A 55,354-nucleotide genomic window follows, 5' to 3' on the forward strand; every position below is an offset into this window, starting at 1 on the left:
CGCGGGTGTCGAAGGGGGTGCGCCAGGCGATCGGGAGGGTGGAGACGGATCCCTCGGTGACGTCGTCGGGCAGCAGGGCGGCGAGCAGCCGGGCCAGGTCGGTGGTGTGGGCGAGGCGTTCGGGGCGGGTCCAGTCCGGCTGGTAGACGCGGTGTTTGACTTCGGCGGCGCCGAAGCCCTCGTAGGGGAAGCCGTTGAGGGTGACGACTTCGAGGCCGCGCTGGTCGAGGGCGGCGCGCAGGGTGCGCAGGGCGGCCGGGTCGGACACCAGGGAGCTCGCGGCGTCGTGGGCGAGCCAGAGTCCGATGCCGAACCGGTCGCGGCCGAGGCGGCGGCGGACGGGTTCGCAGTGGTCGCGGAGCTGGGCGAGGACCCCGTCGAGGGTTTCGGCGGGGTGGACGTTGGTGCAGTAGGCGAGGTGGACGGTGGAGCCGTCGGGGTGGCGGAAGCGCATGGCCGGCTCCTCTCATTCCCCGCCGCGGAGGATCGAGTTGCCTTCGTGGAGGCCGCCGCTGCCGGTGGCGGGCGGGTCGAGGCGGAGGCGGCCGCTGAGGCCGTAGAAGGAGACGGGGTTGCGCCACAGGACCTGGTCGACGTCGTCCTCGGTGAAGCCGGCGGCGAGCATGGCGTCGCCGACCTTGCGGGTCTTCAGGGGGTCGCTGTGCCCCCAGTCGGCGGCGGAGTTGACCAGGACGCGCTCGGTTCCGTGCGCCTTGAGGACGGCGACCGTGCGGGCCTCGTCCATCTTGGTGTCGGGGTAGACGGAGAAGCCGAGCCAGGCGCCGCTGTCGGAGGCCTCCTTGACGGTGGTCTCGTTGAGGTGGTCGAGGAGGACCCGGCCGGGGTCGAGGGCGGACTCCTTGACCACGTCGAGGGTGCGGCGCAGTCCGGCGAGCTTGTCGCGGTGCGGGGTGTGGACGAGCGCGGGCAGCCCGTGGTCGGCGGCCAGCTGGAGCTGGGCGGCGAGGGCGTGGTCCTCGGCGGGGGTCATGGAGTCGTAGCCGATCTCGCCGACGGCGACGACGTGGTCCTTGGCCAGATAGCGGGGCAGCGCCTCGAGGACGGGCACGCAGCGGGGGTCGCCGGCCTCCTTGGGGTTGAGGGCGAGGGCGCAGTGGTGGGCGATGCCGTACTGGGCGGCACGGAACGGCTCCCAGCCGAGGAGCGAGTCGAAGTAGTCGAGGAAGGAGGCGGGCGAGGTGCGGGGCTGGCCGAGCCAGAAGGAGGGTTCGACGACGGCGCGGACGCCCGCGTCGTACATGGCGCGGTAGTCGTCCGTGGTGCGCGAGGTCATGTGGATGTGGGGGTCGAAGATGCGCATCAGGACTCCTCGGTGAGGGCGAGCACGCGGTGCAGATCGGTGGGGACCGGCCGGCCGGCGGCGGTGCGTTCGGCGGCGTAGTCGCGGAGCATCCGGGCGAGTTCGGTGTCCCCGGCGGCGCGCCGGGCGAGCCCGGCGACGGTGTCCACGGGTACGGCGGTGAACAGGCACTTGAGGACGGCGTGCCGCCACAGGTGCGCCGGGAGGTGGCGGGCTGCGTAGGGGCCGAGGGCGGCGGCGAGGAGGGTGGTGTCGTGGCTGCGCAGGGCGTCCTCGACGAGCGGAAGGGCCTCGGGTCCGGGGACGAGGGAGGGCAGGGCGAGGAGGACGGCGCGGCGTTCGGCGGAGCTGCCGTGCCGGTAGAGGCGGGACAGGGTCGGGGCGTCCGCGCGGGCCGCGGTCAGCAGGCGCAGCCGGGCGGTGTCGGCCTGCTCCTGGCCGCAGTGCCGGCCGGCGGCGGCGAAGTGCGTCTCCCAGACGGGGGCGCGGGCGGTGGCGTCGGTGACGGCGGCGGTGAGCCAGGCGCGGGCGGGGTCGGTCAGCATGCGGGGGCCTCCTGGCGGAGGTGGGAGCGGAGGAAGAGGAGGGAGCTGCGGGCGAGTTCGGGGCCGGCGTGGGAGTGGCGGGGCAGTTCGACGACCGTGAGGCCCGGGTAGCCGGCGGCGGTCAGTTCGGCGAGGGCGGCGAGGAGAGGAGCGAAGTCGATCTCACCGTCGCCGAACGGGAGGTGTTCGTGGACGCCTCGCCGCATGTCCTCGATCTGGAGGTGGTGGATCCAGGGCGCGGCGGCGCGCAGGCAGTCGGCCGGGGGCAGGGGTTCCAGGCACTGGCAGTGGCCGAGGTCCAGGGTGAGGCCGAGGACGGCCGGGTCCGGACCGCCGAGGAGGCCGCGGAGGTGGTGGAAGTCGTCGAGGGTGGCGAGGAGGTGCCCCGGTTCGGGTTCGACGGCGAGCGGTACGCGGGCGGTGGCGGCCGCCTCCAGAAGCGGGCCGAACGTGGCGGCGAGGCGTTGCCAGGCGGTGGGGGTGTCGGTGCCCTCGGGGGTGGTGCCGCTGAAGCAGTGGACGGCGTGGGCGCCGAGGTCTTCCGCCACGCGGAGCGCGGTGCGCAGGAGCCGGACGCGGGCGTCGGGGTCCGGGTCGAGGAGGGACGGGCCGTGCTTGCGGCGCGGGTCGAGGACGTAGCGGGCACCGGTCTCGACGGTGACGGTGAGCCCGAGCGCGTCGAGCCGGCGGGCGATCCGGGCGGTACGGGCGGGCAGGTCGTCGGCGAGCGGGTCGAGGTGCATGTGGTCGAGGGTCAGCCCGACGCCGTCGTAGCCGAGGTCCGCGAGGAGGGCGAGGGCGTCGTCGAGCCGGAGGTCGGTGAGGCCGTTGGTTCCATAGCCAAGACGGGGGTGGGTGGGAGTGGGAGTGGGGGTGGGGGTGGGGAGGGGGGCGGGGGCGGGGGAACCGGAGGGACCGATGGGGCCGGTGGAGCCGGTGGGGCCGGTGGGGCCGGTGGGGCCGGTGGGGCCGGTGGGGCCGGAGCCGGGGCGCGACACGACGGGGGTGCCGGTGGGGGCCGTGGGGGCGGTGGAGCCGGTCGGGCCGGAGCCGGGGCGCGACACGACGGGGGTGCCGGTGGGGGCCGTGGGGGTGGAGGAGCCGGTCGGGCCGGAGCCGGGGCGCGGCATCGCAGGGATGCCGGTGGGCCCGGTAGGGGCACTGGGGGCCGTGGGGGCGGTCATGTGGGGCTCACCTTCCGGGCGAGGGCGCGGGCGAGCGGGGCGAGGGCGAGGACGGTGAGCGCCGTCGCCGGGGCGCCGGCGCGGGCGGCGAGGGTGGCCTGGAGCGGGATGAGGGCACGGATGCCGGCGCCGACGGCCCGTTGGGTGAGGGGTGGCGAGGGGTTGAGGACGGCGTGGAAAAGGAAGGGGGCGGGAGTGCGGGCGTAGTCGGCCGCCAGCACCGCGGCGAGCGGCGACCCGCCGCTGCCGGCCGCCGCGGCGAGGGTGGAGGTGACGGTGAGCGCGGCGGCGGGGGCGGTCGCCGAGCCGCCCTGGGTCTCGTGCCGCGAGACGGCGGTGACGGCGTAGGTGTGGGCGCCGAGGAACAGCGCCGAGCCCAGGGCCCGGAGCCCGCCGCCGTACCGGCGACCCGTCGGCATGACGGCGGCCGGTGGCGGCGCCGTGCCAGGGCGCGGGTCCTTTCGAGGCGGCCCGGCGGCGGGGCGGAGGGTGTGGCGGGAGGCGGTCGCCGTGGCGCCGAGGAGCAGGTCGAGGGCGCGGGCGGTGGCCATGGCGGCGGGGCCGAGGCGGGTGTGCTTGAGGTGGAGGTCGTAGGACCAGACGGTGGCGGCGAGCGTTCCGGCCACGGCGAGCGGGGTCCGTCCCGCGCGGGCGGCGAGGGCGAGGCCCGCCAGGGTCAGGGTGGCGGAGGCGGCGAGGGCGGAGGCGGGGCGGACGCGGCCGGAGGGGAGCGGGCGGTGGGGGCGGTCGAGGGCGTCCTCCTCGCGGTCGGCCCAGTCGTTGAGGGCCATCCCGGCTTCGTACAGGCAGAAGGACGCCCCGATCGCGAGGAGCGTGCCCCGGTTCGGCCGGGCCCCCAGGGCCGCAGCTCCGGCGAGCGCGTCCCCCGGCACCGTGGCCAGCGCCGACACCCGCAGCAGTTCCGCCCAGGCCCCGACCCGGTCCCTCCGGGCGCCCGTCGCCCTCACCCGGGCGTCCCCCGCCCGGGCCTCCCCCGCCCGGGCCTCCCCCACCCCGGCCGGAACGTCAGGCGCACCGCGTACGGCGGATCCCGCACCGCGCGCGGCCAACCCCGCACCACGTACGACCGACCCCGCACCGCCGGCAGCGATCCCCGCACCACGTACAACCGACCCCGCACCGCCGGCAGCGGTCCACGCACCACGTACGACCGACCCCGCACCGCCAGCAGCGGTCCCCGCACCGCGAACGGCCAACCCCGCACCACGTACAACCGACCCCGCACCGCCGGCAGCGGTCCACGCACCACGCACGACCGCCCCCGCACCGCGCACGACCGCCCCCGCCCCCCTCAGCCCCGGCACCCACGCGGCGCCCCGGCCCGGCGCACCATCCGCCCCCCGCTCGCCGGGCCGCCCCGCGCGGGCCGACGACGTCGACCGCCCGGCCGGTGCCCCCCGCTCGCCGGGCCGCGCCGTGTGGTCTGCGGGCCCCGTCCCGCCACCCCCCTCCGTCAACCGCCCGGCGGGCCCCGCCGGCCAGCCCCATCGCGCCCGCAGCGAGCCCAGCCGGGCGTCCCCTTCCCCGCTCACCGGTCGTCCTCCCCCAGCCGGTCGGCGAACGCCAACAGTTCGGCGTACTGGTCGGCGAGGGCGGTCGGTGGGGTGCCGTCGGGGTCTTTGAAGTAGAAGGCGAGGGGTTCCAGGGGGCCGGTGAGGCCGCGGGCGTGGGCGCGGGCGGTGAGGCGGGCGAGGTCGAGGACGAGGGGCGCGGCGAGGGCGGAGTCGCAGCCCTGCCAGATGGTCTGGAGGACCATGCGGGAGCCGAGGAAGCCGTCGAAGGCGATGTGGTCCCAGGCGGTCTTCCACTCTCCGAGGGCCGGGACGTCGTCGATGTGGACCTGTCCTTCGACGCCGGGGCCGAGGATCTCGTCGAGGACGCGTTCCTTGCCCGCGTTCTTGGCGGCGGCCGCGGCCGGGTCGGCGAGGGCGGCGCCGTCTCCGCCGCCGAGGAGGTTGCTGCCGGACCAGGCCCGTACGGTGAGGGACCGCTGCCGGAACATCGGGGCGAGCACGGAGCGGAGCAGGGTCTGTCCGGTCTTGCCGTCCTGGCCGGCGTACGGCAGGCGGCCGGCGGCGAGGTCGGCCGCCAGGGCCGGGTGGCGCAGCCCGGTGGACGGGGTGAAGTTCACGTACGGGCAGCCGGTGCGGAGCGCGGCCGCGGCGTAGAGGGAGCTCGGTGGGAGCCCGACGCCCCCCGACGCCGGCTCCGTGGAAGCTACATTGACCACGACCACCCGCTCCAGGTCCAGTCCAATGCGGAAGTTCGTCAGGTCGGTGGCGAAGGCCGAGATCAGTTCGTCGTCGTTCCGGGTGTCGCCGGGCAGGGGGCCGCCTGGGCGGATGCGGGCGTCGGCGGCGGCGAGTTCGGCGGTGACGGCCGGTGCGAGGCCGGGTGGGAGGACGCCGGCGGCGGTGAGTTCCTCGGCGCGTTGGGGCAGCGGGCAGGTGGCCGTGTCGTGGCCGCCGAAGACGAGGGAGCCGAGCGGGGGCAGTCCGGCCTGGGCGAAGGCCGGGGTCTCGGTGACCATGCCGGTCGGCGGGTGCAGTCCGGCGGTGACGGCGGCGCAGCCGGCGACCACGGTGGTGGCGACGGAGCCTCTCGCTCCGATCAGCCAGACTCCTGTGCGCGCGGGGGTGGTGGGCACGGCTGCCTCCTCGGGACGGACGACCGATGGGGAACGCATGGGGAGGGGTGGCGGCGGGCGGGGGGTACGGCGCCTCCCCGCCCGCCGCCGGCCGGTGGGGAGCCGCTAGGTGGCGAGCTCCTTGACGCGGATGTTCCGGAAGGAGACCTGGTCCTCGGCTCCGTGGTTCTGGAGGCCGATGTGGCCGTCGGCGAGGCTGCGGGCCGGGTCGGTGTTGGTGAAGTCGTTGATCTTCACGCCGTTGAGGAAGACCTGGAGCCGTTCGCCCCGGACCCGGATCTCGTAGCTGTTCCACTGGCCGGGCGGCCGCAGGACCTGGTCGCGGGCCTGGAGGTCGGCGGACTTGAAGCCGTAGACGGCGCCGGTGGTGCGGTCGGGGGCGTCGCTGGCGTCGATCTGGATCTCGTAGCCGTTGTGGACGGCCGACCAGGGGTCGTCGGAGGCGGGGAAGCCCACGAAGATCCCGGAGTTGTCGTCGCCGTCCACCTTCCAGTCGAGGGTGAGGGAGTACGACCGGAACTCCTTGGCCTGGTACCAGAGCAGGCCCATGCCGCCGGTGGAGCGCAGTTCGCCGTCGACGACGTCGAAGCCGCCGGGGCCCGCCTGCTTCCAGCCTTCCCTGGTCTCGCCGTTGAAGAGGGTGCGGTAGCCGGTCTGGGGCCGGCAGTCGGCGCTGACCTGGCCGGTGGCGTAGCGCAGTCCGCCGAGGAGGTGCTGCCGGAAGGCGGGTTCGGTGTAGGACTCCTTGGTGTGGCCGCCGCCGGTGTAGAAGGACCGTCCGCCGCCGTAGGACTTGCACCAGGCGATGGGGTGGTCGCCCTTCATGGTGCCGCCGCTGTAGCTGGTCTCGTCGAGGGTGGCGAGGATGCGGGCCTGTCCGCGCGGGTTGGTGCGGTAGTTGTACCACTCGTCGGTGCGCTGCCAGGTGCCGTCGAGGTGGGCGGTGGCGGGGTGGTCGTGGTCCTCGACGCGGACGGTGGCGGGCTGGATGTGCGGGTGGGAGTGGAAGTGGGCGCCGACGAGGCCGCCGTAGAACTCCCAGTCGTATTCGGTGTCGGCGGCGGCGTGGACGCCCAGGTAGCCGCCGCCGTTGGCCACGTAGTTCTCGAAGGCGGTCTGCTGGTCGGCGTCGAGGACGTCGCCGGTGGTGGAGAGGAAGACGACGGCGTCGTAGCGGGCGAGGTTGTTCGTGGTGAACTGGCGTGGCTCTTCGGTGGCGTCGACGGTGATGCCGCTGCCCGCGCCGAGTTCCCTGAGGGCGGTGATGCCGGCCGGGATGGAGTCGTGGCGGAAGCCGGCGGTGCGGGAGAAGACGAGGACGCGCTTGGCGGTGCGGTCGACGGGGGTGTCGGAGAGGGTGAAGTCGTCGAGGTCGTAGAGGGCTCCGGCGCCGCCCTTGAAGACCAGGAAGAGTTCGGTGGTGCGGCGCGGTACGTTGCGCAGGGGCACGTCGACGTCCTGGAAGGTCTCCCAGCCGCCGGTGACGGGGACGGCCGCGGAGCCGAGGAGGGTGCCGGTGGGTGATCCGGTGCGGACCTCCAGGAAGCCTCCGGCGCCGCCGGAGGAGACGCGGGCGGTCAGCCTGGTCGATCCGGCGAGCTGGTAGGGCGCGAAGGAGATCCAGTCGCCGTCGTGGATGTCGCCGACGGTACGGCCGCCGTGTGCCTGGGTCTTGTCGTAGGTACGGATGCCGGTCTGGCGGTCGAAGTGCTCGGCCTGGCGGTGCCGGGGCTGGAGCTTGGCCTGGTCGCTGCCGGTGAGGGCGGCCTGGCCGCCGCCTCCGCCGTCGGTGTACTCGGCGTTGAAGACGCCGAAGATGTTGGCGTCGTCGTCGTGGCCGCCGTCGGAGTCGGTCCTGATGGTGCCCGTGCAGCCGTGGGCGGTGGTGACGGGGTGGCCGTGGCTGTCGTGGCCGAGAATGTAGGTGACCTTGACCTTGGCGCAGTCGATCGGTCCGGTGGCGCCGTCCTCCGGGTCGGTGACGGTCACCTTGAACGGCACCTCGTCGCCGAAGCTGAACAAGGCTCCGTCAGCGGGCAGTTCGAGGGTCACCTTGGGTGCGGTGTTGCCGACGACGACGCGGACGGAGGCCGAGCCGGTGCGGCCCGAGGGGTCCTTGGCGGTGACGGTCGCGGTGTAGGTGCCGTTCTTGCGGTACGTGTGGGTGGGGTGGGCGGCGGTCGAGGTGCCGCCGTCGCCGAAGTCCCAGGTGTAGGTGAGGGCGTCGCCGTCGGCGTCGGTGGTTCCGGCGGAGGAGAAGGCGACCCTGAGGGGTGCGACGCCGGAGGTCTTGTTCGCGCTCGCCTCGGCGACCGGGGAGCGGCCGTCGGTGGCGTTCTCGATCCGGTAGAGGCCGGAGTTGTGGTCGCCGCCGAACCAGGCGGTCCCGTAGTCGAGGACGTAGAGCGCGCCGTCGGGTCCGAAGGACATGTCCATCACCTGGGTGCCGGTCCAGGGCACGGGGTTGATGGACTGGACGGTGCCGTCGGCGCCGTGTTCGATGCGCTTGATCCAGCGTCGTCCGAACTCGCCGGCGAAGAAGTCGCCGTCGTAGGACTCGGGAAACTTCACCGGGGAGGTGGAGGCGGGGTCGTAGCGGTAGACGGGGCCGCCCATGGGGGATTCGGAGCCGCTGCCGAACTCGGGTACGGATCCGCCGTTGTAGGGGATCCAGGCGGGTTCGGCGGGTGGCAGGTCGACGAGTCCGGTGTTGTGCGGGGAGTCGTTCTTGGGGGCGGCGCAGTCGAAGGCGGCGCCGGAGGTCTTGGTGGCGAAGTCGTAGTCGACGTAGGGCTCGTTGTTGCCGGTGCAGAAGGGCCAGCCGTAGTTGCCGGGCTTGGTGACGCGGGCGAACTCGACCTGTCCGGCGGGGCCGCGCAGCGGGTCGGCGGCGCCGGCGTCGGGGCCGTAGTCGCCGACGTAGAGGACGCCGGTGGTCTTGTCGACGCTGAAGCGGAAGGGGTTGCGGAAGCCCATGGCGTAGATCTCGGGCCGGGTCCGGTCGGTGCCGGGGGCGAAGAGGTTGCCGGCGGGGACGGTGTAGGAGCCGTCCTCGGCGACCTTGATGCGCAGGATCTTGCCGCGCAGGTCGTTGGTGTTGCCGGAGGTGCGGCGGGCGTCGTAGGCGGGGTTGCGGCTGGGGCGTTCGTCGATGGGGGTGAAGCCGTCGGAGGCGAAGGGGTTGGAGTCGTCGCCGGTCGACAGGTAGAGGTTGCCCTGGGCGTCGAAGTCGATGTCGCCGCCGACGTGGCAGCAGATGCCGCGGGTGGCGGGGATGTCGATGACCTTCTTCTCGCTGGCGTTGTCCAGGGTGAAGTCGGCGTTCAGGGTGAAGCGGGAGAGCCGGTTGACGCCGTCGTACGGCGCGAAGTCGGCGGGGGTGCCTTCGTTGGGGGCGTCGCCTGCGGGGGTGGTGAGCGGCGGCGCGTAGTAGAGGTAGATGGCGCGGTTGCGGGCGAAGTCGGGGTCGAGGCCGATGCCTTGGAGGCCTTCCTCGTCGTGGGTGTAGACGGGGACGCGGCCGACGACGGTGGTGTTGCCCGCGGCGTCGGTACGGCGCAGCTCGCCGTTCCGGGAGGTGTGCAGGACGCTGCGGTCGGGGAGCACGGCCAGCGACATGGGTTCGCCGACCTCGGCGGCGCCCTTGGCGAGGGTGACCTGCTGGAACTGCTCGGCCGCGGCGGTGGTGCCGGCCGTGGTGTCCGGTTCGGCCGCCAGGGCCTGGGGGGCGCCGAGGGCGAGCAGTCCGACGGTGAGGAGGGCGAGCGCCTTCCTGGTGCGCAGTCGTCGGGCTCGGGGTGGTTGTCTGTGCACGGATGTCCTCCGGAGGTGGGCCGGGTGTGCGGATGTCCGGGGACCGGCGTGCGCCGTCACGCTGGTCGAGTCGTCCCGTTGCATGCGGTTACGTCATGTACACATCAGGGACCGTAGCGGGCTTGGTCCGGCACGGAAAGCCCTTGTGCACGAGGAGAGTCGAACTTTCTCCTGGATGAGGACAAAGTCGCTCGCGGGCAGCACGGCCCGGCCCGGCGGCGGATCGGCCGCCGGGCGTGGACCTGCTGTTCTCAGCTCAGTCGCCGCCCCCGAAGGCGGCGTCGAAGGATGCCGCGGGAGGGTCGAAATCGAAGCGCCTGAGATGGGCAAGCGCTTCCGGAGCGCCGGTCAGGCGGTCCATGCCGGCGTCCTCCCACTCCACCGAGACGGGCCCCGCGTAACCGATCGAGCGGAGCATCCGGAACACGTCCTCCCACGGCACGTCCCCGTGCCCGGCCGAGACGAAGTCCCAGCCGCGCCGCGGGTCGCCCCAGGGCAGGTGCGAGCCGAGCCGCCCGTTGCGGCCGTCGAGGCGTCTGCGGGCCTCCTTGCAGTCCACGTGGTAGATCCGGTCCCGGAAGTCCCACAGGAAGCCCACCGGATCCAGGTCCTGCCACACGAAGTGACTCGGATCGAAGTTGAGACCGAAGGCCGGCCGGCGGCCGACCGCCTCCAGGGCCCGCTGGGTGGTCCAGTAGTCGTAGGCGATCTCGCTCGGGTGGACCTCGTGCGCGAAACGCACGCCCTCGGCGTCGAAGACGTCCAGGATCGGGTTCCAGCGCTCCGCGAAGTCCTCGAAGCCCCGCTCGACCATCCGCTCCGGCACGGGCGGGAACATCGCCACCAGGTGCCAGATCGACGAGCCGGTGAATCCGACGACGGTGTCCACCCCGAGGGCGGCGGCCGCCCGCGCGGTGTCGGCGATCTCCCGGGCCGCCCGTCGCCGTACGCCCTCGGCGTCGCCGTCGCCCCAGATCCGGGCCGGCACGATCGCCCGGTGGCGCTCGTCGATCGGATGATCACAGACGGCCTGCCCGACCAGATGGTTGGAGATCGCCCAGCACTTCAGTCCGTACTTCTCCAGCAGGGCGCGCCTGCCGTCGATGTACGCGGGGTCGGCGAGCGCCTTATCGACCTCGAAGTGGTCGCCCCAGCAGGCGAGTTCGAGGCCGTCGTAGCCGAAGTCGCGGGCCAGCCGGCAGACCTCCTCCAGGGGCAGGTCGGCCCACTGGCCGGTGAAGAGGGTGAAGGGACGGGGCACGGTCGCGGCCTCCTCGGGGTCCGGTGTCTATGCCGCTGACGGCTGCTGCGGTACGGGGGTGTAGACGGCGTCGTGACGGGCGCTGTGCTCCACCGCCGCCAGGACCCGCTGGACCTGGAGTCCGTCGGCGAAGGACGGCGTCGGGGCGGTCCTGGACGCGATGGCGAGCACCAGGTCGCGGGCCTGGTGGGCGAAGGTGTGCTCGTAGCCGAGCGCGTGCCCGGGCGGCCACCAGCCCTCCAGGTACGGGTGCTCGGGCTCGGTCACGAGGATGCGGCGGAACCCGGCCGAGGCGGCCGGCTCGGTGTGGTCGTGGAAGGACAGCTCGTTGAGCCGCTCCAGGTCGAAGGCGAGCGACCCCTTCTCGCCGTTGATCTCCAGGCGCAGGGCGTTCTTGCGGCCGGCCGCCATCCGGGTCGCCTCGAAGGAGGCCAGCGCCCCCGAGGCCAGCCGCCCCGTGAACAGGGCCGCGTCGTCGACCGTGACCGGCCCGTACGCCCCGGAGCCCGCCCCCGCCGAGAGCCCGGCCGCGACCCCGGCGAGCAGCGGACGCTCCCGTACGAAGGTCTCGGTGAGCGCCGACACCCCCACCAGGGGCTCCCCCGCGAGGAACTGGGCGAGGTCCACGGCGTGCGCCCCGAGGTCCCCGAGCGCTCCCGATCCGGCGTGCTCCCGCTCCAGACGCCAGGTCAGCGGGAAGTCGGGGTCGACCAGCCAGTCCTGGAGATAGGTGACGCGCACGTGCCGCAGCGCGCCGAGCCGACCGTCGGCGATCAGCCGCCGGGCGAAGGACAGGGCGGGGACCCTGCGGTAGTTGAAGCCGACCATGGCGACCTGGCCGCGTGCGGCGGCGGCCTCGGCGGCGGCGGTCATCAGCTCCGCCTCGGCGACCGAGTTGGCGAGGGGTTTCTCGCACAGCACGTGCTTGCCGGCCTCCAGGGCGGCGACCGCGATCTCCGCGTGGCTGTCGCCGGGCGTGCACACGTCGACGAGCTGGACGTCGTCGCGGGCGACGAGGGCGCGCCAGTCGGTCTCCGCCGCCGCCCAGCCGTGCCGGCCGGCGGCGGCGCGGACCGCGGCGGCGTCCCGGCCGGCCACGGCGGCGAGCACCGGCCGCAGCGGCAGGTCGAACACGCGCCCCGCGGTGCGCCAGCCCTGTGAGTGGGCGGCGCCCATGAAGGCGTAGCCGACCATCCCGACGCCGAGCGTCTCTTCCATGTGGTTCCTCCCGTTTCGTGGTGCGGCCGCCGGTCGGCCCGTCCGTCGCCGGTCGGCCCGTCCGTCGCCGCCGGTCCACCGGTGCCTCGCGGCGGGTCAGTTGAAGCCGGTGGGCAGGTACTCGTCGACGTTCTCCTTGGTGACGACGGCGGAGTAGAGGGTGATCGAGGCGGGGATCTCCAGTTCGGCCATGCCGCCGACGCCCTTCTTCTGGCCGAGGGCGCGGGCCAGGTCGATCGCGGAGGCGGCCATGGTCGGCGGGTAGAGCACGGTGGCCTTGAGCACGCCGGTGTCCGCCTTGATGGCGTCCATGGCGGAGCGGGCGCCGGCGCCGCCGACCATGAGGAAGTCCTTGCGGCCGGCCTGTGCGATGGCCCGCAGGGCCCCCACGCCCTGGTCGTCGTCGTGGTTCCACAGCGCGTCGAACTTCGGCTGCGCCTGGAGCAGTTGGGCCATCTTGGCCTGGCCCGACTCGACGGTGAAGTCGGCGGCCTGGCGGGCCACCTTGGTGATGTTGGGGTAGTTCCTCAGGGCGTCGTCGAAGCCCTGGGTGCGCTGTTTGGTGAGCTCCAGGCTGTCCATGCCGGCGAGTTCGATCACCTTGGCGTTCGGCTTGTCCTTGAGCTTCTCGCCGATGTAGCGGCCCGCGTTGAGGCCCATGCCGTAGTTGTCGCCGCCGATCCAGCAGCGGTACGCCTGCGGGGAGGCGAAGATCCGGTCGAGGTTGATGACGGGGATGCCGGCCTTCATGGCCTGGAGGCCCACCTGGGTGAGGGCCTTGCCGTCGGCGGGGAGGATGACGAGGACGTCGACCTTCTTGTTGATGAGGGTCTGGATCTGGCCGATCTGGGTGGCGGTGTCGTTGGAGCCCTCGGTGATCTCCAGGGTGACGTCGGCGTACTTCGCGGCGCGGTCCTTGGCGTTCTGGTTGATGGCGTTGAGCCAGCCGTGGTCGGCCTGGGGGCCGGCGAAGCCGATGGTGACGGGGGTGCCGGGCTTGTCCTCGGCGACGGGGACGCCGGAGGCGGCCGGGGACTGGTTCTTCGGTTCGTTGCTGGTGCAGGCGGTGAGCAGGGCGCCGGCGGAGACGGCGGCGCCGCCGAACAGGAGGGATCTGCGGCTGGTCGCGGCGGGGGATGCGGACATGGCGGATCGACCCTTCGAGCGTGGCAACGGGGGTGAGGGGGCTCAGGCGTCGGCGTCGCGGGCGGTGCGGCGCTGGACCAGGACGGCGGCGACGATGATCGCGCCCTTGGCGATCTGCTGGACGTCGCTCTGCAGGTTGTTGAGGGCGAAGATGTTGGTGATCGTGGTGAAGACCAGGACACCGAGGACGGAGCCGACGATGGTGCCGCGGCCACCGCTGAGGAGGGTGCCGCCGATGATGGCGGCGGCGATGGCGTCGAGCTCGTACAGATTGCCGTTGGTGTTCTGTCCGGAGCCGGACAGGACGATCAGCAGGAAGGCGGCGATGCCGCAGCACAGGCCGGAGAGCAGGTAGAGGTAGAGGCGCTGGCGGCGGACGTCGATGCCGGCGAGGCGGGCGGCCTCGGCGTTGCCGCCGACGGCGACGGTGCGGCGGCCGAAGGTGGTCCGGTTCAGCAGCAGCCAGCCGACGACGGTGACCGCGGCGAAGACGAGGACCAGCGGCGGGATGCCGAGGACGTACGCGTCGGGGACGCCGAGGTCGAGGACCGACTGCACGGTGACGATCTGGGTGCGGCCGTCGGTGATCTGCAGGGCCAGGCCGCGGGCCGAGGCCAGCATGGCCAGGGTCGCGATGAACGGCACCAGCCGGCCGTAGGCGACGAGCAGTCCGTTGACGAGCCCGCAGCCGAGACCCACGACCACGGCGGTGAAGAGGATCCCCGCGAAGCCGTACTCCTGGGTGGCGACGGTGGTGGCCCACACGGAGGCGAGCGCGACGATCGCGCCGACCGAGAGGTCGATGCCGCCGCTGGTGATGACGAAGGTCATGCCGACGGTGACGACTCCGATGACGGAGGCCTGGGTGAGGACGAGCTGGAGGTTGGACGTCGCCAGGAACTCCGCGGGCCGGGTGAGGCCGCCGACCGCGATCAGCGCGGCGAGGACGCCGAGCAGGGACAGGTTGCGCACGTCGGGGGCGAAGCCGAGTGCGCGCCGGCCCGGCTCGCGCACGGGGGACTTGGCGGTGGACAGGCTCATGCCGCGGGACTCCCTTCCATCACGAGGTCGAGTACGCGGTGTTCGTCGAGGTCGCGGGCGGGTGCGGTGTGCACCACCCGGCCCTCGCGCAGGACCAGGACGCGGTCGGCGAGGCCGAGGACCTCGGGGACCTCGCTGGAGACGAGGAGCACCGCGAGCCCCTCGTCGGCGAGTCGGCGGATCACCGCGTACAGCTCGGCGCGGGCGCCGACGTCGACGCCTCGGGTCGGCTCGTCGAGCAGCAGCACGCGGCAGCCGCGCAGCAGCCAGCGGGCGAGGACGGCCTTCTGCTGGTTGCCGCCGGACAGGGTGCGGACGTGGGCCTCGGGGTGGTCGGGGCGCAGCGACAGGGCGCGGGTGGCGGTGCGGGCCGCGTCGCGTTCGGCGCCGCGGTCGATCCAGCCGGCGCGGGAGAAGCGGGCGAGGGAGGACACGGAGACGTTGCGGGTGACGGACTCCCGCATGAGCAGGGCCTGGGCCTTGCGTTCCTCGGGGGCGAGGCCGAGGCCGGCACGGACGGCGGCGCGGACGCTGCCGGGGCGCAGCGGCCGGCCGTCGACGAGGACGCGGCCCGCGGTGGCCCGGCGGGCGCCGTAGACGGTCTCCAGGATCTCGGAGCGCCCGGAGCCGACGAGTCCGGCGAGCCCGACGATCTCCCCGGGCCGTACCTCCAGGTCGAGCGGTGCGAACTCGCCGGTGCGGGCGAGCCCTTCGACCTGCAGGACGGGTTCGGCGCGGGGCGGCTCGGCGGGCCGCTCGGGGAACACGTACGGGACGTCCCGGCCGGTCATCAGGGAGACGATCTCGCGGGTGGGGGTGGTGGCGGCGGGCAGTCCGCCGGCGACGGCGCGGCCGTCCTTGAGGACGGTGACCCGGTCGCCGATCCTGCGGATCTCCTCCAGGCGGTGGGAGATGTAGACGACGGCGACGCCGTCGGCGGTGAGGGATGCGACGATACGGAACAGGTTGGCGACCTCGTCGGGGTCGAGCGCGGCGGACGGCTCGTCCATCACGATGAGGCGTACGTCGTGGGACAGTGCCCGCGCCATGGACACGACCTGCCGCTGTGCGGCGGACAGTTCGCCGACGAGCCGGGCGGGATCGATCTCGGGGTGGCCGAGGCGGGCGAGCAGGCCGGCGGCGGTGGCGCGGGCGTGGCGGGAGCGGACGACGAACCCGGCGGTGGTCGGCTCGTGCCCGAGGTGGACGTTCTCGGCGACGGAGAGCCCTTCGACGAGGTCGAGCTCCTGGTAGATGGTGGCGATGCCGAGCCGGACGGCGGCGCTGGGCGAGCGGAGGCGGACCGTTTCGCCGCGCCAGGTGACGGTGCCGCCGTCCGGCTGGTGGGCGCCGGCGAGGACCTTGATGAGGGTGGACTTTCCGGCGCCGTTCTGACCGAGGAGGCAGTGCACCTCACCGGGGCGCACCTCCAGGTCGACGCCGTCGAGGGCGCGGACTCCGGGGAAGGACTTGGTGATGCCGGACATGGTGAGCAGGGGCGGGGACGGGGGAGGTTCCGGTGCCATGACGAAGTTCCCCTCGGCGGATGCGGCCGTGAGCGGGCAGGGTGGGACCAGGGGGCGGACCCGGGGGCGGACCAGGGTGGGATCAGGAGTGGATCAGGTGTGGATCAGGAGTGGACCAGAGGGCGGTACGGGCGTGCTCCGGCCGCCGGACGGAGGGCGACAGGCGACGAGCGACAGGCGACAGGCGACGGGCGACGAGCGACGGGCCGGCTACGCCGGTGAGAAGACGTGGTCGCTGATGAGGCGGGCCGCGCCGATGACACCGGCGGTGTGGCCCAACTCCCCCAGCACGATGGGAAGGTTGCCGGTGGCCAGCGGAAGGGACTGACGGTAGACCTGGGTGCGGACACTGGCGAGGAGGTTGTGACCGAGGCCGGTGACGCCGCCGCCGATCACCACCAGACCGGGGTTGAAGAAGCTGACGAGTCCGGCGATGACCTGCCCGACCCGGTTGCCGCCCTCACGGATGAGGGCGAGCGAGGTGGCGTCACCGGCGGCCGCGGCCGCCGCGACGTCGACGGCGGTGAGCCGGCCGGCCGCGGCGAGGCGGGCGGCGAGCTCGTCGGACCGTCCGCCACGTGCCGCCTCCTCCGCGTCGCGGGCCAGCGCGGCGCCGCTGAAGTGGGCCTCCAGGCAGCCCGTGTTGCCGCACGCGCAGGGGCGGCCGCCCGGGTCGACCTGGATGTGGCCGATGTCGCCGGCGCTGCCGGTGGTTCCCCGGTAGACGCTTCCGCCGACGACGATGCCGCAGCCGATGCCGGTGCCGATCTTGACGCAGAGGAAGTCACCCACGGAGCGGGCGACTCCGGCGTGCTGCTCCCCCATGGCCATGAGGTTCACGTCGTTGTCGACCATGACGGGGCAGCCGAGTTCCTGGCTGAGCGCCTCCCGTACGGGAAAGCCGTCCCAGCCGGGCATGATCGGCGGGGCGACCGGGACGCCCTCGGGAAAGCGGACCGGTCCGGGGACGCCGATCCCGGCACCGTCGAAGCCCTCGGCGAGGCCGGAGGCGCGCAGCTTCGCCGCCATCGCCAGGGCCTGTTCGAAGATCGCGACGGGGCCCTCGCGGACGTCCATCGGGTGGTTGAGGTGCCCGAGCACCTCCAACTCGGCGTTGGTGACGGCGACGTCGATGGAGGTGGCGCCGATGTCGATACCGAGGAAGCGGAGTTCGGGCGCGAGCCGGATGTTGTGCGAGCGGCGTCCGCCGCGCGAGGCGGCGAGTCCGTCCGCGACGACGAGGCCGGTGTCGAGCAGCCGGTCGACCTCGACGGCGAGCTTGGAGCGCGAGAGGTCGATCTGATCGCCCAGCTGTGCGCGGGAGTTGGGTCCTCCGTCACGCAGCAGCCGGAGAAGTCGCGCCTGGTGCGTGTTGGCAGGTCGTGCCGTCATGCGTCTCACGCGCCCCTCCCCTTTGGCTTGTTCGCTGCCGTCCTGTCGGGCTTTCGAGGGGAACGTAGCAGCGGTGTCCGGGGGTGGGAAGAAGTTGCGCAGCAATCGGTCCCGACTTTTTCCCGAGCGAGGACAAAGAGTGGATGGTGCCCGGCAAAGCGGACGCGGGGTCCTCTCCCGCGGCGTGCTCAGCGCACCTCGGTCAGGCGGGCCGAGACCACCACGTTGCCCTGGTACCCACCGTCCGGCGCGTACGGGCCGCCGCAGGTGATCAGCCGGAGTTCCGGGGCGCCGGTGGAGCCGTAGACCCGCTCGGCGGGGAAGCCCTCCGTCGGGACGACCTCGATCCCGTACACCGCGAACACGGCCGTCCGTCCGTCGGCGCGGGCGATCTCGACGCGCTGCCCCCGGGCGAGCGCCCCGAGGCCGTGGAAGACGGCCGGCCCGCCCTTCGGGGTGTCGACATGGCCGACGACGACGGCGGTGCCCCGCTCGCCGGGGGTGACGGAGCCGGCGAACCAGCCCGCCGGGCCTCGCTCGTTCGGGGCCGGGGCCTCGATCCAGCCTTCGCGGTCCAGGCCCACCCGGGTCACCGGGGCGTCGATCCGGACGGCGGGCACGCGGACTCGTACGGGGGGTGCGGCGGGCAGCGGATCGGGGACGGCGCCGGTGGCGGACGGGCCCCGGCCGGGCGCCGCGGCGGCCGTCGGCTGCGGGGGGCCGTCGGGCGGCGGGTACGCCGACCCGCCGCGTACGAGATGCACGCCCACGAGGAGCACGACGGCGACGAGGCCCCAGGCGCCACGCCGTCCCGGAGGGCCGCCGGTCGGTCCGCTCGGTCCGCTCGACTCGCTCGGTCCGCTCGACCCGCTGGACCCGCTCGGTCCGTGCACGTGCGACCCGACCTCTCCTCGTGCCTTCTTCTCGCGTCGTGTGGCGCTCCTCCGCCCCGGACCTCGTCACACCGGGGCGGAGGAGCCGTCTCAGGACCCGGTCCCGGTGCCCTCCCGACGGCGCAGCAGCACCACGGCGGCGCCGACCGCGCCGGCGATGAGCACGCTGCCGGTGACCACCTCGGCGGTGCCGGCCCCCTCGTCGGATCCGGTGCCGAAGCCCGCCCGCACGCCCTTGTGGGCGGGCGGCGAGGGGACGGTGGGACGGGCGGTCGGGTGACCGGTGGGGTGACCGGTCGGGTGGGCGCCGCCCTTGATGGTGAGGGTCGTGGTGCCCCGTTCGCCCTTGCAGTCGAAGGTGACCTCGTACTCGGCGCCGGCCTTGGCGTCGGCGTAGACGGTCGCGGTCCCCGGGCGCCCGTCCTTCAGGGTGACCGTGTCGAAGACCGGGGACTCGACGGTCACGGTGGGCGCCTCGCAGCCGTCGGACTTCAGCGTCACGGTGCCGCCGGGGGCGACGGTCGACGGCGTGACCGAGAAGCCGAAGGAGGTGATGCCGTGCCCGGTGCCGTCCTTCGCGGAACCACCGCCGTCGGGGAGGTCGCCCAAGGGGAGGTCACCGAACGGGATGTCACCGCCGACCTCGCCGGTCCCGCCGCTCTCGCCGACCTCGCCGGTCCCGCCGCTCTCGCCGGTCTCGGGGCCGCTCTCCGGTGGGACACCGCCCTCCGGTACGGGCGGGCCGGCGTCCAGCGCGGGGACGCCGCCGTCGGCCGGGCCGCCCTCGTCGGCCACGGCCGCGGGCCCGGACAGCACGAGGGCGGCGGCGAGCGGGCCGAGCAGGACTGCCGAGGCGGCGGCGCGTATCGCGCGCATGGGGTTCCTCCAGATCACGCGAGGGCGGACGGGCGGAGGGCTTCCGCGGCGGGGGGCCGCCGAGCGGACCCTCGCCGCGTTCGAAGCTAGGCGCGCGCCGCGCGCCCCGCCACCGGGCTCCGCCGAACGGGCCACCCGGCTCCGCCGACGGAGGACGCCGCCGTTCAGGCTCCCGCTCACGCCACCCCGCGCGCCCGTTCACCGGTTCTCGGGGCACGCGGTCCACGCGGACCCGGCTCACGCAGATCCGGCTCGCGCGGGTCCGGCTCCTCACGCCACCTGCCTCACGCGGACCCGGCTCACGGCCCGGCCTCACGGCACCTTCCTCACGCGGACCCGGCTCGCGCCCACGCCTCACGGCACCAGGACGACCTGCCCCGCGTACGAGAGGTTCCCGCCGAAGCCGAAGAGCAGCACCGGGGCGCCGGAGGGGAGTTCGCCGCGTTCGACCAGCTTGGACAGGGCGAGCGGTACGGAGGCGGCCGAGGTGTTGCCGGAGTCGACGACGTCGCGGGCGACGACCGCGTTGACCGCGCCGATCTTCGCGGCGAGCGGCTCGACGATCCGCAGATTGGCCTGGTGGAGCACCACGCCGGCCAGTTCCTCGGGGGCCGTCCCCGAACGTTCGCAGACCTGCCGGGCGAGCGCCGGGAGCTTCTGGGTGGCCCAGCGGTAGACGGCCTGGCCCTCCTGGGCGAAGCGCGGCGGGGTGCCCTCGATGCGGACGGCGTGGCCCATCTCGGGGACCGAGCCCCACAGGACGGGGCCGATGCCGGCGGTGGCGCCGTCGCCGGGCTCCGTGGCCTCGACGACCGCGGCGCCCGCGCCGTCGCCGACGAGGACGCAGGTGGTGCGGTCGGTCCAGTCGGTCACGTCGGTCATCTTGTCGGCGCCGATGACCAGCGCGCGGCGGGCGGCGCCGGCCCGGATCGCGTGGTCGGCGGTGGCGAGGGCGTGGGTGAAGCCGGCGCAGACCACGTTGAGGTCCATGGTGGCGGGCGAGGCCATGCCGAGGCGGGCCGCGACGCGGGCGGCGGTGTTCGGCGAGCGGTCGATCGCGGTGGAGGTGGCGACGAGCACCAGGTCGATGTCGCCGGGAGTGAGGCCGGCGGCGGCGAGTGCCTTGCCCGCGGCGTGCGCGGCGAGTTCGTCGACCGGCTCCTCGGGTCCCGCGACGTGCCGGGTGCGGATGCCGACCCGGCTGGTGATCCACGCGTCGCTGGTGTCGACGAGGGCGGCCAGGTCGTCGTTGGTGAGCACCTTGGCGGGCTGGTAGTGCCCGAGCGCGGCGATTCGTGTGCCCGTCATGCCCGGGACCCCCTAGGTGGTTCGATCGTCGGTTGGTTCGTACGGCAGGATCCCCCAGTCTCGCCAGCGACTGATGGGTAACAGGTGACGTAAACCACCAAGATTCCCCCGAAGTGCCTGTTCGACCGTGACAAGAGGAGAATGGGCCGGTCAGGCCCCTGGGGGCGTTCCGCGGGGACGGCGACGTCCCGCACGGACAGAATCGAGTGCAGCGACCATGGGACGGGTCACCGAGCGACGGCGTGTGGTGCGCATCAGGGGCGGGGCGGTGAGCACGCGGCCGGACACGCTGGTGGCGGAGGAGCCGCTGGAGATCCGGCTGAACGGCCGGCCGATCGCGATCACCATGCGCACACCGGGTGACGACTTCGCGCTGGCGGCCGGTTTCCTGGTGAGCGAGGGCGTCCTCGCGACGGCCTCGGACGTACGGAACATCGTGTACTGCGCGGGGGCGACCGAGGACGGCTCCAACACGTACAACGTGGTGGACGTACAGCTGGCGCCGGGTGTGGCCGTCCCCGACATCACGCTGGAGCGGAACGTCTACACCACGTCCTCCTGCGGCCTGTGCGGGAAGGCGAGCCTGGACGCCGTCCGCACCACGGCCCGCTTCCCCATCGCCGACGCTCCGCCGCTGCGGCTCGCGCCGGGCCTGCTCGCCGAACTGCCGGAGCGGCTGCGGGCGGCGCAGCGGGTCTTCGACCGGACCGGCGGCCTGCACGCGGCGGCACTCTTCTCCGAGGAGGGCGAGCTGCTCGACGTACGGGAGGACGTGGGGCGGCACAACGCCGTGGACAAGCTGGTGGGGCGGGCGCTGCGGGAGGGCCGGCTGCCGCTGGAGCGGGCGGTGCTGCTGGTGTCGGGGCGGGCCTCGTTCGAGCTGGCGCAGAAGGCGGTGATGGCGGGCGTGCCGGTGCTCGCGGCGGTGTCGGCGCCGTCGTCGCTCGCGGTGGACCTGGCGGTCGAGTCCGGTCTCACGCTGGTCGGTTTTCTGCGCGGGCCGGACATGAACGTGTACGCGGGCGAGCACCGGATCGACCTGGAGGCGGTCCCGGAGCCCGCCCCGTAACGGCGTCCCGGAGCCCGCCCGTGACGGCGTCCCGGAGCCCGCCCCGTGACGGCGGACGGGCCGTCAGTCGCGCGGCGGGTCGATCATCTGGAGTTCGAGGGCGGCCGGGGGCGGGGCGATGCCGGGGCCGCCCGCCGCGGTCCAGGCGAGGACCTCGTCCAGGCAGTCCTGGTCGGCGCTCCAGCCGATCCAGGCGGCCCGGCCGCCCCGGCGGCGCCCCTCGGTGGAGGGCTGGACCACGAGCACATTGGCCTGGGCGCAGGGTCCGAGGCAGTCGCTGGTACGGACGACGAGGCGGCCACCGGAGGCCGCGGCGGCCTCCTGGAGGCGGGCGAGCTGGCCGGCGTGGTCCATGCCGGGGTTCTTGCGCGGGTCGCCGCAGCAGCAGCCGCGGCAGACGACGAGGGAGCAGGGGCGGGCCCCGTACCGTATCGGCACGCGGGTCACTCGGGGCCGCCGAGGGTGATCGCTTCGGTGGTGGCGACGGTGCCGAGGCGCGGGAAGTCCAGCTGGACGGAGGCGCGGTGCTCGTCGGCGGTGAGGGCGGTCATGGCGTCCTCGGCGAAGACGAGGTCGTAGCCGAGGTCGGCGGCGGCGCGGGCGGTGGACTCGACGCCGAGGTTGGTGGCGATGCCGCCGAACACGAGGGTGGTCACGCCGCGCCCGCTGAGCAGCTCGTGGAGCCCGGTGCCCTGGAACCCGCCGATGGTGCGCTTGACGACGACGTCGTCGCCGTCGTGGACGAGTTCGGCGACGAGGTCGCTGCCGGGCGGCTGGGTGTCGACGCCGGGCCGTTCGACCCGGATGTGGACGACGGGCGCGCCGGCGGTACGGAAGCCGGCGGCGAGGCGGCCGGCCGCGGCGAGGACGTCGGTGCCGGGGCGGGGGGCGAGCGGCAGCGCGACGATGCGTTCCATCAGGTCGACGAGGACGAGCGCGGTGCGGTCGGGATCGAGTGCGGGCATGGGAGCACCGTATCGGGCCCGATGATCACCTCGGGGCGGTCGGCGGTGTGATCCCGCCAACGCAGTCGGTGGGTTCGAGGGCGATACGGCGGAGCATCGCGAGGAACCGGTCCCGCTCGGCGGGTTCGAGGGGGGCGAGGAGCTCTTCGTTGGCCCGGGCTGCGAGGCGGCGGCAGCGTTCGGGGCACCGGTCCGGCGCCCGGAACGGGCGCGGCCAGGCCCTGCCTACCGCACCGCCCCCTGCGCGCCCTCGGACGCGGGCACGGCCTCAGGCGCGAGCACGGCCTCAGGGGCGCCCTCAGGCTCAGGCGCGGCGCGCCGGTCATCGGCGCCGCCTCCGGCGGAAGCGGCCTCCCCCACCGAACCGGCCTCCCCCACCGAACCGACGTCTCCCTCCGAAGCGGCCTCCCCCACCGAACCGACGTCTCCCTCCGAAGCGGCCTCCCCCACCGAACCGACGTCTCCCTCCGAAGCGGCCTCCCCCACCGCCTCGGGGTCGCGGGAGCGGCGGCGGGCGATCAGGGCGCAGACGACCAGCTGCATCTGGTGGAAGAGCATCAGCGGGAGCACGGCGAGCGAGGCGTGGGCGCCGAAGAGGACGCTCGCCATGGGCAGCCCGGCCGCGAGGCTCTTCTTGGAGCCGGCGAACTGGATGGCGATCCGGTCCTCGCGGCCGAAGCCGAGCCGGCGGGCCCCGTACCAGGTCAGCGCCAGCATGACGGCGAGCAGCACGGCCTCGGCGACGAGGAGCAGGCCCAGCCTCGCGGGGGTCACGAGGTGCCAGACGCCCTGTGTCATGCCCGCGCTGAAGGCCGTGTAGACGACGAGGAGGATCGAGCCGCGGTCGACGAGACCGAGGACCTTCTTGTGCCGGGCGACGAATCCGCCGATCCAGCGGCGCAGCAGCTGCCCCGCCAGGAACGGCACGAGCAGCTGGAGCACGATCTTGACGACGGAGTCGGCGGAGAGGCCGCCCGCGCCGCCGAGGAGGAGCGCGGCGAGCAGCGGGGTGAGGAGGATGCCGGCGAGGGAGGAGAAGGAGCCGGCGCAGAGGGCGGCGGGCACGTTGCCGCGGGCGATCGAGGTGAAGGCGATCGAGGACTGGATGGTGGACGGCACCAGGCAGAGGAAGAGGAAGCCGCCGTACAGGTCGGGGCTGAGGACCGTCGGCACGAGCCCCCGCGCGGCCAGTCCGAGCAGCGGGAAGAGGAGGAAGGTGCAGGCGAGGACGGTGACGTGGAGTCGCCAGTGCCGAAGCCCCTCCCACGCCTCGCGGGTGGACAGGCGCGCCCCGTAGAGGAAGAAGAGCAGCGCGACGGCTCCCGTGGAGGCGCCGTTCGCGACCGTCGCCGCCGTCCCGGAGGCGGGCAGCAGCGCGGCGAGCCCGACCGTGGCGAGCAGCGCCAGGAGGTACGGGTCGACCGGCAGCCAGGAGGGGAGGAGGGGCCGACGGGGGCCGCGAGACGTGCGGGAGCTCATGGGTCCATCCTGGTCGACGGCCCGGCGATCGGGAATCCCGTACAGCGCACTGACTGTCATCACGAGACGCGATAGCCGGGGGGACCGGCGGGCGGTAGCGTGGGCGGGCGTGTACGAGCCCACCCAGCTGCGCACCTTCCTCGCGGTCGCCCAGACCCTGAGCTTCACCCAGGCCGCCCGGCGGCTCGGGCTGCGCCAGTCGACCGTCAGCCAGCATGTGCGGCGCCTGGAGGAGGCGACCGGCCGGCCGCTCTTCGTCCGTGACACCCACGGCGTGGAGCTGACCGAGGACGGCGAGGCGATGCTCGGGTTCGCGCGCACGATCCTGGAGGCGCACGAGCGGGCGGCCGCCTTCTTCACGGGGACGCGGCTGCGCGGCCGGCTGCGTTTCGGCGCCTCGGAGGACTTCGTGACCACGCGGCTGCCGGAGATCCTGGAGGCGTTCCGGCGCGAGCACCCGGAGGTCGACCTGGAGCTCACGGTCGAGTTGTCGGGGACGCTCCAGTCCCGTCTGGAGGCGGGGCGGCTCGATCTGATCTTGGCCAAGCGGCGCGGGGACCAGGCGGAACTGGGCGGCGAGGAGCTGGTCTGGCAGGACGTGCTGGTGTGGATCGGGGCGCCGCGGCTGCGGCTGGATCCGGACCGTCCGGTGCCGCTGATCGTCTATCCGCCGCCGGGGATCACCCGGGCCCGCGCCCTGGAGGCGCTCCAGGCGCAGGGGCGGGCGTGGCGGATCGCCTGTACGAGTTCGAGCCTGAGCGCCAACGTGGCGGCGGCACGGGCGGGGCTCGGCGTGATGGCGCACACCCGGGGACTGGTGCCGCCCGGTCTGGTGGAGCTGCCGGCCCGCACGGGGCTGCCCGAGCTCGGTACCGTCGACTTCGTGCTGCGCAAGGGGCGGCGGCGCGGGGCGACGCAGGAGGCGGTGGACGCGCTGGCCGCGGCGATCCTGGCGGGCGGCGACCGGCTCCACCGCCCGCGCTGACACGGGCCCGGGCCGCAGGGAGCGGGCCTCAGGGCCTGACGACGCCCGGGTGAGCGGTCCGTACAGATTCCGTGGAGATTCCCGGCCACCGGGTCTTACCGGTGGTTCGGCAAGGCCCCCCTCCCCTCGCCCACTTGTCCGTTTTCCGGCCGCTGACCAGTGGATACGTGCAATGTCGCGGCTTGGTGAAGGTTCTCCCGCCGCGCCGCACCGTGGGGTAGGTTCACCGGCGCCGTACGGAGCGCGATGTCGAACGGTCGAACGGGGGAAGGAGCAGGTCAGTGCGCGAGTTCACCGTGCCGCCCGTCGAGGCGGCGCCTCAGGTCGGCGGTCTGGCGGACGCCGTGTTCGACCACGCCGAGCGGCAGCCGGACCGGGTCGCGCTCGGCCGCAAGGACGCCGAAGGCCGGTGGCAGGACGTGACGGCCGCGCGGTTCCGGGACGAGGTCCTGGCGCTGGCGAAGGGGCTGATCGCGCAGGGTGTGCGGTTCGGCGACCGGGTCGCGATCATGGCGCGGACCCGCTACGAGTGGACGCTGTTCGACTTCGCGCTGTGGACGCTGGGCGCGCAGCCGGTCCCGGTCTATCCGACCTCCTCCACCGAGCAGGTGTACTGGATGCTGCACGACGCCGAGGTGACGGCGTGCGTGGTGGAGCACGAGGACCATGCGATGACGATCGGTTCGGTGATCGACCGGCTGCCGCGGCTGCAGCGCCTGTGGCAGCTGGACGCGGGCGAGGGCGCGGTCGCCGAGCTGATGGCGGCGGGTGCGGACATCGACGAGGACGTGGTGCACCGGCACCGCAAGGCGGTGACGCCCGAGTCGGTCGCGACGGTGATCTACACCTCGGGCACCACGGGCCGCCCCAAGGGCTGTGTGATCACCCATGCCAACTTCATGTTCGAGACGGACATGCTGATCGGCCGCTGGGAGCCGGTCTTCCACTCCCGGCCGGGCGACGAGGCGTCCACCCTCCTCTTCCTGCCGCTCGCGCATGTCTTCGGGCGGATGGTGGAGGTGGCGGCGGTCCGGGGCGGGGTGAAGCTGGGCCATCAGCCGGTGCTCGCCGCCTCGGCGCTGCTGCCGGATCTGCAGGCCTTCCGGCCGAGCTTCGTGCTCGCGGTGCCGTACGTCTTCGAGAAGGTCTTCCACGCGGCCCGCCGCAAGGCGGAGGCGGAGGGGAAGCGGGGCCCGTTCGACAAGGCCGTGGACGTGGCGGTCCGCTACGCGGAGGCGCTGGAGCACAGGGCCTTCGGCCTCGGTCCCGGGCCGTCGGCGGCACTGCGGATGCAGCACCAGTTCTTCGAGAAGACGGTGTACGGGAAGGTCCGCGAGGCGCTCGGCGGCCGGGTGCGGCACGCGATGTCGGGCGGCTCGGGCATGGACCGGCGGCTCGGCCTCTTCTTCGAGGGCGCCGGAGTCACGATCTACGAGGGGTACGGCCTGACGGAGTCCTCGGCGGCGGCGACGGCGAACCCGCCCGAGCGCACCAAGTACGGGACGGTGGGGCAGCCGGTGCCGGGGACGACGGTGCACATCGCGGAGGACGGGGAGGTGTGGCTGCACGGTGGCCATGTCTTCTCCGGCTATCTGAACAACCCGCAGGCGACCGCCGCGGTGCTGAACGACGGCTGGCTGGCGACCGGCGATCTGGGCGTGCTCGACGAGGACGGCTATCTGACGATCACCGGGCGCAAGAAGGAGATCCTGGTGACGGCGAGCGGCAAGAGCGTCTCGCCGGCGGGTCTGGAGGAGCGGGTGCGGGCGCATCCGCTGGTGGCCCAGTGCATCGTGGTGGGCAACGACCGGCCGTATGTGGCGGCCCTCGTGACGCTGGATCAGGAGGCGGTGGAGCACTGGCTGGCGATGCAGAACCGGCCGCCGCTGCCGCCGGCGGAGCTCGTGCACGACCCTGCCCTGGAGACGGAGATCCGGCGGGCGGTCGTGGCGGCCAACACGCTGGTTTCCCAGGCGGAGTCGATCCGCACCTTCCGGATCCTGGCGCATCCGTTCAGCGAGGAGCACGGGCTGCTCACCCCCTCCCTCAAGCTGAAGCGGAAGGCGATCGAACAGGCGTACGCGGCGGAGGTCGACGCGCTGTACCGCTGACAGCCCTCTCAGCGGGTCCCGCGCCGGGGGCGGCCGACACGGGGCAGGGCCCGGGTACACGTACGGGCTCCGGCTCCGGCTCCGGCTCCGGCTCCGGCTCCGGCTCCGGCGGTATTTTCTCCGGCGGTATTTTCTCCGGCTCGGCGGAATGCGATCGGGCCGGTGATCGTTGAGGCTGGGTGGAGTGAACCGACGACGTTAGGAACGACCCCTCGTGAGCACGGACACCAAGGTCCCCTTCCTCACCCTGAACAACGACGTGCGGATGCCGCAGCTCGGCTTCGGCGTCTGGCAGGTGCCGGACGACGAGGCCGAGCAGGTCGTGGTGACCGCCCTCGAGGCCGGCTACCGCTCCATCGACACGGCCGCCATCTATGAGAACGAGACGGGCACGGGCAAGGCCCTCGCCGCCTCGGGGCTCCCCCGCGAGGAGCTCTTCGTCACCACCAAGCTGTGGAACAGCGAGCAGGGCTACGACTCGACGCTGCGGGCCTTCGACGCCTCGCTGGCCAAGCTGGGCCTGGACTACGTCGACCTGTACCTGATCCACTGGCCGGTACCGGCGAAGGACGCGTACGTCGACACCTACCGGGCCTTCGAGAAGATCCTGGCCGACGGCCGGGCCCGGGCCATCGGCGTGTCCAACTTCCTGCCCGAGCACCTGGAGCGGCTGATCGGCGAGACCTCCGTCGTGCCGGCCGTCAACCAGATCGAGCTGCACCCGCAGCTCCAGCAGGCCGCCTCCCGCGAGGCGCACGCCCGTCACGGCATCGCCACCGAGGCCTGGTCGCCGCTCGGGCAGGGCAAGGGCCTCCTGGAGGTCCCGGCGATCGTGGCGATCGCCCGGAAGCACGGTCGCACCCCGGCGCAGGTGGTGCTGCGCTGGCACCTCCAGGTCGGGAACGTGGTGATCCCGAAGTCGGTGACCCCGTCCCGTATCCAGGAGAACATCGACGTCTTCGACTTTGAGCTGGACGCCGAGGACCTGGCGGCCGTCGCCGCGCTCGACGAGGGCCACCGGCTCGGCCCGGACCCGGCCGCGTTCAACGCCGGCGCCTGACCCGGACCGGCCGCCTCAGGCCGTCTCAGGCCGTCCTCAGGCCGGCTCGAACCGTCTCAGGCCGGCTTGCGTGCCGTGTGGACCGTACGGGCGGTGAGCAGGTAGAGGTCCGGGCGCTGGTGCAGGGACAGCGGATCGGCCTGGTCGAGCAGCCGGTCGACGGCGGCGAGGTCGTCGTCGGCAAGGCGCTCGGCCAGGCCCTCCCGCAGCCGCGCGTAGTGGGCGACGACCTGCTCGCGGACGGCGGCCGGCAGCGGCGCGGGGACGTCGCAGAGGAAGCTGCGGGTGCCGCTCAGGGTGAGTCCGGCGTCGGCGAGGAGCGCGCCCCAGTCGTCGATCTCCTCCTTGGTGTCGGGCAGACCGGCCCGCATCTCGCCGAACCAGTCGGCGTTCGCCGCGTCGAGCCGGGCCTCCAGGCCGGGCCGGCCGATGCCCTGGTTCCACGGCAGGTGGCGGCAGGGCAGCCCGCCCTCGGCCAGGGCGATCAGACCGCCGGGGTTCAGCACGTCGGCGAAGGCGGCGAGAGCGGCCCGCTGGTCGCCGATGTGGTGCAGCGAGTTGCTGGCCCAGACGAGGTCGGCGGTGCCCAGGGCACCGAAGTCCTCGGGAAGGTCGGCGCGCAGGGTGCTCACCCGGTCGCCGACACCCCGGGCGTCGGCCCGCTCCCGGGCGAGGGCGAGGAGTTCGGGGGTGGCGTCGACGGCGACGACCTCGGCCTCGGGGAACGCCTCGGCGAGCAGGACCGTGACGACACCGGGTCCGCTGCCGAAGTCCAGGACCCGGCGGACCGAGGCCGCCGGGGCGAGGGAGGCGAGCCAGGCGGCGGCCTCCGCGTAGAGCGGAATCTGGGTCTCCGCCTGCTGCGTGAGCAGCGGGGCGAGGCGCGCCCAGTCGACGTCGGAGCCGTCGTGGTGGCCATGGCCGTGCCCATGACCGGGGCCGGGCGCGTGGCCGGGGCCGGGCGCGTGGCCGGGGCCGGCCGCGTGGCCATGGCGGTGGGGCTGGTGGGGCCGGTGGTTCGGGTCGTTCTGGTGGCTCTGGTGGTTCTGGTGGTCGTGACCCTGGGGGTCATGATCGCGTGCGCTCATGAGAACAGGGTGCGACGCCGTCGGCCCACGCGCGAGAAAACTTGCCGGTCCGGCAAGCCATGCCCAAGGCGTGGCCGAACGCGCTGGTCAACCGTGTCCGCGGTACTCCTGGGGGCTGATCCCCCGCACCCGCTTGAACGCGGCGCTCAGCGCGAAGGCGCTGCTGTAACCGACCCGGCGGGCGACCGACTCGACGGTCGCGTCCGCCCGCCTCAGCAGGTCGGCGGCGTGCGCCAGGCGGCGTCCGGTGAGGTACGCCATCGGGGGCTCCCCCACCAGGTCGGTGAAGCGGCGGGCCAGTGCCGCCCGTGAGACGCCGACCTCCTCGGCGAGCGAGACGACCGTCCAGGGCCGGGCGGGGTCGTCCTCCAGGAGCCGCAGCGCCCGCCCGACCACCGGGTCGCCCATCGCCCGGTACCAGGCGGGGGCGGCGGCCCCGGGGCGGGCGAACCAGGCACGGACGGCGGCGATGAGCAGCAGGTCGAGGACCCGGTCGAGGACCACGCTCTGACCCGGCTCGTCGCGGGAGATCTCCTCCGCGAGGAAGGGCATCAGCGGGCACCGCCGCACGTTGGCGGGCAGATGGAGCAGTTCGGGCAGCGCGTCGAGGAGCCGTCGGGTGACCTCTCCGGCCAGCTGGTAGGTGCCGACGAGGACGGTGGTGGCGCCGTCGGGGGCGTTGCCCCAGGTCCGTACGCCCAGGTTCATCGACTCGGCGAGCGGCTCGCCGCTCAGGGTGGCGCAGTGGCCGCCGGGGCCGATGACGGCGGTGGGCGGGGCGTCGGGGGTGTGGGCGACGGTGTACGGCTCGGGGCCGCGGGCGATGGCGATGTCACCGGGGCGCAGCAGCACGGGGGCGCCGGTGCCGGGCACGATCCAGGCCTCGCCGTCGGTGACGCACATCAGGCACAGCGGCGCCCGGTCCTCGATCCGTACCGACCAGGGCGGGGCCATGACCATGCGCAGGACGAAGGCGCCCTTGGCGCGGGGCCCGTCGAGGAGACCGGCGAGTGCGTCCATGACGGCCAAGCGTAGACGGAGGCGTATGCGGGTGAGCTCGTGGAGCATGGGCAACGGGCGCCCCGCCCACGAGCCTTGAGCCATGACGACGAACATGACGACGGACGTGACCTCGGACGTGACGACGGGCCTGACGACGGACGTGACGACGGACACGGACAACGCGCGGACGGTGCTGGTCACGAGCGCGACGGGCAAGACCGGGCGGCGCGTGGCGCGGCGCCTGGCGGAGCACGGTCTCCGGGTGCGGGCGGGCTCGCGCACCGGCACCACCCGATTCGACTGGGCGGACGCGTCCACCTGGTCCCCGGCCCTGGACGGCGCGGACGCCGCCTATGTCAACTACTACCCCGACCTGGCCGCTCCGGAGGCCGCCGGGGCGCTGCGGACCTTCGGCGAGCTGGCGGCCGCGCACGGACTGCGCAGGCTCACCCTGCTCTCCGGGCGCGGCGAGCCCGAGGCGGTGCGGGCGGAGGAGGCGCTGCGCGCCTCCGGAGTCGAACTCACCGTCGTACGGGCCGCGTTCTTCGCCCAGAACTTCGACGAGGGACTGCTTGCGGAGGGCGTCGCGGCCGGCACGATCGCCTTTCCGGCGGGTGGCACGGCGGAGCCGTTCATCGACGCGGACGACCTCGCGGACGTGGTCGTGGAGACGCTGGTCGGGGACGGGCACGCGGGTCTGGTGCACGAGCTGACGGGGCCGCGGGCGCTGACCTTCGCGGAGGTGGCGGCGGAGATCTCCCGCGCGTCCGGCCGTGAGGTGGTGTACGTGCCGATGAGCGAGGCGGAATGCGCGGGCCTGCTGGGCGGGTTCGGCATGCCGGAGGAGGAAGCCGCCTGGCTGGCCGGTCTGTTCGCGGACCTGCTCGATGGGCACAACACGCCGGTGACGGACGGGGTGCGGCGGGTGCTCGGCCGTGAGCCGCGCGAGTTCTCGGCGTACGCGGCACGGGCGTTCGGTCCGGAGACGGCCGCTCAGGCACCGGATCAGCCCGCGCTCCAGGCGCCGGCCGGGGCACCCGCACCGGCCCCGGCTCAGGCGCCCGCTCCGACGTCCGCCCAGGCAACCGCTCCGGCCCTGGCCGAAGAGCCCGCCCACGGACCCGCCCCGGCGGCGGCCCAGGCAACCGCCCCAGCCCTGGCCGAAGAGCCCGCCCACGCGCCCGCGCTCGCCCCGGCGGCGGCTCAGGCACCGGCGTAACGCTCGGCCAGGGTCCGTACGGTGGCGGCGATCCGCTCGCGGAGGTCCTCGGGGGCGAGGACCTCCACCTCCGTGCCGAGGGCGAGCAGGGTGTCGTGGGCGTGGTCGGGTCCCTCGACGGGCAGGGTGGCGCGGGTCCAGCCGTCGGGCTCGGGGGTGCCGTTCTCGGCGAGCGCGCGGGCGGCGGCGCCGCTCAGCCGGGTGGCGCCGCGCGGCGAGATCCGGACGAGGACCTCGCCGCGGTGCAGCCGCGCGTGGAAGTCCTCCTGGCTGGCCCGCCAGTGGGCGGCGAGGTCGAAGCCCTCGGGGACGACGGCCTCCTCGTCGGTCACGGTGAGGTCGAGGATCTGGTCGACCCGGTACGTACGCGGTCCCGGCCCGGCGACCAGGTACCAACGGCCCGCCTTGAGCACCAGCCCGTACGGCTCCAGGCGCCGGTCGACGTCGGTCGGCTCCTTCCAGCGGCGGTAGCGGACGGCGAGCACGCGGCCGGCGCGTACGGCGTCGGCGACCTGCGGCAGGAAGGGCGCCCCGGTGTCCCTCGCGTACCAGCCGGGCGCGTCGATGTGGAAGCGGGCCCGCAGCCGGTCGACGTGCTCGCGCAGCGGTGCGGGCAGGGCGGCCCGCAGCTTCAGTCGGGCGTCGGCGAAGTGCCCGCCGAGCCCGAGCTCGTCGGCGGCGGCCGGCAGCCCCGCGAGCACCAGGGCCTCGGCCTCGCGGGCGTAGAGGCCGGTGAGCCGGTTGCGGTGTCCGGCGAGCAGCCGGTAACCGCCGCGGTGCCCGGCGTCCCCGTACAGCGGCACTCCGGCGGCGTGCAGCGACTCGACGTCCCGGTAGACGGTGCGGACGGAGACCTCCAGCTCCGCCGCGAGCTGGGCGGCGGTCATCCGGCCACGGGTCTCCAGGAGCAGCAGGATCGTCACCAGACGGCTCGACTTCACCGGCACAAGATATCCACTGACACAAGGTGTCAGTGGAGTGTTCCTACAGTCCGGCCATGGCTTTCGCGGAGAAGTACCTCAACGTCCTGGAGCCGGTCGTCGTCGGCGGCCGGCACGTCAAGCGCTACCACGTCACCGCCGACCCGGCCGGCATCGCACCGGAGGTGGAGAAGGCGGCGTACGCGCTGCTCCCCGAGCTCCTCCCCGAGCCCGACGGCACCCCGGCGGCGAGCTTCGCCGTGCTGCACCGGGGCGGTGACTCCGGCGCGTACCTCAACGTCTACAGCTGGGTCTGGGACAACGTCCTGCACTTCTCCGGTGCGGCCGCGGGCCAGCCGGCCCTCGACTGTCCGGACCTGGACCCGACGCACTTCGTACGGACCGCGCCGGGAGCGCGCAACTGGATCGGCTGCGTGTGGGAGCTGGCCCCGCTGGGTCACGAGCGCGCGGCCTGGGCGCGGCACGTCCTCGCGCCCGACACGCCGGACCTGGCCGGCTACCTCCGCGACTCCCTTCTCTCTGGCACGACGGAGGTGCGGGCGTGAGCGGCGACGCCTCCGGGGCAGGGACCGGGGCAGGGACCGGGGCGGGGGCCGGGGCGGGGGCCGGGGCCGGGGCCAGCCCCGGGGCCGAACCGGGTGGCCTCTTCGGCGACGGCTCCGGAGGGGGAGTCGGCTTCGGCTTTCTCGACGGCCGGTGGAGCGTGCGCAACCGTCGTCTGACGGACTTCCTCGACCGGGACAGCGGCTGGGAGGAGTTCGACGGGTACACGACGGGCCGGCTCTTCTGGGACGGCCGGGCGCATGTCGACGAGATCGTCTTCCCGTCGAAGGGGTTCAGCGGTCTGACGCTGCGGCTGTACGAGCCGGAGACCGCGGAGTGGACGCTGAACTGGTCCCACAGCGGGACCGGGAGGCTCGATCCGCCGGTGCGAGGCCGGTTCGGCCCCGACGGGACGGGCGAGTTCTTCGGCGACGACGCCTACGCGGGGCGGCCGGTGCGGGTCCGGTTCCGCTGGTCGGGGATCACCGCCGACACGGCTCGCTGGGAGCAGGCCTTCGCGCCGGCCGGTACGCAGGCGTGGGTGACGAACTGGGTGATGGACTTCAGCCGCGCCTGAGGTAGCACGCCAGCGCGTACACGGGGTCGGCACGGGGGCGGTCCTGGTCGGGCAGGCCGGCGAGGGCGGCGCACAGGGCGTCGGTGTCGGCGGTGGTGCCGCGGAACCAGGAGGCGTAAGAGCCGTGGCGCAGCTTCTCGGCGGTGCGGCGCGGCGTGGTGCCCTGCCCGTGTCCGGTGAAGGTGGTGCCGGGCGCCGGGCTCAGGCCGTGGGCGGCGGCGTACGCGGTGACGCGTGCGGCGTCGTCGGAGGCGGAGCCGGTGGCGCGGTGGGGGCGGAGCACCGCGTCGATGTCGCTGCCGACGTCATGGGCGGCGTCCTTGTCGACGGTGGTCAGGAACACGCCGCCGGGCCGCAGGACCCGGGCCGCCTCGGCGACGATCTGCTCGGTGAAGGGCACGAGGTGCAGCAGCCACACGGCGCTGACGGCGTCGACCGATCCGTCCGGCAGCGGGAGCCGGCGGGCGTCGGCGCGCACGACCCGGCCCGGGACGCGGCCGGCGGCGGTGCGCAGCATGGCGTGGGCGGCGTCCGCTCCGTAGACGGAGAGTCCGGGCCGGGCGAGGCGTTCGGTGACGAGGCCGGTGCCGCACGCGAGGTCGAGCAGGGTGCGGGTGCCGGGCGGCAGGAGCCGCAGCACGGCGTCGGCCGCGGCCGCGGCCCGTGGCACGCCGCCACGGGTCTCGTCGTAGTGCGCGGCCTCGGCCTCGTAGTCGAGAATCGTCTCCCCCATGGAGGGGATCGTACGTCGGGGGTGGTGCCCGGTGTCGGTCCGGTCCGGTGCGGTCCGGTGCGGTCCGGTGCGGTCCGTTCCGTTCAGTTCGCCCCGTGGCCGGGTGCCGCCGCCTCGACCCGCTCGGCCAGTTCGAAGTCCTTCTCGGTGAGGGCTCCGCCGGCGGAGTGGGTGCTGACGGCCAGCGCGACGCTGTTGTAACCGAGCGTCAGGTCGCTGTGGTGGTCGAGTTCCTGCTGGATCTGCGCAATGTGGACGACGAACGCGGTCGCGGCGAAGTGGTCGGCGAGGCGATAGGCGCGGGTGAGCCGGTCGCTGTCGACGGACCAGCCCGGCAGCTCGCGCAGGCGGTCCTCGATCTCCTTCTGCGACAGTGGCTGTGTGGGCACGTGGTGCTCCCTCCGGTCGTACGGCTGTGGCGGTGGTGCGTGATGACGGAGCGGTCCCGGGGAAAGTACCCGGGTCCCCCTCTGGGATACCGTCTGGCCATGACAACTGTCGCGACCGACACGGGTGTGGGTCCACTGCTGCGCGGCTGGCGCGAGCAGCGGCGGCTGAGCCAGCTGGAGCTGGCGCTGCGGGCGGAGTCGTCCGCCCGGCACATCTCCTTCATCGAGACCGGCCGCTCGCGCCCGAGCGAGGAGATGGTCCTCAGGCTGGCGGAGCACCTGGACGTGCCGGTGCGGGAGCGCAACGCGCTGCTGCTCGCGGCGGGTTACGCCCCGCGGTTCAGCGAGTCGCCGCTCGACGCGCCGGAGCTGGAGACCCTGCGCGAGGGGATCGAGCGGCTGCTGCGGGGCTACGAACCCTATCCCGCGCTCGTGGTGGACGGCTCCTACACGGTGGTGGCGGCCAACCAGGGCATCGGGATGCTGATGGCGGGGCTGCCGGAGCATCTGCTGACGCCGCCGCTGAACGCCATGCGGATCACGCTGCACCCGGAGGGCCTGGCGCCGCGCATCCGCAATCTGCGGGAGTGGCGCGGGCATCTGCTGGCCCAGATGGAGCGTCAGATCGGGCTCGCCCGTTCGGAGGCGCTGCGTGCGCTGTACGAGGAGGTGGCGGCGTATCCGTTGCCCGAGGGGGCCACGGATCCGGAGGACCGGGAGGACCCGGAGCCGTATCCGTACTTCGCGCTGCCGCTGAGGATCGAACACGACGGTCAGGTGCTGTCGTTCGTGTCGTCGATCTCCACCTTCAACACGCCGATGGACGTGACGGTCGCCGAGCTGGCCATCGAGACGCTCCTTCCGGCCGACCCGGCGACGGTCGCGTATCTGCAGTCGCTGAAGGAGCGCCCCCTCAACGGGTGACGGCCCGCAGAGCGGTCCACTGGAGCAGGGCGAACCCGCCGACGGTACCGGCCTGCGTCAGCGTCCACACCGCGCCGGCGGTGGTGGGCTCCAGCCAGACGAAGAGCGCGACGACGCTGAGCGCCGCCCACAGCAGGTTGGCGTCCACCACGGCCTTGACGCCGAGGACGGGGGGCTGCGGGCGGCTCGCCAGCCAGGCCACGCCGGCGGCGAACACGGTGAGGAAGACGCCGAGTTCGAGCAGCAGACCGCGGTCGACGCCGAGGAAGTCGCCGATCGGTCCGGGGGCGGCGAGGTAGGCGAGCCCGTTCCCGCCGGTGACGACGGCGTCGAGGGCGAGGAACCGGCGCACCATGGACCGCGGCTGGGTGGTGCGGGAAAGACCGGCGAGCAGGGTCTGGGACATGGTGGATCACCCTCCGATGAGGCGTAACGGACGACCGGGGCACCGGCCCTCGGACGGAGTGCGCCGCCCGGGACCCGGTGACCACGAGCATGCCGGGGCGGGCGGAGCGGGTCGATTACGCGGGAGGTAATGGGGATCTTCATGGATCCCGGATCCAATATCCCGGATCCAATATCCCGGGATCCGGATATTGGATCCGGGGATATTGGATATTGGATCCGGGATCCGCCGGTCTCCGGCGGATCCCCGCGCATTCCAGCGGTCAGTCCCTCCGGCCCTCCGGCTCGGCCGACCGCGTCGATGAAGTGGTGTGCGCGGTGGCCGGTTCTGTCGGGTGGGCCGGTTCGGGGTCGCCGGCGTGGTGATTCTGGCGGGCGGCCTCGGCGCGCAGCAGGGCGTTGAGGACGGCGAAGGGGTCGACGGCCATGGCGAAGCTCCTTGGGTCGGGTGGGGGGTGATGGGGGTGCGGGAGAGGTGGGTCCTCTCAGCACCGCATCACCGCCGACCGGGGAGCGTCGCCGCGCTCGGACGGTACGGAGACCAGGACGGGATGGCGGGCGGGTGTCGCGCGCCGGGGGAACCGGGGCGGGGCGGGACGCCGTACCGACCGCTGCGGCGCGGTCGCCTCGGTCTCGGCGGACTCGTGGGCCTCGGCGCCCGCGTCGGCCGTCGTGGAGACGGTCCGTGACTCGCCCCCGAAGGTCCCGGTCCCCGCGCCGGCACTCACGCCGAGGAGCGCGGCCAGCACGAGCAGCACCGCGAGCGCGAACCGGGCGAGGGGTCTCATGGAGATCCGTTCTGCCCCGCGCGGACACGTATGTGCCGGCCGTGGCGGCAGATCCGCCCGGCCGGCCTACGTTCCGGGCCCGCTTTTCACCACACCGGAGGCACCCGGGTTCCCCTCCGCGGCCCTCAGCCGGCGGTCGCCCCCGCGCGTCCCCTGCGGGCCGCCATCCCCGCGTACACCAGCACACCCGCGAAGAGGAACAGCACGCCCTGGTAGACGGCCGCGTAGCCGGAGCCGGCGACGAGCCAGAGGGAGAAGCCGAAGGCGGCGAGGGCGAGCACGCCGTCGCGGACGAGGCGGGCGCGGGAGACCTTCTCGGACTGTCCGGACAGCAGGAAGTAGATCTGCGCGGCCGTGGAGAGCAGATAGGGCACGGTGGCGGTGAAGGTGGTGATCAGGACGAGGATCTCGAAGACGCCCTTCGTGCCGGCCGTGTAGTTGTAGACCGTCAGGAGCGAGGCGAGGACGACGGTGACGAGGACGCCGACGGTGGGCACGCCGCGCCGCTTGATCGTGAAGACCTTCGGGAAGAGCCCGTCGCGGGCGGCGGCGTACGGCGCCTGCGCGCTGAGCAGGGTCCATCCGTTGAGCGCGCCGACCATGGAGACCAGCGCCATGCCGGCGACGGCCGCGCCGCCCCAGGAGCCGCCGAACATGACGTTCACGGCGTCGGAGAACGGCGCGGTGGAGGTGACGAGCTTGTCGTGGGCGACGGTGCCGAAGACCGAGAGGGTGCCGAGCAGATACAGCGTGGCGGCGCCGAGGGTGCCGAGGACGGTGGCGCGGCCGACGTTGCGGCGCGGGTCGCGGACCTCGCCGGCGCTGACGGCGGCGGACTCGACGCCGAGGTAGCTGAAGAGCAGGATCGCGGCGGAGGCGGAGACCGCGCCCAGCGCGCTGCCACCGGTCGCCTGGAAGGGGCCGAGGTTGGCGCTGTCGAAGAAGAAGAACCCGCCGATGGCCACGAGGAGCAGCGGGACGAACTTCAGGACGGTGGCGACGATCTGCACGGCGCCGACGTAGCGGGTGCCGGCCAGGTTGGCGAGCGCGGGCAGCCACTGGAGCAGCAGGGCGGCCCCGATGGTGGCGGCCTTGGAGTCGTGGATCGGGACGAGGACGTCGAGGTAGCCGACGGCGGCGACGGCGAGGGCCGCGTTGGAGACCCAGGCGGTGATCCAGTACGACCAGGCGGCGAGGAAGCCCGCGAAGTCGCCGAAGGCGGCGCGGGCGTAGACGTAGGGGCCGCCGGTCTGCGGGAGGCGGTGGGCGAGCCGCCCGAAGACGAGGGCGAGGGCGATCGCGCCGAGGGTGAGGATGCCGAAGGCGACGAGGCTGATGGTGCCGAAGGGGGCGACGGAGGCGGGCAGCAGGAAGATGCCGCCGCCGATGATGTTGCCCATGACGAGGGCGGTGGCGACGGGGAGGCCGAAGCGCCGGGCGTGGCGGCTGTTCGCCGGCTGCTCGCCCTCGCGTGCCGCCGGTGGTGCCTCCGCTGCCGCCGATGGCGCCTCCGAGGGCGCCTCCGAGGGGGTGGCAAGGAGGGTCTCGGGGGAAGACGTGCTGGTGGGGGCCGTGCTCATGGGGGGTGGTGCGCCTCTCGTCGTACAAACGCACCTATGGTCCGGTAGCTGAGACGGCGCTCCAAATCACCCGTTTTTGTCCCGCACGGCGGGGCCGTCAACCGGAAGAAATGCTTCCGTACGGCCGTTCGGCGGGGAAATCTCCAGGGGCACCTGAGGTCCCTCGCTCTCCCGCAGCCAGCCGCGCAGCACCTGGTGCACCTGTTCGGCCCCCGCCAGGTCCTCGGGCGGCGCCGTCAGCTCGCGCGGCCACATCAGGAAGGCACGCGTCTGCTCGCCGCCGAGGCCGCCGTGCGAGCCGATCTGCTCCTCGAAGGCGTGGACGGTGCCGGTCTCCGGGTCGTACATCGAGTTGACCATGATGTCGGCGACGTGCAGGAAGCCGTCCGTACGCCGCACCGCCTCGGCCGCGCCCGGCCCGAAGACGGCGAGCGGCCCGCCGTCCGCGTGGTCGGCCCGGCCGGCGTGTTCGGCGCGGTCGGCATGGTCGGTGCCGCCGGCTTGATCGGCGCGCTCGGCCTGCTCGGCCTGCTCGGCTTGCTCGGCGAGTTGCGCGAGTGGCACCTCGACGCCGTCGCGGGCGAGCACCACCGATCCGTGTTCCTCGCTCGCGACGAGCAGGAAGCCGATGCCCGGGTGCTGGGCGAGGGTGCGGAGGAGGGCCGGGTGGAGCCGGTCGATCTCCTCGCGGGTCATCCGGTGCGGCACGCCGGGGAAGGAGACGAGGCCGAGGTTGCCGGAGGCGAGCACGATCGGCTGGGGCGCGCGGGCGGCGGCCACGGCCGCCGCCTCGGCCTCGGTCTCGTCGCCGTCCGCCCCCTGGTCGTCGACGGGCCGGTGCAGCGCGCTGCGCAGGGCGTCACGGGCGGCGTCCCTGGCCTCCGAGGCACCGCCCGACTCCGTCCGGGGATGCCCCCAGGGCGTGCGCCGCACCCGGCGCGGCACCGGAAGACCGCAGCCGACCCGGACCAGGTCGCGCAGGGTGAGGCCGTAGGCGGACTCGAAGGTCTCCCCCGGGCTCTGCCCGTGGTCGGAGAGCAGCACGATCCGGTACGGGCGGGGCGCGTGCTCGGCGACCTTGGCGATCAGGGCGATCGCCCGGTCGAGCCGTTCCAGGACCTGGTCGGTGTCGCGGCCCTGCGGGCCCGAGTGGTGCGCGACCTCGTCGTAGGCGACGAGGTCGGCGTAGACGGCGGTCCGTCCGGCGAGGATGTCGCCCATCACGGCGGCGACCACCACGTCCCGCTCGACGACCGTGGCGAAGGCCCGTACGAAGGGGTAGAGGCCGCCGCGCGAGACCCGCGGGGACTCTCGGCGCAGCCGGGCGCGGGTCGACTGGACCATCTCGCGCAGGACCTCGGCGACGAAGGAGCCGGCGGTGCGGACGGCGTTGGCGGGGTCGGAGAAGTACGCGAAGTAGCCCGAGCGCGAGCGGTTGCGCCGGCCCCGGCGGGCGGCCATCGACAGGACGAGGGCGAGCTGGTCGGCGCCGCCGCTGAACAGGTTGCCCCGGGAGGCGCCGTCGAGGGTGAGCAGTCCGCCGTCCCCGGTGCGCTCGACGGCACGGCGCTGGAGCTCGACGGCGCTCGCGGGCCGGTTGCTGACCATGAGCCGGCCGGTGTCCTTCTCGTACCAGCGGAAGGCGGGCACGTCCTCGTTGGAGCCGTGCAGGATGCCGAGCTGGCTGGCGCCGGTCTGGCTCGACCAGTCCGTGCGCCAGGGGGTGAGGGCGTGGGTGGTGGCGAGCCACTCGGCGACGGTGGGCATCCGGCCGGCGGCGACGGCGTCGCACAGCACGCGGTGGCCGACGCCGTCGAGTTGGAGGAAGACGGTGCCGGGGACGGGTTCGGCGCCCGCGCGGGCGGCCCGGGGGCGGGTGCGGTCGGCGAGCCGGTAGAGGCGGCGGCGGTAGGCGTCGTCGTCGCGGACGGCGAGCGCCGTGGAGGTGGCCGAGGCGACCGCCGACATCACGGCGGCGACCACGACGGCGGTCTCGGGGGCGGCGGCGCCGCGCCCGTCGGGGATCAGCCAGAGCGCGACGAGCAGCAGCGAGCCGTTCAGGAAGAACACCAACAGGCCGAGGACGAGGGCCGGTACGAGCAGCAGCGCCCGTACGATCAGGGGCCACACCAGCGCCCCGAGCAGGCCGAAGGCGCCCGCGCCCCAGGCGGCGGTGACCGCGGTCCTGGTGACGCTGTCGCCGTCGGCGGACTGGAGCTGGAAGTCGGGGAGGAGCCCTGCCAGGGCGAGGAGGGTGAGGCTGGAGACCGCCCACACCGTGATCACCCGCAGCAGGGCGCGGCCCGCGCTCCGCCAGCGGGCGGGGATACGTCCTCGCCGTTCCGCCACGCCAGGTTCACCTTTCACCCGATTCCTGCCCCCAGCGTGGCACAACGCCCGCCGGGCGGGGGCGGGCGGACGGGTGCCCGGCGGGTGTGCGCCGGGTGGGGGACGGGGGCGCGCCGGCGGTATGACGGAGGGGGCTCGCCGGTGTACGACGGGGGCGCGCGCGAGGCGTACGGCGGAGGGCTCACCGGGCGTACGACGGGGGCTCAGGAGCCGTCGTACCCCGCGGTGGGCATGGAGAGCCTGCGGTGCACCCCGGCCTTCATGGGGGCGTCGTACGCGGGTTCGTCGAGGCCCGCGGTCTCGAGCCGCACGCCGCGCCGCTCGCACTCGGCGAAGAACGCGCGCACGTCCGTCAACGCGCGGGCGAGGACCCTCTCGTTCGGGGCCACGAAGAGGTCCACGACGCCCTCGTCGACGTCCGCCCACAGCGCCTGGTGGTCGGGCCTGATGCCGTAGCAGGACAGCTGCCGCGTCACCACGTAGCCCTTGCCGCTGGCCCAGCGGACGCACATGGCGTGCTGGCGGCGGGTGTCGACCAGGAAGGGGTCGTCGTCGAGCTCTTCGAGCGGGGTGAGGCTGGCGATCGCCGCCACCCGAACGTCGTCCATGGGGCGACCCTACTGCGTCGCGCCGCACCCGAGGAGTCTTTCGGTATACCAAGTGCGCTACCACGTGCGGTGCTCCGGCGAAGACCGGCCACGGCCCGCACGGCGTCCCCCACCACGCTCTCCTATCCCGCTCTCCGGCCCCGCCCCGGCCGCATCCCGACCGCACCCCGGCCGGGGACGTTTCGCCACGTCGCGGACACGATCCGCGTTATGGTCGAGACGGCGAGCGGGACTCGGACTCGCGGACTGGCTCTGGACGGGGACTGGCTCGGGGACGGATTCGGACACGGCCACGAGCTCGGGAACGGGGCGGACTCGGGCTCGGAACTCGGGCACGGGCACGGGCTCCGACTCCGACAGACTCGGGCACGGACTCGGGCATGGACTCGGGCATGGACTCGGCGGCGGACGGAGAGGGCGGCGTTCCGGTGGAAGTCACCTGGTGGGGTCATGCCACCTGCACGGTCGAGGACTCCGGGGTCCGTTTCCTGACCGACCCGCTGTTCGCGCGCCGGCTCGCCCATCTGCGGCGCCGGCGGGGCGCGCCGCCACCGGCGGAGGCGGCCCGCGCCGAGGCGGTGCTCGTCTCGCACCTGCACGCCGACCACCTCCACCTCCCCTCCCTCGCCCGGCTCGCCCCGGGCACCCGCCTCCTCCTTCCGTCCGGCGCGCCCCGTGCCGTACCGGCCCTGCGCCGGCTCGTCGAGCGGGGGCTGCGGCTCACCGAGCTGGCGCCGGGTGACGAGGTGTCCGTCGAGGGCGTGACGGTACGGGCGGTGCCGGCGCTCCACGACGGCCGGCGGCTGCCGTTCGGCCCGCACCGCTCCCCCGCGCTGGGTTACGTCGTCGAGGGCGAGGCCCGCACCTACTTCGCCGGGGACACCGACCTGTTCGACGGCATGGCCGAGGCGGTCGGCGCGGTGGACGTGGCGCTCCTCCCGGTGGGGGGTTGGGGCCCCTTCCTGGGGCACGGGCATCTGGACGCGGCGCGTGCGGCCGAGGTGCTCGCCGACCTGTCGCCGGCCGCCGCGGTCCCGGTGCACTACGGCACGTACTGGCCGATCGGCATGGACGCGGTCCGGCCGCACGAGTTCCACGCGCCCGGGGACGAGTTCGTCCGGCACGCCTCCCGGCTCGCGCCGAAGGTGGCGGTCCACCTGCTCGCGCACGGCGAGCGGGTCCGGCCGGAGGTGGCGCGGTGAGGCCCGGGGCGGCCGCGCGTACGGAGGGCGCCCGGTGATCGACCGGCTCATGGCGGCGGTGCGGGAACTGCCGCCGGAGTCGACGCAGCAAGCCGTCGGCTACCCGTCCCTGTTCGTCCTGGTGGCGCTCGGCGCACTGGTGCCGGTCGTGCCGACGGGCGCGATCGTGAGTTCGGCGGCGGTGGTGGCGTTCCACCAGACGTCTCCGTTCGCGCTGCTCTTCGTCTTCCTCGTGGCGTCGTTCGGCGCGTTCCTGGGCGACCTGGCGCTCTACTGGCTGGGGCGGCGGGGCGTCAGGTCCCGCAACGGCTCGCGGTGGCTGGCGGCGCTGCGCGGCCGGGCCGCTCCCGAGCGCCTCGCCCACGCGCGAGAGCGCCTGGAGACGCACCAGGTGTCGGTGCTGGTCCTTTCGCGGCTGGTGCCGGCGGGGCGGATCCCGGTGATGCTGGCCTGTCTGCTCGCCGGGATGCCGCCGCGGCGCTTCGCACGGGGCGACCTGCCGGCGTGCCTGGCGTGGGCGGCGACGTACCAGCTCATCGGCATCCTCGGCGGCTCGCTCTTCCCCGAGCCGTGGCAGGGCGTGGTGGCGGCGGTGGCGCTCACCGTACTGATCAGCGCGGTGCCGTCGCTGTGGCGGCGGCTGCGCGGCCCGCACGGGGAGCCGTCGTCGCGGTCAGGGGACGAGCACGCGTGAGGCGCCGACCGGCAGGTCCCACAGGTCCTCGCGGGGCAGTCCGGCCTTCTCCCACGCGGCCCGGACCCGGGTGAGCGGTTCGAGGACGGGCTCGGAGGACAGCACGAAGGTCGCCCAGTGCATGGGCGCCATCCGGCGCGCCCCGAGGTCCTGGAAGGCCTGGACGGCCTCCTCGGGGTCGGTGTGGACGTCGCTGAGCCACCAGCGCGGGTCGTAGGCGCCGATGGGCAGCAGGGCGAGGTCGATGCCGGGGTGGCGGCGGCCGATCTCGCCGAACCAGTGGCCGTAGCCGGTGTCGCCGGCGAAGTAGGTCCGGTGCCCGGCGCGGTCGGTGAGCACCCAGCCGCCCCACAGGGAGCGGCAGGTGTCGAGCAGGGTGCGCTTGGACCAGTGGTGGGCGGGGACGAACTCGAAGGTCACGCCGCCGAGTTGGCAGGCCTCCCACCAGTCGAGCTCGGTGACCCGGGTGAAGCGGCGACGGGTGAACCACCGGCCGAGACCGGCCGGCACGAAGACGGGGGTGCGACGGGGCAGCCGCTTGAGCGTGGGGGCGTCGAGGTGGTCGAAGTGGTTGTGGCTGATGACGACGGCGTCGACCGGGGGCAGGTCCTCCCAGCGGACGCCGACGGGGGTGATCCGGGCCGGGGTGCCGAGGATGCGGCGGGACCAGACGGGGTCGGTGAGGACGGTGAGTCCGCCGATCCGCAGCACCCAGCTGGCGTGTCCGGCCCAGGTGACGGCGAGGGTGTCGGGCCCGGCCTCGGGCAGCGGACCGGGGGCGAACGGCAGCAGCGGGATGTCGCGCAGCCCGTCCGGCCCGGGGCGCACGGCGCCCTCGCGGGCGAGCCGGGCCATGGCGCGGACGCCGGGCAGCGGCGCGGTCAGCCGGTCGGCGAAACTGCGCGGCCAGTCGTGGCGCAGCCGACCGAGGGGCTGGAGCGGGGGCGCGGGGTGCGGGGCGTGGGGGGTGCGGGCGGACCGCGGGGCCCGGGGTGGCCGTGCCGTCTGTTCCGTCATCTCTGCGGCCTCCGTCTGTGCCGTCTCATGTGTCTGTTCCGCCGGCCGTCGGTGGGGCCGGCGCTCGTCGTCACCGGGTCAGTTCGTCGAGGGCGGCTCCGAAGGAGCTCAACGCGTCGGCCACGTGCGGCAGTTCCTCGGGGCGGGGCGCGGTGAGGGCCGTGGTGCGCTCCTCCTCGGTGGCTCCCAGGAAGGCCGCGGTGCCGAACCGTACGCGCAGCGCGCCGAGTTCGTCGCCGAAGCGGTGACCGCCGGGGACGGGAGTGTCGAGCCGCTCGGTGAGGTGGTTCTCCAGTTCGAGGGAGTCGGTGACGCCTCGGGCGGCGAGCCCGGCGCGCAGCGGACCGAGGTCGGCGTAGAGGTGGCGGCCGGCCTCCGGGGGCCGGGCGAGGGCGCCGGCCGAGAGCACCGCGTGGTGGACGGCGGCGGCCACCCGCCCGTGCAGATGGGCGGTGAGCCGGGCCCGTACGGTGACGTCCTCGGGTTCGTCGAGGGCGTGGGCCGCGGCGGGGGCGAAGGGGCCCGGCACGAGGGCACCGAGCGCGGTGAGGACGTCGAGGGTGCGGGGCCTGCGGCCGCCGTGGCCTCCGGTGCGGGCGGCGGCGGGCGGGAAGCGGGCGACGGCGCAGGGCCAGGCGGCGGGGGCGAGGGCGCCGCCCAGGTCGGTGAGGACGGTGACGTCGTCGGGGCACATCTCGGCGGGGCTGAGCAGCACCGTCTCCTGGGGGCGGTGCAGGGTGTCGCGCCAGGTCTCGTCGCTGATGATGTGCAGGCCCGCGGCGACGGCGGCCTCGCAGGCCTCGCGGACGAGCTCGGGCGGGGCGACGGTGGCGGTGGGGTCGTCGGCGACGGACAGCAGCAGCAGGCGGGGGTCGCCGCCTTCGGCGCGGACCCGGCGGACGGTCTCCAGGAGGGCGAACGGATCGGGCACGCCGCCGCACTCGGCGGGCGTGGGCACGTGGTAGGCGGGACGGCCGAGGAGCCGGGCCTGGGGGCTCCACCAGGCGGGGCAGGGACGGGGCAACAGGAGGTCGCCGCCGTGGGCGGCGATGAGGGCGAGCAGCAGCGGCGGGGCGCCGGGGGCGGCGACGACGTCCTCGGCGTGGGTACGCAGTCCGCGCCGCCACCAGTAGCCGGCGGCGGCCTCGCGCAGGACGGGTCCGCCGCCGGGGGGTTCGGGGACGGGCCGGTCGGCCGCGGCGGCGACGAGGGCGGCCAGGCCGGGCAGCACGGGGAGGCCGGGCTCCGGCGCCGGCGGCCCGTAGCGCACCGGGCCGCGGCCCTCCGGGGCCGTCCGCCGCACGTCCCGCCGCATCTCCCGGCCCTCCTCGCACCCGCGCCTGCACCTGGGCGTCCGGCATCGGCGCCCCGGAGCCTTCTGCCCCCCAGAGCCCTTTATACGGAGGTTCCACGGGATTCGCCGCTCGGGGACACGGCCGCGTGGTCGCAAGGGAGAGTCGCCGGGAAGAGTCGACGGGAAGAGCCGCCGGGGAGAGTCGCTGGGAAGAGTCGGCGGGAAGAGTCGGCGGGGAGACTGGACGGATGACAGCACCCGATGCGCACGTCTTCGCCGCCGTCCCGCTGCGTGGCGCCCGCCTGGACCTGGAGCCGCTGCGGCTCGGCCACGCCGCCGAGCTGGCCGAAGCCCTCGCCGACCCTGCCCTGCACGCCTTCATCGGCGGCACCCCGCTTCCCGAACCGGAACTCCGCGCCCGCTACCGACGGCTGCTCGCGGGGTCGCCCGATCCGGGGACGGTGTGGTGCAACTGGGCGCTGCGGCTGCGCGTGGGGGCGCAGGGGGCGTACGGGGCGGCGGGGTCGGCGGTGGGGACGGAGGGACCGTACGGGGCGGCGGGGGCGTCGGGGGCGGTGGTGGAGGCCGGGTCGGCGGAGGCAGCAGGGGTGGCGGAGGCGGCAGGGGTGGCGGTCGGGACGGTGCAGGCCACGGTGACGGCCGACGGGGCCGAGGTCGCCTGGGTGGTGGGCACGCCCTGGCAGGGGCGCGGACTCGCCCGCGAGGCGGCGGTGGTCCTGACCGACTGGCTGCGGGAGCGGGGAGTGCCGCGGCTCGTGGCGCATGTGCATCCGGAGCACCACGCCTCGGCGGCGGTGGCGACGGCGGCCGGACTGGCGCCGACGGAGGTGCTCCACGAGGGCGAGCGGCGGTGGGAGTGGCGCGCGCAGGGGCGCGGAGCGGGCGTCCGACGAGGAGGTGAACTCCCTGACCCGACGGGGTGATTCAGCGGTCGCGTCCACATCATGAGAACGGGGTCTCACGATGCGGCTGATCGGCGTACCGTGATCACACCCACTCACCCAAGGGAGTCCGGTCATGGCGCATGAGTCCGCCGTCTACACGCACGGCCACCACGAGTCCGTCCTGCGCTCGCACAGCTGGCGCACCGTCGAGAACTCGGCCGCGTACCTCGTTCCCGAACTGCGGTCCGGCCTGGACGTCCTGGACGTCGGCTGCGGGCCCGGCACGATCACCGCGGACCTGGCCGCGCGGGTCGCGCCGGGGCGGGTGACCGGGGTGGACGCGGCCGCGGACGTCCTGGTGAAGGCGCGGGCGGCGGCGGCCGAACGGGGTCTGGACAACGTGGAGTTCGCCGTCGCCGACGTCCACGCACTGGCCTTCCCCGACGACTCCTTCGACGTCGTCCACGCCCATCAGGTGCTCCAGCACGTGGGCGACCCGGTCCAGGCGCTGCGCGAGATGCGCCGGGTGTGCCGGCCGGGCGGTGTGGTGGCCGCCCGGGACAGCGACTACGGGGCCTTCACCTGGTTCCCGTCGACCCCGGGCCTGGACGAGTGGCAGGCCCTCTACCGACGAGTCGCCCGCGCCAACGGCGGCGAGCCGGACGCCGGACGCCGCCTGCTGTCCTGGGCCCGCCGCGCGGGCTTCACCGACGTCACCGCCTCCGCCGCCGCCTGGTGCTTCGCCACGCCCGGGGAACGCGACTGGTGGAGCGGCCTCTGGGCGGAGCGCACCACCGAGTCCGTCTACGCCCGTCTGGCCGTCGAGGGCGGCCACGCGACCCACGAGGACCTGGCGTCCCTCGCCGGCGCGTGGCGCACCTGGGGCGGGGAGGCGGACGCCTGGTTCATGGTGCCGCACGGCGAGATCCTGTGCCGGGTCCGATGAGCGACGGGCGGGGCGTGGCCGAGCTGCCGGGCCGTGTCACGGGGCAGCCCGTCCCGGTCCTGCTCGTCGACCGACCGGGGTTCCGGGGCCGCCGGCTCGACGACACCGTTGGTGGATCAGGCAGTTGTGTCCACGGGGTCTGCGGGGCATGAGGAAAGCTGTGTCGGTTCAGCACCCGTCGGCAAAGAGGGTCAGCCCGCGCAGCCTGGTGGCCCGGTGGTCCGTGTGGGCGAGACGGGGTTGTCCTGGGCCGATGGGCGCCGTGGCGGTGTGTTGTCGACGAGGATGGAGGTTCGGGCCTTGTTCGAGGGCTTTGAGACCAGGCGGGTTCAGGTCGGTGAAGCATCGATTCTCGTTCGCTACGGCGGGGAAGGGCCGCCGGTGGTGCTGCTGCACGGCCACCCACGGACATCCGCGACCTGGCATCGCGTCGCCCCGCTCCTCGTCCGAGGCGGTTTCACCGTGGTCTGTCCCGATCTCCGTGGATACGGCCGGTCCACCGGTCCGGCGCCCACCGCGGACCACGCGGGATACTCCAAGCGGGCCGTGGCTGGTGACGTGGTCGAGGTGATGCACTCCCTCGGCCATGCCCGGTTCGCGCTCGCCGGGCATGACCGGGGAGGCTGTGTCGCGCTGCGTCTTGCTCTCGATCATCCCGACGCGGTCTCACGGGTGGCGCTGATCGACTGTCTGCCCCTCACCGAGCACTTGTCCCGCGTCACGGCCGAGTTCGCCACGCGGTGGTGGCACTGGTTCTTCTTCGCCCAGCCGGACATCCCCGAGCGGGTCATCAACGCCGATCCGGACAGCTGGTACCGCGGTGACCCCCAGAGCATGGGGCAGGAGAACCATGACGAGTGGCGGGCTGCCACGAGGAACCCCGACGTGGTGCGGGCGATGCTGGAGGACTACCGGGCCGGTCTCACCATCGACCGGCGGCACGAGGAGGACGACCGCGCGACCGGAACACAGATCCAGTGCCCGGCGCTGGTCCTCTGGTCGCTCCGGGACGACCTCGAGGACCTGTACGGGGACCCGGTGAAGATCTGGCGGCAGTGGGCACCGGACGTACGCGGCCACGGCATCGACTCCGGGCATCACGTGGCCGAAGAGGCTCCGGAAGCGCTCGCGTCTTCCCTTACGGACTTCTTCGCCGGGCGACCCGAGTGAGAAACCGCTGGACCGCCTCCCGCCCGCAGAGCGGCGTGGGGAAGTGTTCAGCGCAGGAGCCCTACCTTCCGTAGCGAGAAATTCCGTTGCGGTCTACACCTGCCGCCGTAGGGTGGGTGCCGGGTACCGAGGCCGGTATCGGGAAGGCGCGGGGCAATGAGCGAGCAGCACACCTACCGGGTGATCGTCCGGGGCACGTTCGACGGACTGTCGGAGGAGAGCCGCAGCCGGCTCCTCGCCGAGGCCGACGAGCACGGCCTGTCGGCGATGCAGTTCACCGAGGAGGGCTCGCTCGCCTACGACCGGACGCTGAAGCACTTCTCGTACCGTCTGGTGGTCGTCTCCGACGCGGCGGACGGCGAGGAGATGGCGGCGGCGCTCGCGGAGGACCGGGTGGAGCGGGCCCTCAAGGAGCTCGGCCACGGCCACGGCGGGCTGAAGTCCACGGTCACCGACATGGACACCATGAAGATCAACTACAAGCGCTGACCACCGGCGGTGCCTACGAGCGCTGATGACGAGCGCTGACTACGAGCGTCGCATGTCCGGCCGCTGGTCGGCGGTCGTCGCCCAGCGTTCGTGGTCCCGCCACGCCCCGTCGATGAACAGCATCGCGGGCGAGAAGCCTTCGAGACGGAAACCGGCCCTGCGGACGAGGGTGCGGGACGCGGTGTTGCGGGGCTGGATGTTGGCCTCCAGGCGGTGCAGTCCGAGCGGTCCGAAGGCGTACGCGAGGACGAGCCGGAGGCCCTCCGAGAGCAGTCCGCGCCCGGCGGCGTGCGCGAAGGCGCCGTATCCGAGCGCGCCGGAGAGGAAGGCGCCCCGGACGATGTTGTTGATGTTCACGAACCCGGCGATACCGCCGCTGTCGCGCTCACAGACGAGGAACCCGGCCCTCGCCGGGTCGTCCAGGAGCTGCCGGGCATAGGCGGCGTACGCCTCGGGCGTCCGTGGCGGGAAGAGCCAGGGCGCGTGCAGCGCGCGGCTCTCGCGGGCCCGGGCGGTGAACTCCTCGCCGTCGTCGAGGCGGAACGGCCGCAGGCCGACGCGCGGCCCCGTGGCGAGATACGGACCAAGATCGTCGGACATGTGCTCAGGCTAGCGGCGGCCGGGCGGGGGCGGAGTCCTGGCGGGCCGGTCGGGTCCGGGTGGGCCGGGGGGGTGGAGGCCGGGCGGGGGCGGGTGGAGGCCGGTCGGGGCCTGGCGGGCCGGGCGGGGGGCGGGTGCGGCCCGGGTGGGTGGCGCCGACATGGGTTCAGCGGCGGGCGGCGCCGACACGGGGGTCAGCGGCGGGCCGCCGTCACTCGGGCGGGGCAGCTTTCGCCCTTCTTCACCACGCCGACCACGACCCGGCCGCGCGGGCCGCGCTCGGCGCCGGGGGCGGGGTGCTGCGTGCAGACCCGCCAGTTCGGGGGCCAGAGGACACGGCGGTCGCCGCCGCTCACGTCGTGGACGTCGAGGTGGGTGCGCGGGGTGAGGGCGGTGAAGACCCGCCACAGGCTGATGCCGAGGAGGGCGGGCATCCTTCGGTTCCCGCGGCTCCCGCCCGGGGCGACCGCGCTGCCGTCCCGTTCCACCACCGCGTCTGCGCCTTGTTCCGCCTCCGGATCGGTGCCCGTGCCCGTACCTATGTCCGTGCCCGTATCCGTCTCCGTGTCCGTCTTCGGGTCGATGTCCGTGTCCGTCGAACTGACCGCCACGGCCCAGAGCGCGAGTGCGGCAACGGCCACGACGACGGCCGCCCGCCTCACCTGCGGCTCCTGGCGGCTCCGTAACGGCCGGCCGCGATGGCGATCCGACCGGGGGTGAGCACGCCACCCGCCCGGTCCCTGCCCGTGCTCGATGTTTCCGTGGGACTCATGACCGGCCCGCCTCCCTGCGTCGTGCGTCCCCCCAGGATGGTCCGATGCGCAACGTTCGGGGGCGGCGGACGGGCCGTACGAGTGACTTGTCAGACAACGTGGGGCCGATACGGTGGATCCGAGCACAGGACCCGCGCACAGAGCCCGAGCAGAGGCCCCGCACAGAGGACCCGGGCAGAGGCACGGGCACCAGCACGAGGAGGATCCGTGGCAGCCGGCGGACAGCAGCGTCGACCCGTCGTCGCGCTCTACGAACGGATCGCGGACGCCATCCACGACGGCACCTACCCGCCGGGATCCACGCTGCCCTCGGAGCCGAAGCTCGCGGGCGAACTCGGCGTGAGCCGGCCCGCGCTGCGCGAGGCGCTGCTGCTGCTCCAGGAGGACGGGCTGCTGACGGTGCGCCGAGGGGTGGGCCGCACGGTGAACGCGCACCCGCCGCGGCGCGGCTTCGAGCACGTCCAGGCCCTGGAGGAACTGCTCGGGGCCGGCGCACCGCTGCGGGTGCGGGGCCTGCTGCGCTCCGTCGAGGAGCCCACCGACTTCACCACCCAGCACCTGCTCGCCCCGGCCGGGGCCGAGCTGCGGTTCTGGGAGTCCGTGCTGGCCGGGGAGTCGGGGCCCGCCGCCCTGAGTCACGAGTGGGCCGCCGACGACGAGGTCCTGGGCCGCGCCCACCCGGCCTTCGCCGAGGCGCTGCGCACCGAGGCGGCGCCCGAGCACACCTCGATGCTGGCGGTGCTCGCGGGCGCCTCGCGGGGGGTTCCGCTGGCCGCGCACAGCGCCGTCACGGCGACGCTGCTCGGCCGCCGCAGGGGCGAGCAGCTGGGCCGGTCGGCGGACACGCCCGCGGTGCTGGTCACACAGGTGGTGCGGGTCGACGGCACCCCGGTGCTCGCCGCCAAGCACATGCTGCCGACGGGCGCGCCCGCCCTGCCGGTCCTGCAGACGAACTGAGGCGGCGGACCGGCCGCCACCGCCCCGCACGCCCCGTCCCCCATCGACCCACACGCCCCCTCGACACTCGGCCCGCACGCCCGGTCGGCCATCGGCCCACACGCCCCCTCGGCCCTCGGCCCGCACGCCCGGTCCGCCATCGACCCACAGGCCTGCTCGGCCCTCGGCCCGCACCCCCGATCGGCCATCGGCCCGTACACCTGGTCAGCCGTCGGGCCGGGCCTCCGACCGCCCTCCCGGCCTGGTCGCGTGGCCCCCTGTCGCCACCGTCACACCACCGCCGCCGCTGAGTGGCGTACACTTCCCCGCCATGCACTTGTCTGACAACCCTGCCGCCCCTGCCGTTCCCGCCTCCTCCCCCGTCGTCGCCGACTGGATCCGACGGGCCCCCAAGGCCGTCCTGCACGACCACCTCGACGGCGGGCTCCGCCCGGCCACGATCGTGGAGCTCGCGCGGGAGTGCGGGTACACCGGGCTGCCCACCGAGGACCCCGCCGAGCTGGCCGTCTGGTTCCGGGAGGCCGCCGACTCCGGTTCGCTGGAGCGGTATCTGGAGACCTTCGCCCACACGTGTGCGGTGATGCAGACCCGCGAGGCGCTCACGCGGATCGCGGCCGAGTGCGCCGAGGACCTGGCCGCCGACGGGGTCGTCTACGCCGAGATCCGCTACGCCCCCGAGCAGCACCTGGAGGGCGGGCTCGCCCTCGACGAGGTCGTGGAGGCCGTGAACGAGGGCTTCCGCGAGGGCGAGCGCCGTACCGGCGGCCGGATCACCGTCCGTACGCTGCTCACCGGTATGCGGCACACCGACCGCTCGCTGGAGATCGCACGGCTGACCGTGGCCCACCGGGACAACGGCGTGGCGGGCTTCGACATCGCCGGCGGCGAGATCGGCAACCCGCCGGCCCGCCACCTGGCCGCCTTCCAGCACCTGAAGCGCGAGAACTGCCACTTCACGATCCACGCCGGCGAGGCCGTCGGCGCCGAGTCGATCCACGAGGCCGTACAGGTCTGCGGCACCGAGCGGATCGGCCACGGCGTGCGGATCACCGACGACATCGCCGAGGACGGCACGCTGGGCCGGCTCGCCGCGTACGTCCGGGACAACCGCATCGCGCTGGAGGTCTGCCCGACCTCCAACCTGCAGACGGGCGCGGCGAAGGACTACGCCTCGCACCCGATCGACGAGCTGCGCCGCCTGGGATTCCGGATCACCCTCAACACGGACAACCGGCTGGTCTCCGGCACCACCATGAGCGAGGAGTTCCAGCACATGGTGGACGCCTTCGGCTACGGCCCGGAGGTCTTCGAGGAGTTCACCGTCGCCGCCCTGGAGGCCGCCTTCCTGCCCCTGCCGGAGCGCCGCCGCCTGATCGACGAGCTGATCCGCCCGGGTTACGCGGCCCTCGCGCCGCTCGTCGCCGGCTAGGCGCTCCCCCCTGGCGTGAACCGCCGCCCGCCGGCCCGGCCCCCAAGGACCAGGGCGGCGGGCGGCGGTCTCCCCGGGAGAGCCGCCGCCAGCGCATTGCCTAGCCGACCCGTCCCTGGACGAGGGGCAGTTCCAGCGTCCCGGTGTCCTCGGGGGCGCTGACGACGGTCACCGGCTTGATGCCCCGGTTGCCCGAGTAGGCGGTGTCGCTGGCGGCGATCACGAACTCCAGGCGGTGTCCCGTCTCGTAGCGGTGGACGATGCCGGGGAGTTCGACGGTGAAGGGGCGGGTGACGTCCGGCACGCGGACGGGGGCGACGAGCCGGTTGACGAGGGTCTTCGTGCCGTCGGGGGCCACGTCGTACAGCTTGGCGAAGAGGACCAGTTTGTCGGCGGCGTCGCCGGAGTCCTGGACGCGTTCGGTGCGCGGGGAGACGACCTTCAGGGTGGCGCGCGGCGCGCCGACGAGGTCGGCCGGGGCGGTGAGCGGGGCGGTGGTCCAGCCGAGGTGGGTGCCGGCGATGTCGTACGGCTCGGGGTCGGGCAGTCCGATCAGGCCGGCGAGCGAGGACTCGGAGTGGCTGGTGGGCACGAGCCAGTTGGCGTAGCTGCGGGAGCCGCGGGTGACCTTGGCGCGGTTGTCGACGAGTTTGCCGTCGCCGGAGAGGTAGAGCTTCTGGCTGAGCGCGGGCACGGTCGCGGCGGTGCCGTAGCCGCTCTGCCAGTCACGGTAGTAGGCGAACTCGGCGCCGGTGTCGACCGTGCGGTCGCCGCGCAGGTGGCGCTCGAACCAGGCGAGGACGCGCCGACCGACGTAGCTGTTCTCCAGGTCGCCCGAGCCGAGGTCGAGTTCACCGGGTTTCCGGCCGCCGCTGTGACCCCAGGACTGCCAGATCATCTTGGTCTCGACGCCCTGCCGCTGGAGCTTCTCGTAGGTGTCCTGTGCCTCGTTGAGGTTGAACAGGCTGTCGGCCTGGCCCTGGACGACGAGGGTGGGGGCCTTGACCCGGTCGAGGTAGGAGACCGGGGAGACGCTGCGGGCGAAGGCGAGCATCTTCTCCGCGTCCGCCTCCGGGTAGCTGCCGGAGTTGAGCAGGCGGACGGTGTCGCAGGCGTCGGTGACGAAGTGGAGGCAGCTGAGGGAGTTGACGCGGCTGGGGTCGAGGGAGGGCACGAGCAGGGGCTGGCCCTCGCCCATGAGGTAGAAGCCGTTGGCCCACTGCCATTTGAAGACGCCGGGGGTGTCGCGGTCGGCGCTGTTGGGGGCGAGGGAGTAGGCGAGGTCGTTCCAGGTGATGAGGGGGACGAGGGCGTCGAGGCGGGGGTCGGCGGCGGCGGTGGCCAGCTGGATCGCGCCGCCGTAGGAGCCGCCGATCATGCCGACCCGGGGGTCGTCGGTGCCGTCCTTGGTGACGAAGTCGGCGCGGGTGCCGTCGTCGGCGGCGCGGGTGCCGGCGAGGAAGTCGAGGAGCCGGGCGGCGGCCTGGCCGTCGATGCGCGGGTCGTCGAGGGAGATGAGGCATCCGCTCCTGCCGAAGCCGAGGCCGGAGTAGACGAGTCCGACGTAGCCGCGGGCGGCGACGGCCTTGCCGATGGCGTCGGTGGAGCCGTCGTTCTTGCTGCCGCCGAAGCCGTTGGTGGCGAGGACGGCGGGTGCGGGGTGCGCGGCGTCGACGCCGTCGGGGCGGTAGAGGTCGGCATCGACGGCGCAGGTCCGGCCGCCCGCCTGGACGGTGAAGCGCAGGGGGGTGACGGTGTACGTGCCGGTGGCGCCGCTCATGGTCGTGTCGGCGGCCTGGGCGGCGGGGGCGGTGAGGGCGAGCGGGGCTGCCATCACGGCCCCGGCCGTGAGCGCGAGGAGCTTGCGGGATCTGGACAGGGCGGGCAGGGCAGGGGACACGGGAACCTCCACACCGAGGACGCGCGAACGACGTACCTACCGGTAGGTACGGGGCCGGGCCCATGGTGTGACGCGCGCGAGAGGGTCGTCAACGCGCCGGACAAAGGTTGTTGACGGAGATTCAGTGAAGGGAGCGGGCCCGGCACGTCTCGGCGTAGGGAGCGGCCGGACGGGCCTCAGCTCAGCGCCGGTACGTCGAGGGTGAGCGTCCCCGCCTCCGCGTCCAGGACCGCCGGTATCCCGAACGGTACGGTCGGCGCGCTCGCGTGGTGCCCGAAGCCCATCTCCTCCACGACCGGCACGCCGAGCCCGCCGAGCCGGTCGGCGAGGACGGCGCGCACCTCCTCGTACGGGCCGCACTCCTCCCAAGAGCCGAGGCCGATCCCGGCGACGCCGTCCAGCCAGCCGGAACGCAGCAGTTGGGTGAGGATCCGGTCGAGCCGGTACGGCTCCTCCCCCACGTCCTCCAGGAGCAGCAGCCCGCCACGGGCCGAGGGCCGGGCGTGCGGGGTGCCGAGGTCGGCCGCCAGCAGGCTGACGCAGCCGCCGAGGGTGACGCCGTGCGCCCGGCCCGGGACCAGCGCCCTGGCGGTGTCCAGGCCGAGGGTGCGCACCGACTCCGGCTCGAAGAGGGTGGCGCGCAGGGACTCCTGGGTGCGGGAGTCGTCGAGGAAGGCTCCGGCGGCGATCATCGGGCCGTGCAGGGTGGCGACGCCGAGGCGGACGGCGAAGGCCTCGTGGAGGGCGGTGACGTCGCTGTATCCGACGAGCACCTTGGGTCCCGCGGCCCGTATCGCCGCCCAGTCGAGCAGGTCGACCATGCGCTGGGCGCCGTAGCCGCCGCGGGCGCAGAGCACGGCGGAGACGTCCGGGTCGCACCAGGCCTCGGTCAGGTCACGGGCGCGGTCCTCGTCCGTGCCGGCGAGGTGGCCGAGGGTGGGGTGGGTGTCGAGGACGTGGGGGGCCACGAC

General features: G+C 74.0%; 52 protein-coding genes (2 of these 52 only partly in view). 16 read left to right on the forward strand and 36 right to left on the reverse strand.

What is annotated here, in order from left to right; genetic code table 11:
* The 16 genes from eboE to ABTZ91_RS09625 all read right to left on the reverse strand — a co-directional run.
* On the reverse strand, positions 1–454 hold the beginning of the coding sequence (gene eboE, locus ABTZ91_RS09550) for a metabolite traffic protein EboE (protein WP_352076564.1). It extends 716 nt beyond the left edge of the window; only the first 454 of its 1,170 coding nucleotides appear in the window; it begins with the start codon at positions 452–454; the stop codon falls past the left edge of the window.
* A gap of 12 nt (positions 455–466) precedes the next feature.
* A complete protein-coding gene (locus ABTZ91_RS09555; RefSeq protein WP_352076565.1) occupies positions 467–1,321 on the reverse strand; it encodes a TatD family hydrolase in 855 nt (284 codons plus the stop codon).
* A complete protein-coding gene (locus ABTZ91_RS09560; RefSeq protein WP_352076566.1) occupies positions 1,321–1,866 on the reverse strand; it encodes an EboA domain-containing protein in 546 nt (181 codons plus the stop codon). Before ABTZ91_RS09560 ends, ABTZ91_RS09555 begins: the two co-directional genes overlap by 1 nt.
* Positions 1,860–2,786: a sugar phosphate isomerase/epimerase family protein gene (locus ABTZ91_RS09565; protein WP_407077930.1), complete on the reverse strand. Its 927-nt coding sequence runs from the start codon at positions 2,784–2,786 to the stop codon at positions 1,860–1,862. Before ABTZ91_RS09565 ends, ABTZ91_RS09560 begins: the two co-directional genes overlap by 7 nt.
* Before the next feature lie 260 nt (positions 2,787–3,046).
* Entirely contained in the window at positions 3,047–4,018 is a 972-nt protein-coding gene (locus tag ABTZ91_RS09570) for an SCO3242 family prenyltransferase (RefSeq protein ID WP_352076567.1), read from the reverse strand.
* Between the two features lie 581 nt (positions 4,019–4,599).
* The gene (locus tag ABTZ91_RS09575; protein WP_352076568.1) at positions 4,600–5,757 is read right to left on the reverse strand and encodes an inositol-3-phosphate synthase; all 1,158 of its coding nucleotides are present in this window, start codon (positions 5,755–5,757) and stop codon (positions 4,600–4,602) included.
* Between the two features lie 66 nt (positions 5,758–5,823).
* The gene (locus ABTZ91_RS09580; RefSeq protein WP_352076569.1) at positions 5,824–9,531 is read right to left on the reverse strand and encodes a ThuA domain-containing protein; all 3,708 of its coding nucleotides are present in this window, start codon (positions 9,529–9,531) and stop codon (positions 5,824–5,826) included.
* A gap of 256 nt (positions 9,532–9,787) precedes the next feature.
* A complete protein-coding gene (locus ABTZ91_RS09585) occupies positions 9,788–10,792 on the reverse strand; it encodes a sugar phosphate isomerase/epimerase family protein (RefSeq protein ID WP_352076570.1) in 1,005 nt (334 codons plus the stop codon).
* Positions 10,793–10,819: 27 nt separating this feature from the next.
* Entirely contained in the window at positions 10,820–12,010 is a 1,191-nt protein-coding gene (locus tag ABTZ91_RS09590) for a Gfo/Idh/MocA family oxidoreductase (protein ID WP_352076571.1), read from the reverse strand.
* A 96-nt stretch (positions 12,011–12,106) separates the two neighbouring features.
* Positions 12,107–13,156: a substrate-binding domain-containing protein gene (locus ABTZ91_RS09595; RefSeq protein WP_352076572.1), complete on the reverse strand. Its 1,050-nt coding sequence runs from the start codon at positions 13,154–13,156 to the stop codon at positions 12,107–12,109.
* Between the two features lie 42 nt (positions 13,157–13,198).
* Positions 13,199–14,197: an ABC transporter permease gene (locus tag ABTZ91_RS09600; protein ID WP_352076573.1), complete on the reverse strand. Its 999-nt coding sequence runs from the start codon at positions 14,195–14,197 to the stop codon at positions 13,199–13,201.
* Complete coding sequence (locus ABTZ91_RS09605; RefSeq protein WP_407077931.1) at positions 14,194–15,684, reverse strand: sugar ABC transporter ATP-binding protein; 1,491 nt, start codon at positions 15,682–15,684, stop codon at positions 14,194–14,196. The genes ABTZ91_RS09600 and ABTZ91_RS09605 overlap by 4 nt, the downstream gene beginning before the upstream one ends.
* 249 nt (positions 15,685–15,933) lie before the next feature.
* Entirely contained in the window at positions 15,934–17,115 is a 1,182-nt protein-coding gene (locus ABTZ91_RS09610; RefSeq protein ID WP_352076575.1) for an ROK family transcriptional regulator, read from the reverse strand.
* A gap of 188 nt (positions 17,116–17,303) precedes the next feature.
* A complete protein-coding gene (locus ABTZ91_RS09615) occupies positions 17,304–18,008 on the reverse strand; it encodes a class F sortase (RefSeq protein WP_352076576.1) in 705 nt (234 codons plus the stop codon).
* 90 nt (positions 18,009–18,098) lie between these two features.
* Entirely contained in the window at positions 18,099–18,884 is a 786-nt protein-coding gene (locus ABTZ91_RS09620) for a hypothetical protein (protein WP_352076577.1), read from the reverse strand.
* A gap of 354 nt (positions 18,885–19,238) precedes the next feature.
* A complete protein-coding gene (locus tag ABTZ91_RS09625) occupies positions 19,239–20,192 on the reverse strand; it encodes a beta-ketoacyl-ACP synthase III (protein WP_352076578.1) in 954 nt (317 codons plus the stop codon).
* Between the two features lie 217 nt (positions 20,193–20,409).
* Between ABTZ91_RS09625 and fdhD the strand changes: the two genes are divergently transcribed.
* Positions 20,410–21,261 carry a formate dehydrogenase accessory sulfurtransferase FdhD gene (fdhD, locus tag ABTZ91_RS09630; RefSeq protein ID WP_352076579.1) on the forward strand — a complete coding sequence of 284 codons (852 nt, stop codon included), beginning with the start codon at positions 20,410–20,412 and terminating at the stop codon, positions 21,259–21,261.
* A 63-nt stretch (positions 21,262–21,324) separates the two neighbouring features.
* Here the strand turns inward: fdhD and ABTZ91_RS09635 are convergent, their stop codons facing one another.
* From ABTZ91_RS09635 to ABTZ91_RS09645, 3 genes are all read right to left on the reverse strand, one after another.
* Positions 21,325–21,708, reverse strand: coding sequence for a (2Fe-2S) ferredoxin domain-containing protein (locus ABTZ91_RS09635; RefSeq protein WP_352076580.1), 384 nt, complete (start codon positions 21,706–21,708; stop codon positions 21,325–21,327).
* Complete coding sequence (locus ABTZ91_RS09640) at positions 21,705–22,226, reverse strand: isochorismatase family protein (RefSeq protein WP_352076581.1); 522 nt, start codon at positions 22,224–22,226, stop codon at positions 21,705–21,707. The genes ABTZ91_RS09635 and ABTZ91_RS09640 overlap by 4 nt, the downstream gene beginning before the upstream one ends.
* A gap of 225 nt (positions 22,227–22,451) precedes the next feature.
* Positions 22,452–23,705: a bile acid:sodium symporter gene (locus ABTZ91_RS09645; protein ID WP_352076582.1), complete on the reverse strand. Its 1,254-nt coding sequence runs from the start codon at positions 23,703–23,705 to the stop codon at positions 22,452–22,454.
* Positions 23,706–23,814: 109 nt separating this feature from the next.
* Between ABTZ91_RS09645 and ABTZ91_RS09650 the strand changes: the two genes are divergently transcribed.
* The 3 genes from ABTZ91_RS09650 (at position 23,815) to ABTZ91_RS09660 (ending at position 27,861) form a co-directional block, all read left to right on the forward strand.
* Positions 23,815–24,690 carry a LysR substrate-binding domain-containing protein gene (locus ABTZ91_RS09650; protein ID WP_352076583.1) on the forward strand — a complete coding sequence of 292 codons (876 nt, stop codon included), beginning with the start codon at positions 23,815–23,817 and terminating at the stop codon, positions 24,688–24,690.
* Between the two features lie 281 nt (positions 24,691–24,971).
* The gene (locus ABTZ91_RS09655) at positions 24,972–26,801 is read left to right on the forward strand and encodes a long-chain fatty acid--CoA ligase (RefSeq protein ID WP_352076584.1); all 1,830 of its coding nucleotides are present in this window, start codon (positions 24,972–24,974) and stop codon (positions 26,799–26,801) included.
* Between the two features lie 265 nt (positions 26,802–27,066).
* Positions 27,067–27,861, forward strand: a complete 795-nt coding sequence (locus ABTZ91_RS09660) for an aldo/keto reductase (protein WP_352076701.1) — start codon at positions 27,067–27,069, stop codon at positions 27,859–27,861.
* Positions 27,862–27,917: 56 nt separating this feature from the next.
* On the opposite strand, the gene ABTZ91_RS09665 is transcribed toward ABTZ91_RS09660, so the two are convergent.
* Together ABTZ91_RS09665 and ABTZ91_RS09670 are read right to left on the reverse strand one after the other, a co-directional pair.
* Complete coding sequence (locus ABTZ91_RS09665; protein ID WP_352076585.1) at positions 27,918–28,949, reverse strand: class I SAM-dependent methyltransferase; 1,032 nt, start codon at positions 28,947–28,949, stop codon at positions 27,918–27,920.
* Positions 28,950–29,036: 87 nt separating this feature from the next.
* Complete coding sequence (locus ABTZ91_RS09670; protein WP_352076586.1) at positions 29,037–29,969, reverse strand: AraC family transcriptional regulator; 933 nt, start codon at positions 29,967–29,969, stop codon at positions 29,037–29,039.
* Positions 29,970–30,051: 82 nt separating this feature from the next.
* Between ABTZ91_RS09670 and ABTZ91_RS09675 the strand changes: the two genes are divergently transcribed.
* Positions 30,052–31,170, forward strand: coding sequence for an NmrA family NAD(P)-binding protein (locus ABTZ91_RS09675; protein WP_407077925.1), 1,119 nt, complete (start codon positions 30,052–30,054; stop codon positions 31,168–31,170).
* Here the strand turns inward: ABTZ91_RS09675 and ABTZ91_RS09680 are convergent.
* Positions 31,155–32,111 carry a YafY family protein gene (locus tag ABTZ91_RS09680; protein ID WP_352076587.1) on the reverse strand — a complete coding sequence of 319 codons (957 nt, stop codon included), beginning with the start codon at positions 32,109–32,111 and terminating at the stop codon, positions 31,155–31,157. The two genes, ABTZ91_RS09675 and ABTZ91_RS09680, sit on opposite strands and share 16 nt — an antisense overlap.
* Before the next feature lie 56 nt (positions 32,112–32,167).
* On the opposite strand from ABTZ91_RS09680, the gene ABTZ91_RS09685 reads away from it, so the two are divergent.
* Positions 32,168–32,656, forward strand: a complete 489-nt coding sequence (locus tag ABTZ91_RS09685; protein WP_352076588.1) for a hypothetical protein — start codon at positions 32,168–32,170, stop codon at positions 32,654–32,656.
* 158 nt (positions 32,657–32,814) lie between these two features.
* Positions 32,815–33,231, forward strand: coding sequence for a hypothetical protein (locus ABTZ91_RS09690; RefSeq protein ID WP_352076589.1), 417 nt, complete (start codon positions 32,815–32,817; stop codon positions 33,229–33,231).
* Here the strand turns inward: ABTZ91_RS09690 and ABTZ91_RS09695 are convergent.
* Entirely contained in the window at positions 33,218–33,964 is a 747-nt protein-coding gene (locus ABTZ91_RS09695; RefSeq protein ID WP_352076590.1) for a class I SAM-dependent methyltransferase, read from the reverse strand. The genes ABTZ91_RS09690 and ABTZ91_RS09695 overlap by 14 nt on opposite strands.
* Before the next feature lie 83 nt (positions 33,965–34,047).
* A complete protein-coding gene (locus ABTZ91_RS09700; RefSeq protein ID WP_352076591.1) occupies positions 34,048–34,353 on the reverse strand; it encodes a 4a-hydroxytetrahydrobiopterin dehydratase in 306 nt (101 codons plus the stop codon).
* A 99-nt stretch (positions 34,354–34,452) separates the two neighbouring features.
* Between ABTZ91_RS09700 and ABTZ91_RS09705 the strand changes: the two genes are divergently transcribed.
* Complete coding sequence (locus ABTZ91_RS09705) at positions 34,453–35,277, forward strand: helix-turn-helix transcriptional regulator (RefSeq protein ID WP_352076592.1); 825 nt, start codon at positions 34,453–34,455, stop codon at positions 35,275–35,277.
* Here ABTZ91_RS09705 and ABTZ91_RS09710 read toward each other — a convergent pair.
* The 6 genes from ABTZ91_RS09710 to ABTZ91_RS09735 all read right to left on the reverse strand — a co-directional run bounded on the left by ABTZ91_RS09710 (position 35,267) and on the right by ABTZ91_RS09735 (position 41,007).
* Positions 35,267–35,683: a hypothetical protein gene (locus ABTZ91_RS09710; RefSeq protein ID WP_352076593.1), complete on the reverse strand. Its 417-nt coding sequence runs from the start codon at positions 35,681–35,683 to the stop codon at positions 35,267–35,269. The two genes, ABTZ91_RS09705 and ABTZ91_RS09710, sit on opposite strands and share 11 nt — an antisense overlap.
* Before the next feature lie 262 nt (positions 35,684–35,945).
* The gene (locus tag ABTZ91_RS09715; protein WP_352076594.1) at positions 35,946–36,110 is read right to left on the reverse strand and encodes a hypothetical protein; all 165 of its coding nucleotides are present in this window, start codon (positions 36,108–36,110) and stop codon (positions 35,946–35,948) included.
* 57 nt (positions 36,111–36,167) lie between these two features.
* Positions 36,168–36,470 carry a hypothetical protein gene (locus ABTZ91_RS09720; protein ID WP_352076595.1) on the reverse strand — a complete coding sequence of 101 codons (303 nt, stop codon included), beginning with the start codon at positions 36,468–36,470 and terminating at the stop codon, positions 36,168–36,170.
* A 125-nt stretch (positions 36,471–36,595) separates the two neighbouring features.
* Entirely contained in the window at positions 36,596–38,050 is a 1,455-nt protein-coding gene (locus ABTZ91_RS09725; RefSeq protein WP_352076596.1) for an amino acid permease, read from the reverse strand.
* 66 nt (positions 38,051–38,116) lie between these two features.
* Positions 38,117–40,399 carry a phage holin family protein gene (locus ABTZ91_RS09730; RefSeq protein WP_407077926.1) on the reverse strand — a complete coding sequence of 761 codons (2,283 nt, stop codon included), beginning with the start codon at positions 40,397–40,399 and terminating at the stop codon, positions 38,117–38,119.
* Between the two features lie 203 nt (positions 40,400–40,602).
* Positions 40,603–41,007, reverse strand: coding sequence for a recombinase family protein (locus tag ABTZ91_RS09735; RefSeq protein WP_352076597.1), 405 nt, complete (start codon positions 41,005–41,007; stop codon positions 40,603–40,605).
* 380 nt (positions 41,008–41,387) lie between these two features.
* Between ABTZ91_RS09735 and ABTZ91_RS09740 the strand changes: the two genes are divergently transcribed.
* Together ABTZ91_RS09740 and ABTZ91_RS09745 are read left to right on the forward strand one after the other, a co-directional pair.
* The gene (locus ABTZ91_RS09740) at positions 41,388–42,209 is read left to right on the forward strand and encodes an MBL fold metallo-hydrolase (RefSeq protein ID WP_352076598.1); all 822 of its coding nucleotides are present in this window, start codon (positions 41,388–41,390) and stop codon (positions 42,207–42,209) included.
* A gap of 49 nt (positions 42,210–42,258) precedes the next feature.
* Positions 42,259–42,903 carry a VTT domain-containing protein gene (locus ABTZ91_RS09745; RefSeq protein ID WP_352076703.1) on the forward strand — a complete coding sequence of 215 codons (645 nt, stop codon included), beginning with the start codon at positions 42,259–42,261 and terminating at the stop codon, positions 42,901–42,903.
* On the opposite strand, the gene ABTZ91_RS09750 is transcribed toward ABTZ91_RS09745, so the two are convergent.
* Both ABTZ91_RS09750 and ABTZ91_RS09755 read right to left on the reverse strand, forming a co-directional pair.
* Positions 42,883–43,920, reverse strand: coding sequence for an MBL fold metallo-hydrolase (locus tag ABTZ91_RS09750; protein ID WP_352076599.1), 1,038 nt, complete (start codon positions 43,918–43,920; stop codon positions 42,883–42,885). The two genes, ABTZ91_RS09745 and ABTZ91_RS09750, sit on opposite strands and share 21 nt — an antisense overlap.
* A 70-nt stretch (positions 43,921–43,990) precedes the next feature.
* Positions 43,991–45,235 (reverse strand): aminotransferase class I/II-fold pyridoxal phosphate-dependent enzyme, encoded by a 1,245-nt coding sequence (locus ABTZ91_RS09755; RefSeq protein WP_352076600.1) that lies wholly within the window; start codon positions 45,233–45,235, stop codon positions 43,991–43,993.
* 227 nt (positions 45,236–45,462) lie between these two features.
* On the opposite strand from ABTZ91_RS09755, the gene ABTZ91_RS09760 reads away from it, so the two are divergent.
* The 4 genes from ABTZ91_RS09760 to ABTZ91_RS09775 all read left to right on the forward strand — a co-directional run bounded on the left by ABTZ91_RS09760 (position 45,463) and on the right by ABTZ91_RS09775 (position 48,724).
* On the forward strand, positions 45,463–46,158 hold the full coding sequence (locus tag ABTZ91_RS09760; RefSeq protein ID WP_352076601.1) for a GNAT family N-acetyltransferase: 696 nt from the start codon (positions 45,463–45,465) through the stop codon (positions 46,156–46,158).
* A gap of 94 nt (positions 46,159–46,252) precedes the next feature.
* Positions 46,253–47,065, forward strand: coding sequence for a methyltransferase domain-containing protein (locus ABTZ91_RS09765; protein WP_352076602.1), 813 nt, complete (start codon positions 46,253–46,255; stop codon positions 47,063–47,065).
* 300 nt (positions 47,066–47,365) lie between these two features.
* A complete protein-coding gene (locus ABTZ91_RS09770; RefSeq protein WP_352076704.1) occupies positions 47,366–48,235 on the forward strand; it encodes an alpha/beta hydrolase in 870 nt (289 codons plus the stop codon).
* Between the two features lie 156 nt (positions 48,236–48,391).
* Entirely contained in the window at positions 48,392–48,724 is a 333-nt protein-coding gene (locus ABTZ91_RS09775) for a DUF6204 family protein (RefSeq protein WP_352076603.1), read from the forward strand.
* A 39-nt stretch (positions 48,725–48,763) separates the two neighbouring features.
* Here ABTZ91_RS09775 and ABTZ91_RS09780 read toward each other — a convergent pair whose 3' ends face one another.
* Together ABTZ91_RS09780 and ABTZ91_RS09785 are read right to left on the reverse strand one after the other, a co-directional pair.
* A complete protein-coding gene (locus ABTZ91_RS09780) occupies positions 48,764–49,324 on the reverse strand; it encodes a GNAT family protein (protein WP_352076604.1) in 561 nt (186 codons plus the stop codon).
* A gap of 194 nt (positions 49,325–49,518) precedes the next feature.
* Positions 49,519–49,986 (reverse strand): hypothetical protein, encoded by a 468-nt coding sequence (locus ABTZ91_RS09785; RefSeq protein ID WP_352076605.1) that lies wholly within the window; start codon positions 49,984–49,986, stop codon positions 49,519–49,521.
* 318 nt (positions 49,987–50,304) lie between these two features.
* On the opposite strand from ABTZ91_RS09785, the gene ABTZ91_RS09790 reads away from it, so the two are divergent.
* Together ABTZ91_RS09790 and ABTZ91_RS09795 are read left to right on the forward strand one after the other, a co-directional pair.
* A complete protein-coding gene (locus tag ABTZ91_RS09790; RefSeq protein WP_352076606.1) occupies positions 50,305–51,054 on the forward strand; it encodes a GntR family transcriptional regulator in 750 nt (249 codons plus the stop codon).
* Between the two features lie 310 nt (positions 51,055–51,364).
* Positions 51,365–52,483 carry an adenosine deaminase gene (locus ABTZ91_RS09795; protein WP_352076607.1) on the forward strand — a complete coding sequence of 373 codons (1,119 nt, stop codon included), beginning with the start codon at positions 51,365–51,367 and terminating at the stop codon, positions 52,481–52,483.
* Between the two features lie 100 nt (positions 52,484–52,583).
* Here the strand turns inward: ABTZ91_RS09795 and ABTZ91_RS09800 are convergent, their stop codons facing one another.
* Both ABTZ91_RS09800 and ABTZ91_RS09805 read right to left on the reverse strand, forming a co-directional pair.
* On the reverse strand, positions 52,584–54,317 hold the full coding sequence (locus ABTZ91_RS09800; protein ID WP_352076705.1) for a CocE/NonD family hydrolase: 1,734 nt from the start codon (positions 54,315–54,317) through the stop codon (positions 52,584–52,586).
* A gap of 242 nt (positions 54,318–54,559) precedes the next feature.
* Positions 54,560–55,354 carry the 3' portion of an LD-carboxypeptidase gene (locus ABTZ91_RS09805; RefSeq protein WP_352076608.1) on the reverse strand. 135 nt of this gene lie beyond the right edge of the window, so 795 of the gene's 930 nt are visible here — the last part of the coding sequence; its start codon lies off the right edge, out of view — the gene reads right to left on this strand; it ends in the stop codon at positions 54,560–54,562.

It is taken from the genome of Streptomyces sp. NPDC126499 (assembly GCF_040302485.1).
GTDB lineage: Bacteria > Actinomycetota > Actinomycetes > Streptomycetales > Streptomycetaceae > Streptomyces.

Coding starts and splice junctions, on each gene's coding strand:
- ABTZ91_RS09800 (WP_352076705.1), bottom strand. CDS start 54,317: ATGGCAGCCCCGCTCGCCCTCACCGCCCCCGCCGCCCAGGCCGCCGAC.
- ABTZ91_RS09725 (WP_352076596.1), bottom strand. CDS start 38,050: ATGAGCACGGCCCCCACCAGCACGTCTTCCCCCGAGACCCTCCTTGCC.
- fdhD (WP_352076579.1), top strand. CDS start 20,410: ATGGGACGGGTCACCGAGCGACGGCGTGTGGTGCGCATCAGGGGCGGG.
- ABTZ91_RS09740 (WP_352076598.1), top strand. CDS start 41,388: ATGGACTCGGGCATGGACTCGGCGGCGGACGGAGAGGGCGGCGTTCCG.
- ABTZ91_RS09765 (WP_352076602.1), top strand. CDS start 46,253: ATGGCGCATGAGTCCGCCGTCTACACGCACGGCCACCACGAGTCCGTC.
- ABTZ91_RS09685 (WP_352076588.1), top strand. CDS start 32,168: ATGGCTTTCGCGGAGAAGTACCTCAACGTCCTGGAGCCGGTCGTCGTC.
- ABTZ91_RS09620 (WP_352076577.1), bottom strand. CDS start 18,884: ATGCGCGCGATACGCGCCGCCGCCTCGGCAGTCCTGCTCGGCCCGCTC.
- ABTZ91_RS09670 (WP_352076586.1), bottom strand. CDS start 29,969: ATGGACGCACTCGCCGGTCTCCTCGACGGGCCCCGCGCCAAGGGCGCC.
- ABTZ91_RS09720 (WP_352076595.1), bottom strand. CDS start 36,470: ATGAGACCCCTCGCCCGGTTCGCGCTCGCGGTGCTGCTCGTGCTGGCC.
- ABTZ91_RS09745 (WP_352076703.1), top strand. CDS start 42,259: ATGGCGGCGGTGCGGGAACTGCCGCCGGAGTCGACGCAGCAAGCCGTC.
- ABTZ91_RS09735 (WP_352076597.1), bottom strand. CDS start 41,007: ATGGACGACGTTCGGGTGGCGGCGATCGCCAGCCTCACCCCGCTCGAA.
- ABTZ91_RS09645 (WP_352076582.1), bottom strand. CDS start 23,705: ATGAGCTCCCGCACGTCTCGCGGCCCCCGTCGGCCCCTCCTCCCCTCC.
- ABTZ91_RS09595 (WP_352076572.1), bottom strand. CDS start 13,156: ATGTCCGCATCCCCCGCCGCGACCAGCCGCAGATCCCTCCTGTTCGGC.
- ABTZ91_RS09755 (WP_352076600.1), bottom strand. CDS start 45,235: ATGCGGCGGGACGTGCGGCGGACGGCCCCGGAGGGCCGCGGCCCGGTG.
- ABTZ91_RS09780 (WP_352076604.1), bottom strand. CDS start 49,324: ATGTCCGACGATCTTGGTCCGTATCTCGCCACGGGGCCGCGCGTCGGC.
- ABTZ91_RS09760 (WP_352076601.1), top strand. CDS start 45,463: ATGACAGCACCCGATGCGCACGTCTTCGCCGCCGTCCCGCTGCGTGGC.
- ABTZ91_RS09660 (WP_352076701.1), top strand. CDS start 27,067: ATGCCGCAGCTCGGCTTCGGCGTCTGGCAGGTGCCGGACGACGAGGCC.
- ABTZ91_RS09605 (WP_407077931.1), bottom strand. CDS start 15,684: ATGTCCGGCATCACCAAGTCCTTCCCCGGAGTCCGCGCCCTCGACGGC.
- ABTZ91_RS09555 (WP_352076565.1), bottom strand. CDS start 1,321: ATGCGCATCTTCGACCCCCACATCCACATGACCTCGCGCACCACGGAC.
- ABTZ91_RS09575 (WP_352076568.1), bottom strand. CDS start 5,757: ATGCGTTCCCCATCGGTCGTCCGTCCCGAGGAGGCAGCCGTGCCCACC.
- ABTZ91_RS09715 (WP_352076594.1), bottom strand. CDS start 36,110: ATGGCCGTCGACCCCTTCGCCGTCCTCAACGCCCTGCTGCGCGCCGAG.
- ABTZ91_RS09665 (WP_352076585.1), bottom strand. CDS start 28,949: ATGAGCGCACGCGATCATGACCCCCAGGGTCACGACCACCAGAACCAC.
- ABTZ91_RS09775 (WP_352076603.1), top strand. CDS start 48,392: ATGAGCGAGCAGCACACCTACCGGGTGATCGTCCGGGGCACGTTCGAC.
- ABTZ91_RS09675 (WP_407077925.1), top strand. CDS start 30,052: ATGACGACGAACATGACGACGGACGTGACCTCGGACGTGACGACGGGC.
- ABTZ91_RS09600 (WP_352076573.1), bottom strand. CDS start 14,197: ATGAGCCTGTCCACCGCCAAGTCCCCCGTGCGCGAGCCGGGCCGGCGC.
- ABTZ91_RS09590 (WP_352076571.1), bottom strand. CDS start 12,010: ATGGAAGAGACGCTCGGCGTCGGGATGGTCGGCTACGCCTTCATGGGC.
- ABTZ91_RS09705 (WP_352076592.1), top strand. CDS start 34,453: ATGACAACTGTCGCGACCGACACGGGTGTGGGTCCACTGCTGCGCGGC.
- ABTZ91_RS09610 (WP_352076575.1), bottom strand. CDS start 17,115: ATGACGGCACGACCTGCCAACACGCACCAGGCGCGACTTCTCCGGCTG.
- ABTZ91_RS09750 (WP_352076599.1), bottom strand. CDS start 43,920: ATGACGGAACAGACGGCACGGCCACCCCGGGCCCCGCGGTCCGCCCGC.
- ABTZ91_RS09640 (WP_352076581.1), bottom strand. CDS start 22,226: ATGCCCGCACTCGATCCCGACCGCACCGCGCTCGTCCTCGTCGACCTG.
- ABTZ91_RS09710 (WP_352076593.1), bottom strand. CDS start 35,683: ATGTCCCAGACCCTGCTCGCCGGTCTTTCCCGCACCACCCAGCCGCGG.
- ABTZ91_RS09695 (WP_352076590.1), bottom strand. CDS start 33,964: ATGGGGGAGACGATTCTCGACTACGAGGCCGAGGCCGCGCACTACGAC.
- ABTZ91_RS09625 (WP_352076578.1), bottom strand. CDS start 20,192: ATGACGGGCACACGAATCGCCGCGCTCGGGCACTACCAGCCCGCCAAG.
- ABTZ91_RS09795 (WP_352076607.1), top strand. CDS start 51,365: ATGCACTTGTCTGACAACCCTGCCGCCCCTGCCGTTCCCGCCTCCTCC.
- ABTZ91_RS09560 (WP_352076566.1), bottom strand. CDS start 1,866: ATGCTGACCGACCCCGCCCGCGCCTGGCTCACCGCCGCCGTCACCGAC.